This is a genomic window from Paraburkholderia fungorum, from assembly GCF_046026025.1.
GTDB lineage: Bacteria > Pseudomonadota > Gammaproteobacteria > Burkholderiales > Burkholderiaceae > Paraburkholderia > Paraburkholderia fungorum_E.
Map to the genome: position 1 here is coordinate 1 of NZ_JAQQFL010000033.1, position 56748 is coordinate 56748.

The 56748-nt window shown below is 60.9% G+C and carries 56 protein-coding genes and 1 tRNA gene (1 of these 57 only partly in view); 17 read left to right on the forward strand and 40 right to left on the reverse strand.

Annotated elements, in window-relative coordinates; translation table 11 throughout:
- Positions 1-12: 12 nt before the first annotated feature.
- Positions 13-1128, reverse strand: coding sequence for an AI-2E family transporter (locus tag PQR67_RS29095; RefSeq protein ID WP_408466297.1), 1116 nt, complete (start codon positions 1126-1128; stop codon positions 13-15).
- A 271-nt stretch (positions 1129-1399) separates the two neighbouring features.
- Here PQR67_RS29095 and PQR67_RS29100 point away from each other — a divergent pair, with 271 nt between their 5' ends.
- From PQR67_RS29100 to PQR67_RS29115, 4 genes are all read left to right on the forward strand, one after another.
- Entirely contained in the window at positions 1400-2614 is a 1215-nt protein-coding gene (locus tag PQR67_RS29100; protein WP_408466298.1) for a DUF2863 family protein, read from the forward strand.
- A 216-nt stretch (positions 2615-2830) separates the two neighbouring features.
- Positions 2831-3706, forward strand: coding sequence for a LuxR C-terminal-related transcriptional regulator (locus PQR67_RS29105; RefSeq protein WP_408466299.1), 876 nt, complete (start codon positions 2831-2833; stop codon positions 3704-3706).
- A gap of 112 nt (positions 3707-3818) precedes the next feature.
- The gene (locus PQR67_RS29110; RefSeq protein WP_408466300.1) at positions 3819-4493 is read left to right on the forward strand and encodes an energy-coupling factor ABC transporter permease; all 675 of its coding nucleotides are present in this window, start codon (positions 3819-3821) and stop codon (positions 4491-4493) included.
- A 167-nt stretch (positions 4494-4660) separates the two neighbouring features.
- Positions 4661-5335, forward strand: coding sequence for a BspC domain-containing protein (locus PQR67_RS29115; RefSeq protein ID WP_408466301.1), 675 nt, complete (start codon positions 4661-4663; stop codon positions 5333-5335).
- A 134-nt stretch (positions 5336-5469) separates the two neighbouring features.
- Here PQR67_RS29115 and PQR67_RS29120 read toward each other — a convergent pair whose 3' ends face one another.
- Both PQR67_RS29120 and yaaA read right to left on the reverse strand, forming a co-directional pair.
- On the reverse strand, positions 5470-6624 hold the full coding sequence (locus PQR67_RS29120; RefSeq protein ID WP_408466302.1) for a M14 family metallopeptidase: 1155 nt from the start codon (positions 6622-6624) through the stop codon (positions 5470-5472).
- A 34-nt stretch (positions 6625-6658) separates the two neighbouring features.
- A complete protein-coding gene (yaaA, locus tag PQR67_RS29125) occupies positions 6659-7441 on the reverse strand; it encodes a peroxide stress protein YaaA (protein WP_408466303.1) in 783 nt (260 codons plus the stop codon).
- A 58-nt stretch (positions 7442-7499) separates the two neighbouring features.
- Here yaaA and PQR67_RS29130 point away from each other — a divergent pair, with 58 nt between their 5' ends.
- Entirely contained in the window at positions 7500-7988 is a 489-nt protein-coding gene (locus PQR67_RS29130; RefSeq protein WP_408466304.1) for a putative toxin-antitoxin system toxin component, PIN family, read from the forward strand.
- Positions 7989-8123: 135 nt separating this feature from the next.
- Positions 8124-9296 carry a pyridoxal phosphate-dependent aminotransferase gene (locus tag PQR67_RS29135; RefSeq protein ID WP_408466305.1) on the forward strand — a complete coding sequence of 391 codons (1173 nt, stop codon included), beginning with the start codon at positions 8124-8126 and terminating at the stop codon, positions 9294-9296.
- Between the two features lie 109 nt (positions 9297-9405).
- Here PQR67_RS29135 and PQR67_RS29140 read toward each other — a convergent pair whose 3' ends face one another.
- The gene (locus PQR67_RS29140) at positions 9406-10053 is read right to left on the reverse strand and encodes a glutathione S-transferase family protein (protein WP_408466306.1); all 648 of its coding nucleotides are present in this window, start codon (positions 10051-10053) and stop codon (positions 9406-9408) included.
- Between the two features lie 126 nt (positions 10054-10179).
- Here PQR67_RS29140 and PQR67_RS29145 point away from each other — a divergent pair, with 126 nt between their 5' ends.
- The 6 genes from PQR67_RS29145 (at position 10180) to PQR67_RS29170 (ending at position 16610) form a co-directional block, all read left to right on the forward strand.
- Entirely contained in the window at positions 10180-11736 is a 1557-nt protein-coding gene (locus PQR67_RS29145; protein WP_408466307.1) for a 3-hydroxyacyl-CoA dehydrogenase, read from the forward strand.
- Positions 11733-12521 carry an oxepin-CoA hydrolase, alternative type gene (locus PQR67_RS29150; protein WP_408466308.1) on the forward strand — a complete coding sequence of 263 codons (789 nt, stop codon included), beginning with the start codon at positions 11733-11735 and terminating at the stop codon, positions 12519-12521. The genes PQR67_RS29145 and PQR67_RS29150 overlap by 4 nt, the downstream gene beginning before the upstream one ends.
- 31 nt (positions 12522-12552) lie before the next feature.
- On the forward strand, positions 12553-13269 hold the full coding sequence (locus PQR67_RS29155; protein ID WP_408466309.1) for a histidine phosphatase family protein: 717 nt from the start codon (positions 12553-12555) through the stop codon (positions 13267-13269).
- A 20-nt stretch (positions 13270-13289) separates the two neighbouring features.
- Complete coding sequence (locus PQR67_RS29160; RefSeq protein ID WP_408466310.1) at positions 13290-14396, forward strand: phosphotransferase; 1107 nt, start codon at positions 13290-13292, stop codon at positions 14394-14396.
- A 62-nt stretch (positions 14397-14458) separates the two neighbouring features.
- Positions 14459-15718 (forward strand): acyl-CoA dehydrogenase family protein, encoded by a 1260-nt coding sequence (locus PQR67_RS29165; RefSeq protein ID WP_408466311.1) that lies wholly within the window; start codon positions 14459-14461, stop codon positions 15716-15718.
- Between the two features lie 190 nt (positions 15719-15908).
- Positions 15909-16610: a glutathione binding-like protein gene (locus PQR67_RS29170; protein WP_408466312.1), complete on the forward strand. Its 702-nt coding sequence runs from the start codon at positions 15909-15911 to the stop codon at positions 16608-16610.
- A gap of 137 nt (positions 16611-16747) precedes the next feature.
- Here the strand turns inward: PQR67_RS29170 and PQR67_RS29175 are convergent, their stop codons facing one another.
- The 30 genes from PQR67_RS29175 to PQR67_RS29320 all read right to left on the reverse strand — a co-directional run bounded on the left by PQR67_RS29175 (position 16748) and on the right by PQR67_RS29320 (position 45099).
- Entirely contained in the window at positions 16748-17227 is a 480-nt protein-coding gene (locus tag PQR67_RS29175) for a MaoC family dehydratase (protein WP_408466313.1), read from the reverse strand.
- The gene (locus PQR67_RS29180; RefSeq protein ID WP_408466314.1) at positions 17224-17682 is read right to left on the reverse strand and encodes a MaoC family dehydratase; all 459 of its coding nucleotides are present in this window, start codon (positions 17680-17682) and stop codon (positions 17224-17226) included. Before PQR67_RS29180 ends, PQR67_RS29175 begins: the two co-directional genes overlap by 4 nt.
- Before the next feature lie 36 nt (positions 17683-17718).
- Complete coding sequence (locus tag PQR67_RS29185) at positions 17719-18846, reverse strand: acyl-CoA dehydrogenase family protein (protein ID WP_408466315.1); 1128 nt, start codon at positions 18844-18846, stop codon at positions 17719-17721.
- Between the two features lie 10 nt (positions 18847-18856).
- Positions 18857-20053: an acyl-CoA dehydrogenase family protein gene (locus tag PQR67_RS29190; RefSeq protein ID WP_408466316.1), complete on the reverse strand. Its 1197-nt coding sequence runs from the start codon at positions 20051-20053 to the stop codon at positions 18857-18859.
- Between the two features lie 48 nt (positions 20054-20101).
- Positions 20102-20527 carry a DUF1178 family protein gene (locus tag PQR67_RS29195; protein ID WP_408466317.1) on the reverse strand — a complete coding sequence of 142 codons (426 nt, stop codon included), beginning with the start codon at positions 20525-20527 and terminating at the stop codon, positions 20102-20104.
- A 252-nt stretch (positions 20528-20779) separates the two neighbouring features.
- Entirely contained in the window at positions 20780-21304 is a 525-nt protein-coding gene (locus PQR67_RS29200) for a helix-turn-helix transcriptional regulator (RefSeq protein ID WP_408466318.1), read from the reverse strand.
- Between the two features lie 49 nt (positions 21305-21353).
- Positions 21354-21602, reverse strand: a complete 249-nt coding sequence (locus PQR67_RS29205) for a hypothetical protein (protein WP_408466319.1) — start codon at positions 21600-21602, stop codon at positions 21354-21356.
- Positions 21603-21928: 326 nt separating this feature from the next.
- Complete coding sequence (locus PQR67_RS29210; protein WP_408466320.1) at positions 21929-22513, reverse strand: NUDIX domain-containing protein; 585 nt, start codon at positions 22511-22513, stop codon at positions 21929-21931.
- Positions 22514-22555: 42 nt separating this feature from the next.
- Positions 22556-22852: a DUF2818 family protein gene (locus PQR67_RS29215; protein WP_408466321.1), complete on the reverse strand. Its 297-nt coding sequence runs from the start codon at positions 22850-22852 to the stop codon at positions 22556-22558.
- A complete protein-coding gene (nuoN, locus tag PQR67_RS29220) occupies positions 22852-24324 on the reverse strand; it encodes an NADH-quinone oxidoreductase subunit NuoN (RefSeq protein WP_408466322.1) in 1473 nt (490 codons plus the stop codon). The genes PQR67_RS29215 and nuoN overlap by 1 nt, the downstream gene beginning before the upstream one ends.
- A gap of 25 nt (positions 24325-24349) precedes the next feature.
- Positions 24350-25840 carry an NADH-quinone oxidoreductase subunit M gene (locus PQR67_RS29225; RefSeq protein WP_408466323.1) on the reverse strand — a complete coding sequence of 497 codons (1491 nt, stop codon included), beginning with the start codon at positions 25838-25840 and terminating at the stop codon, positions 24350-24352.
- Between the two features lie 14 nt (positions 25841-25854).
- The gene (nuoL, locus tag PQR67_RS29230) at positions 25855-27921 is read right to left on the reverse strand and encodes an NADH-quinone oxidoreductase subunit L (protein ID WP_408466324.1); all 2067 of its coding nucleotides are present in this window, start codon (positions 27919-27921) and stop codon (positions 25855-25857) included.
- 17 nt (positions 27922-27938) lie between these two features.
- Entirely contained in the window at positions 27939-28244 is a 306-nt protein-coding gene (gene nuoK, locus PQR67_RS29235) for an NADH-quinone oxidoreductase subunit NuoK (RefSeq protein ID WP_006052894.1), read from the reverse strand.
- A gap of 20 nt (positions 28245-28264) precedes the next feature.
- Positions 28265-28954, reverse strand: a complete 690-nt coding sequence (locus tag PQR67_RS29240; RefSeq protein WP_408466325.1) for an NADH-quinone oxidoreductase subunit J — start codon at positions 28952-28954, stop codon at positions 28265-28267.
- A gap of 179 nt (positions 28955-29133) precedes the next feature.
- Positions 29134-29622 (reverse strand): NADH-quinone oxidoreductase subunit NuoI, encoded by a 489-nt coding sequence (nuoI, locus tag PQR67_RS29245; RefSeq protein WP_012432383.1) that lies wholly within the window; start codon positions 29620-29622, stop codon positions 29134-29136.
- Between the two features lie 15 nt (positions 29623-29637).
- Positions 29638-30702, reverse strand: a complete 1065-nt coding sequence (gene nuoH / locus PQR67_RS29250) for an NADH-quinone oxidoreductase subunit NuoH (RefSeq protein WP_408466326.1) — start codon at positions 30700-30702, stop codon at positions 29638-29640.
- Positions 30703-33036 (reverse strand): NADH-quinone oxidoreductase subunit NuoG, encoded by a 2334-nt coding sequence (gene nuoG, locus PQR67_RS29255; RefSeq protein ID WP_408466327.1) that lies wholly within the window; start codon positions 33034-33036, stop codon positions 30703-30705. It abuts the gene before it with no gap.
- A 110-nt stretch (positions 33037-33146) separates the two neighbouring features.
- On the reverse strand, positions 33147-34475 hold the full coding sequence (nuoF, locus tag PQR67_RS29260) for an NADH-quinone oxidoreductase subunit NuoF (protein WP_408466328.1): 1329 nt from the start codon (positions 34473-34475) through the stop codon (positions 33147-33149).
- A complete protein-coding gene (nuoE, locus tag PQR67_RS29265) occupies positions 34472-34957 on the reverse strand; it encodes an NADH-quinone oxidoreductase subunit NuoE (protein ID WP_408466329.1) in 486 nt (161 codons plus the stop codon). The genes nuoF and nuoE overlap by 4 nt, the downstream gene beginning before the upstream one ends.
- Positions 34958-35088: 131 nt before the next feature.
- Positions 35089-36342 carry an NADH-quinone oxidoreductase subunit D gene (locus PQR67_RS29270; protein WP_093639630.1) on the reverse strand — a complete coding sequence of 418 codons (1254 nt, stop codon included), beginning with the start codon at positions 36340-36342 and terminating at the stop codon, positions 35089-35091.
- A 9-nt stretch (positions 36343-36351) separates the two neighbouring features.
- The gene (locus tag PQR67_RS29275; protein ID WP_408466330.1) at positions 36352-36954 is read right to left on the reverse strand and encodes an NADH-quinone oxidoreductase subunit C; all 603 of its coding nucleotides are present in this window, start codon (positions 36952-36954) and stop codon (positions 36352-36354) included.
- 21 nt (positions 36955-36975) lie between these two features.
- On the reverse strand, positions 36976-37455 hold the full coding sequence (locus PQR67_RS29280) for a NuoB/complex I 20 kDa subunit family protein (RefSeq protein ID WP_006052903.1): 480 nt from the start codon (positions 37453-37455) through the stop codon (positions 36976-36978).
- 63 nt (positions 37456-37518) lie between these two features.
- A complete protein-coding gene (locus PQR67_RS29285) occupies positions 37519-37878 on the reverse strand; it encodes an NADH-quinone oxidoreductase subunit A (protein ID WP_025496704.1) in 360 nt (119 codons plus the stop codon).
- A 161-nt stretch (positions 37879-38039) separates the two neighbouring features.
- Positions 38040-38124: transfer RNA gene (locus tag PQR67_RS29290), tRNA-Leu, on the reverse strand.
- A gap of 113 nt (positions 38125-38237) precedes the next feature.
- Entirely contained in the window at positions 38238-38615 is a 378-nt protein-coding gene (secG, locus tag PQR67_RS29295) for a preprotein translocase subunit SecG (protein ID WP_120345680.1), read from the reverse strand.
- A gap of 82 nt (positions 38616-38697) precedes the next feature.
- The gene (gene tpiA / locus PQR67_RS29300; RefSeq protein WP_408466331.1) at positions 38698-39477 is read right to left on the reverse strand and encodes a triose-phosphate isomerase; all 780 of its coding nucleotides are present in this window, start codon (positions 39475-39477) and stop codon (positions 38698-38700) included.
- Positions 39478-39597: 120 nt separating this feature from the next.
- Positions 39598-40614, reverse strand: coding sequence for an NAD(P)H-quinone oxidoreductase (locus tag PQR67_RS29305; RefSeq protein WP_408466332.1), 1017 nt, complete (start codon positions 40612-40614; stop codon positions 39598-39600).
- 210 nt (positions 40615-40824) lie between these two features.
- Positions 40825-42972: a polyribonucleotide nucleotidyltransferase gene (gene pnp, locus PQR67_RS29310; RefSeq protein WP_408466333.1), complete on the reverse strand. Its 2148-nt coding sequence runs from the start codon at positions 42970-42972 to the stop codon at positions 40825-40827.
- A 339-nt stretch (positions 42973-43311) separates the two neighbouring features.
- Positions 43312-43584 (reverse strand): 30S ribosomal protein S15, encoded by a 273-nt coding sequence (rpsO, locus tag PQR67_RS29315; protein WP_025496081.1) that lies wholly within the window; start codon positions 43582-43584, stop codon positions 43312-43314.
- 198 nt (positions 43585-43782) lie between these two features.
- Positions 43783-45099 carry a branched-chain amino acid ABC transporter substrate-binding protein gene (locus PQR67_RS29320; protein WP_408466334.1) on the reverse strand — a complete coding sequence of 439 codons (1317 nt, stop codon included), beginning with the start codon at positions 45097-45099 and terminating at the stop codon, positions 43783-43785.
- 190 nt (positions 45100-45289) lie between these two features.
- Between PQR67_RS29320 and PQR67_RS29325 the strand changes: the two genes are divergently transcribed.
- From PQR67_RS29325 to PQR67_RS29335, 3 genes are all read left to right on the forward strand, one after another.
- Positions 45290-45853, forward strand: a complete 564-nt coding sequence (locus PQR67_RS29325) for a hypothetical protein (protein WP_408466335.1) — start codon at positions 45290-45292, stop codon at positions 45851-45853.
- A 228-nt stretch (positions 45854-46081) separates the two neighbouring features.
- Positions 46082-46717, forward strand: coding sequence for a carbonic anhydrase (locus PQR67_RS29330; RefSeq protein ID WP_408466336.1), 636 nt, complete (start codon positions 46082-46084; stop codon positions 46715-46717).
- Positions 46718-46794: 77 nt separating this feature from the next.
- A complete protein-coding gene (locus PQR67_RS29335; protein ID WP_408466337.1) occupies positions 46795-48375 on the forward strand; it encodes a SulP family inorganic anion transporter in 1581 nt (526 codons plus the stop codon).
- Between the two features lie 118 nt (positions 48376-48493).
- On the opposite strand, the gene PQR67_RS29340 is transcribed toward PQR67_RS29335, so the two are convergent.
- The 6 genes from PQR67_RS29340 to PQR67_RS29365 all read right to left on the reverse strand — a co-directional run bounded on the left by PQR67_RS29340 (position 48494) and on the right by PQR67_RS29365 (position 55604).
- Positions 48494-50041 (reverse strand): 2-isopropylmalate synthase, encoded by a 1548-nt coding sequence (locus tag PQR67_RS29340; protein WP_408466338.1) that lies wholly within the window; start codon positions 50039-50041, stop codon positions 48494-48496.
- 363 nt (positions 50042-50404) lie between these two features.
- Entirely contained in the window at positions 50405-51274 is an 870-nt protein-coding gene (pssA, locus tag PQR67_RS29345) for a CDP-diacylglycerol--serine O-phosphatidyltransferase (protein ID WP_120345687.1), read from the reverse strand.
- A gap of 24 nt (positions 51275-51298) precedes the next feature.
- Entirely contained in the window at positions 51299-51937 is a 639-nt protein-coding gene (locus PQR67_RS29350; RefSeq protein WP_120345688.1) for a phosphatidylserine decarboxylase, read from the reverse strand.
- Positions 51938-52071: 134 nt separating this feature from the next.
- On the reverse strand, positions 52072-53088 hold the full coding sequence (gene ilvC, locus PQR67_RS29355) for a ketol-acid reductoisomerase (RefSeq protein WP_074763518.1): 1017 nt from the start codon (positions 53086-53088) through the stop codon (positions 52072-52074).
- A gap of 136 nt (positions 53089-53224) precedes the next feature.
- Complete coding sequence (gene ilvN / locus PQR67_RS29360) at positions 53225-53716, reverse strand: acetolactate synthase small subunit (RefSeq protein WP_011487482.1); 492 nt, start codon at positions 53714-53716, stop codon at positions 53225-53227.
- Between the two features lie 124 nt (positions 53717-53840).
- Positions 53841-55604: an acetolactate synthase 3 catalytic subunit gene (locus PQR67_RS29365; protein WP_408466339.1), complete on the reverse strand. Its 1764-nt coding sequence runs from the start codon at positions 55602-55604 to the stop codon at positions 53841-53843.
- A gap of 352 nt (positions 55605-55956) precedes the next feature.
- Between PQR67_RS29365 and PQR67_RS29370 the strand changes: the two genes are divergently transcribed.
- Entirely contained in the window at positions 55957-56520 is a 564-nt protein-coding gene (locus PQR67_RS29370) for an RNA polymerase sigma factor (RefSeq protein WP_063495282.1), read from the forward strand.
- Positions 56517-56748, forward strand: the 5' portion of a protein-coding gene (locus PQR67_RS29375; protein WP_408466340.1) for a DUF3619 family protein. Its footprint extends 197 nt past the window's final position; the window shows 232 of its 429 coding nt (coding positions 1-232); the start codon lies at positions 56517-56519; its stop codon lies beyond the right edge, outside the window. The genes PQR67_RS29370 and PQR67_RS29375 overlap by 4 nt, the downstream gene beginning before the upstream one ends.

Consider the following 56748-nt stretch of genomic DNA (forward strand, 5'->3'; position numbering starts at 1 on the left):
CCGGGATTTATTTCAAGGCGCCTTTTCTATGCGTCTTTGCTCATCGACAACCGGTACTTCCGCGTCGGATGCCTGAGCGCGTGCTGCCGGGGCGCCGATCGTCCAATCGTGTAGCACGGTATAGGCAACCGCGAGCAACGTTGGGCCGATGAAAACGCCAAGGAAGCCAAAAGCAAACGCACCGCCCAAGATACCCAGCATCACCAGGATCAGCGGCATGTCACTACTCTTACCGATCAAAATCGGCTTGATGACATTGTCGGACATACCGACGACCAACACGCCCCACACAACCAGAAAGATTGCCCAACCCGTTGCGTCGCCGTGATATAGCCAGATCGCTGCGGGCAACCAGACGACAACCGGGCCTCCCGGTATAACCGACAGGAAGAAGGTCGCCAGTCCAAGTAGCGCCGGTGCAGGGACACCCGCAATCCAGCAACCAAATCCGGCAAGAATGCCTTGCACAAGCGCCGTGCCGAGAATTCCGTAAACCACGCCCTTCACCGTGCTACCCGCCAGCGTCAGCAAGTAATCGGCGCGTTCGCCGGCGATGCGCCGCATGCCCGCCCGCAGCCAGGCTGCCGCGCCCTCTCCTCCGGTATAAAAGAAGAACGCGAGCACGATACTCAGCGCCAGCAATCCCAGACCGTGTGTCACTGCGATCGCAGCCGCCAGAATCCACTTGCCGGCCGGCGCCGCAAGCGCACGCATTTGCGCGATCAGTTCGGAGTTGCTACTCGTTACATTCGCCCAAAACGTCTCGATGTTCGAGCCAACCAGCGGGATTCGCCCCACCCACGGTGGTAAATCCGGCAAGCCAGCCTCGAAGAGCCTCTGTACCAACGCGACGATCTCGTGAACGTGCGCACCGAAAGCAAAGCCCGCATAGACAAACGGACCAAGCACCACAACCAGAATGATGAGCACGATCAAGGTCGCGGCCAGCTTCCGCCGCCCTCCAACCGCCGCAGTCAGGCGCCGGTACAAGCCCCACGAGCTATAACTGAGGATGGCGCCCCACAGCAGCGCGGTCGTAAAAGGCGCAAGCACCAGCAGGGAGCCGCCCACCAATATGATCAACGCGAACACCGCGGCGAGACGTTCAATCAGTTGGTCCGATTTCACTATGAATCTCCTGTTGTGCCAGACCACAGCGACGAATAGGCACGCACCAGCCAGGCGCCCACTGAACGCGGTCAGTATAGAAGCGAGTCCTACCCTCGGGCATGTCTTATATCATCCGGCCAGGATGCCATGCAACGCATCTGACGGCGGCAGTCGCAGGCTTATTTTCAATACGAGAATCTCGCAATCCATCCCGCATATCCGGCCAAATAATATGGCGGCATAGAAAAGACTAGAATATAAGGTTCTGTGCCCCCAAATTTCTGGATTTATGCGCTCGCGAATCGCCAAACGTCTCCCCCCCGATGCCGACAAGCTTGTCGGTCTTTCGCTCGCGCTTTTCGCGTCGGGCAGCCGCACCGAGGACCGCTTCTGGGAAGCAAAGCTCGATGTGTTGCTGGCCAAGATCATCCGCAACGCCAACCAGACAACGCTGGACGCCGCGCTCGATCATCTGCAGCAGAATCATCCTGATGCTTACGGCGCGCTCGCCGACATGGCGGAAACGCACAGCGAGTCGTTCATCGTCGAACATGAAGGCGTTCCTTACGAAGCGCTGCTGATTGCCGCGCCAGTGCTGGCCTGGACTCGCTACATGATTCCTTCCGGCCCGCTCAAAGCGGACGCGGCCGACGCGCTGCGCGCGCACCTGCAGGCTCACGTGCTCGCGGCCAATACACGTGTCGCCATGGTGCCGTTCCTTTACAGCATCGACCAACTGCCGCGCCACCACGTCGAAACCTGGCGTATTTCCCAGCAACTCGCTCAGGCAGCCATGGCTGGCGGCAACGTCAAACTTAATTTTGGCGAACTGCCAGAAACCTCGCCAATCCTGGCCGACCCGCGCTTTCTGCTGGCGGTGGTCGCGGCGCCGGTCGGCGAGCCGGCGTTTCGTTGGCAGGAAGAAGAGAACGGCAGCCGGATCGAGCGCGGCCAATGCCTCGAACAATGGGCAACGCAAGGCGGCGCAAATCTATCGCTGGTGCTGCCCGGATGCGAATTCGAGTGCTTGCTGCCGGATGCCTACTATTCAGCCTGCCGCGACGCTGACGAAAGCGTGCGCCCTCACACGGTACGTACCGCCGTGCGTTACCTGTTCGACACAATCGGCGCGGCGCCGCAGGAGTTGCGCGCGGTTGTCGCAGGTTTCGGCGAGCGCCGTATCGACGAATATCGCGTCGGCTTCACACGCAAGGGCAGCAATGATGTGATCTACGGCGTCGTGTGGCCACTTTATGGCCGCGAGAACGGCGAACCCGGCATTGACGAAGAACCGCAAGAGACTGCCGCGTCAGACGATCCGCTCGAAGAAATCGTCGCATTGCTCAAGGAAACCGGTGTGACAGACGTACGCCGCCACGCGGGTCGCTTCGAGCCTGAATATTGCGATGACTGCGGCGTCCCGCTCTACGCGGACCCGCTCGGCGAAATCGTCCATGCCGAAATGCCGGAAGACGCAGAGCCCGCGCAACCGCATTTCCACTGATCCCCGGGCGCCGGCGTCATTGCGCCGCACCGTCGACATCAGGAAGCCCCGCCGCGCGCGGGGTTTTTTATGCCATTCCTCCTATGCCTTTTGGACAGGCCGTCAAAGCCAAGGGAATTTGTCATCATAGTGCCGGTGGCGCTTCGCAATGCTCCTGGCACCTTCGCCGGTTCGCATGCATCGCGCCACCTCGTCCGATTCATCTGGAGACATGGCATGCGATTCTCAATACTCAACTCAGACGCGGAACGACGCGATGGGCTCAAGGCACTGCTGCGGCAAATCGACCGGCTGGCGCGCTTTAACGAAGCACAGGATTGGCGTCAGGTCGAACGCACGCTCAAGCGCCTGCGGCCCGATCTGCTAGTGATCGATTGGCAGGACTGGATGTCGGTTGACGATACCCGTCACCTGCTCAGCCACTACCCGGACCTGCGTATTGCCGTGCTGACCGACGAGGCCTCTCCAACCGTCGTGCGGAACCTCATGGACGAAGGTGTACTAGGCGTAGTTCCGCGCGAAACCGACCCGTGCCTGATCGTGCGTGCTTTCGAGATGGTTCTGCTGGGCGGTCACTATGTGCCGCCGGGTGCGTTGGCGCTCAATCCTCCGCTACCGCCGGATGCCGCCATCCGGCCGTTCGACGAGAAGAATCCACCACCACGCCGGAGCAAACTTTCCGGCGGCCTGTCGCCCCGCCAGCAGCAGATCATGCGCTGCGTTCACATGGGCAGCACCAACAAAATGATCGCGCGCACGCTCGGCATCAGTGAAGGCACTGTCAAGATCCACCTGACCAGCATATTTCAGCAGCTCGGAGCACCTAACCGCGCCGCCGCAGTCGCGCTCTACAACGGCTGGCTGTCGGCTCATCTGGAAGTGCTGCGCAACGATGACGAAGGTCCGGTTCGTCCGGCCATGGGGCAAGCTGGCGTGGTGCCATTGCGGCGCCGTGCGCCTCGGCGCTTTCAGTATCCGTTGCCCGCGAACGACACGGCCGACACGCTGCCAGTGGCGGCCGAACCGAGCACGCCATACGGCGATGCGCCCGCCGGACTGGTGACGGAACAGGTTACGCAAGATTCGGCATGACGTCAGCCGGCGTGCGCGCCAGGATCGGAACGCGCACTTTCTGGCAGCGTTCATGCCGGCTGGCATGGAATCCGCTCACACCTTTTCTCGTCCAACGAGTAATATGAGATACATGGGTTTCCTCTACACACCGCTTCCGTTCTGGGTCGCTGTCGGTGGCTGGATCGCCACTGCGATAGTGGTCGCGCTCGCTCTGTGGAAAAATCCTTTCAAACGACTTCAGGACGGCACACTCCAGCATGTCTGGCTCGCGATCATCGTCGCGGTGTCGGTGCTGTGGGCGAGCAACGCCTGGCTCGACGACGGCACGGTCATGCATCTGCTGGGTGCCACGCTGGTCGTCACGCTGTTCGATTGGGGACTGGCGCTGATCGCGATGGCGATAGTCACCGGTCTTGCCGCCGTCGTCTTCGACGCCCCCTGGCAGGGCATCGCGCTGACTTTCCTCGTGTTCGGTGCGCTGCCTGTCGGTATCTCGACTTTAATCCAGCGCGCCAGCATCGCCTGGCTGCCGCGTAACCTCTTCATGTTTATCTTCGGCCAGGGTTTTGTCTCACCCGCCATTGCCGTATCGCTCACGGCGGCGGCGGCACTCGGCGTTCACATTGCGCTCGCCGACGGCTCGATGACCGTGGTGCCAGCCGGGTACGCATTCAGCGTGCTTCTGCTGGCCACTGGCGAGGCCTGGTTCACCGGCATGTCGACGGCATTGATCGCGGTCTACCGACCGGCGTGGGTTACCACTTATGATGTGCGTCGATATCGATTGGGTGGGCCACGCACCTGACACGAGCGCGACGTCGAGCACATATCCGCGGCAATCGGCCACCTTGGCCCACAAAGCGCCCGAGTTCACGCACCACGACAGGACAAAATATTTGTGTCAGGATTGAACTCATTCCTCTCGCCAGGCATCTTACGTGCCTCACGTCTCATTAGCGTCTAACGAACTTGATGGATCGCACCAACGTACCGCGCCGATTGCTGCGGTTGGTCGGCCGGTTAGCAACATTTGCAGCGAGTCTCTCGCTCATTTGCACTGCTCCCGCATACGCCGATCAACTCGAACAGCACAACGATCTCGTCAACAAATTTGTCAATGACATGCATGCGGACCCGCTTGTCGCGGACTGCGCCGCTCATGGCAATTTTGTTGCGAGTACATCGACCGCCTTCGACCACGTCGAATTCCCGCCCAGCTCTTTCGACAGTGCGCATGCGTCTGTCACGCCCTGGAACGATTCGTTCGACGAGGGCAAGCAGCGCGTCAAGGTAGACAGCATCGTTACCGTCGAAGGTCTCGGCATCCCCCAGAGCGGCGGCGATCCGGCCGATCTCAAATTCCGTTGTGGCTACGTCGGCTCACAGATGCTCGCATTCAGCTGGAACGATCCAGTGCCGCCAGCCCGTGCGCATAGCTCCGGCTCCAGCGGATCGCGGGTATCCTCGGGCAAGCATAAGAGCGTGAAGGGCAAGCACTCCGCTAGTGGCAAAACCACAAAGAAAGCGACCGGAAAGTCCTCGAAGGCAAGTTCGGGGAAATCTTCGCGAGCAACTTCCGGCAAATCTTCGGGCAAGTCTTCAGGCAAATCGGCGGCGAAGAAATCCCCGGCGAAAAAGACTCAATAATGAGCGTGGCCTGCGTAAAGAGCGTGGCCCGCAGCCGTTTCGACTGACCCACGCGGTGGGCTATACCGGCCCCCATCCAAAAAACGGGGCACGCACTTTCGAAAGTGCGTGCCCCGTTTTCATGCGGCGTCCAGTCAGGCGAATGTCTCCACGTGCCGCAAAATCGCCTGCAACATGGCTGCGCCCAGCGACGCGCTACGCTCGCCGTTCCAACCCACGCGCCCGTCCGGCAAATTGGCGTTGTCCTTGAATGGCATCTCCAGCGTCAACGACAGGCAACCGAATTCATTACCGATGTACTTCGATGCCAGCTTGAGCGCGTCCTCACGATACTTGCTCGCGGCATAGCCAAACTTGTCCTGGAAATCCGGACTCGCATGCTTGAATGCTTCGATGAACGCTTTCTGCTCCTCGGCCTGCCGCTCCGTGAAACCCGGCAGCATTTCGGAGCCGGCCACGAACACGTACGGCAGCGCCTCGTCACCGTGGATATCGAAAAAGAGGTCACAACCAATCGCGTGAATTGCGTCACGCACCACCAGCACCTCGGGACTGCGCGCGGCGTCCGGTTCCATCCATTCGCGATTCAGGTTCGCGCCCGTCGCGTTGGTGCGCAGATTGCCGTGCACGCTGCCGTCCGGATTCATATTCGGCACGACGTAGAACACCGCGTGATCGTAGAGCTTGCGCGCCACCGGATCGCCCGCCCAATCGCCCCAACCCGCGAGACGCTTGACGAGACCTTCGATAAACCACTCGGCCATCGTCTCGCCAGGATGCTGGCGCGCGATCAGCCAGATTTTCTTCTTGGGCGTATCGCCGGTTTGCGGCGTGCCGAGCGTCAACAGAGACATCGGCCGGCCTTCGACGGTCTTGCCCAACTCCGTCAGCGTGGCCTGCGGCATCTGCTGGATCGCACCGAGAAATTCCGAGTGACGCTCCTCGCTATACGGCTCGAAATACGCGTAGTAGATGCGGTCGAAATCCGGCGTGTGGTCGATCGTCAACACACGGCCGTCGTAGGAAGTCGGCACGCGGAACCAGTTCACCCGGTCGTAGCTTGCTACCGCCCGGTAGTCGCGCCAGCCTTCGGCGAAAGCGCACGCCGCGGCATTTTCGAAGGTCATCACGCAGCGCTCGCCGGCCGCGCCGGACAAACGGAAATAAAACCACTGCGCGAAATCAGCATGACTGTCGGGCCGCACGCGCAAACGGATGTTGCCGGCATCTTCGCAGGCCAGCACTTCAATCGCGCCCGCATCGAAGTTGCTCGTAATCGATAACGTCATGATGTTCTTCCCTGCTTGTGTGCGCCGCAACCGCCTAATCGGCGATGCGGCGGCGGAATACGTAAGTGGAATCGTTCGAGGCCCCGCCGTTGAACGCGTAGCCTTCGGCGTCGAAGTCCTTCAACTGCTCGGGCTTGTCGAGACGGTTTTCGACCGCGTAGCGCGCCATCAGTCCGCGCGCGCGCTTTGCATGGAAACTGATGATCTTGTAGCGGCCGCCCTTCCAGTCTTCAAACACGGGGGTGACGATCGGCGCTTCGAGCAGCTTGGGTTTGACCGACTTGAAGTACTCGCCGGAAGCGCAGTTGACCAGCACGCGCGAGGCGGCAGCGCGCTTCTTCAGTTGCGCGTTCAAAGCCTGAGTGATCCGTTCGCCCCAGAACGCGTATAGGTCCTTGCCGCGCGTATTGGCAAAGCGAGTACCCATTTCGAGGCGATAGGGTTGCAGCAGATCGAGCGGACGCAGCAATCCGTACAGGCCCGAAAGCACGCGCACATGGTTCTGCGCGTAATCCAGATCGGCCGACGACAAGGTCCTGGCGTTGAAGCCTTCGTACACGTCGCCGTTGAACGCGAGCACGGCCTGCTTGGCGTTGTGCGTGCCGAAACTGGGGGACCATTGCGCGTAACGCTGGAAATTGAGGTGGGCAAGCTGATCGGAAATGCTCATCAACGAGCCGATCTGCTGCGGCGACAAAAGACGCAATCCACCGATCAATTCGGCCGCGTCGTCGACGAAATCGGGGATCGTGTGCTTTTTGACATGCGGAGGGGTTTCGTAGTCGAGCGATTTCGCCGGCGACAGAACGATTATCATAGAGGCCTTGCAGGCACGCCGTGCCTGGCGGTCAAAGACGAAAGCCAGATTGTAACGAATGCCCGGTTCCCATGCCTCACACGGCGCTTTGCGCGTCGTCCTCGATTCCAATGTCTGGATCGATATTCTCGTGTTCGACGATCCGCACACGCGGCCGATCCGCGCCGCGCTCGAAAGCGGCGCGCTCGCCGCGCTGATCGACGCGCGCTGCCTCGCCGAACTCACCTACGTGCTCGACTATCCGCAATTCGTGCATCGCAAGGTCGACAAGTCGGCGGCGCTGGCTGTCGTCGCACGCCTGACGCAATTGGTCGAACCCGCCGCACCTGCGGAAGATGCCAGGCCCTTGCCCAAATGCAAAGACCGCGACGACCAGAAATTCCTCGAACTCGCGCACGCCGCGCAGGCCGACTGGCTGGTGTCGAAAGACCGCGCGGTATTGAAACTCGCCAAGCGGATTGCGCGCGACTTCGGTTTCCAGATTGCACAGCCGGCACCGTTCGTCAGCGCCTGCATGACAATCGCGGACGAGCCCGCACCGGTATGACCCCTGGCCAGATGGCCAACGTCGGGTCGAGCGCGCGCACATAACGCCGCGATTCCCTACAATCAGGCTTCGTCCTTTTCGAACGACGCCCTCTGTCAATTCGCCAACTCACTCGACCACGCTCAGGACAGCGCCATGAATGCACCGCACGACACGCCCATGAGTCCCTCGTTTCCGTCTCGCCTGCCGGACGTCGGCACGACGATTTTCACCGTGATGAGCGCACTCGCCGCCGAAAAAGGCGCGGTGAACCTCGGCCAGGGTTTTCCCGATTTCGGCTGTGATCCCCGCATTGTCGACGCGGTCGCGAACGCCATGCGCGACGGCCACAATCAATATCCGCCGATGGCCGGCGCCGCGCCGCTGCGTCAGGCGATTTCGGATAAGATCGCAAACCTCTACGGGCGCCGCTATGACGCCGCGAGCGAGATCACCGTGACGGCGGGCGCCACGCAGGCGCTGCTAACCGCGATTCTCTGCACCGTGCACCCCGGCGACGAAGTGATCGTGATCGAGCCGAACTACGACAGCTACGTGCCGTCGATCGAACTGGCCGGCGGCAAGCCGGTATTCGTCACGCTCGAGGCGCCCGACTACGCCATCCCGTTCGACAAGCTCGCCGCCGCGATCACGCCGAAAACCCGGCTCCTGCTGATCAACACGCCGCACAATCCGACCGGCACGGTCTGGCGCGCGGAAGACATGCGCAAGCTCGAAGAAATCGTGCGCGGCACCAACGTGCTGATCCTGTCGGACGAAGTGTACGAGCACATGGTGTACGACGGCGCGCCGCACGAAAGCGTCGCGCGCTATCCGGAGCTGGCGCAGCGCAGTTTCCTGGTGTCGAGCTTCGGCAAGACCTACCACGTCACCGGCTGGAAGGTCGGCTACGTAGCCGCACCCGCCGCACTCACGGCTGAATTCCGCAAAGTGCACCAGTTCAACGTGTTCACGGTCAACACGCCGATGCAGGTCGGCCTCGCGGATTACATGAACGATCCAGCGCCGTATCTGGATCTGCCCGCGTTTTATCAGAAGAAACGCGACTTCTTCCGTGCAGGCCTCGCGAATTCACGCTTCAGGCTGCTGCCTTGCACGGGCACCTACTTTCAGTGTGTCGATTATTCGGCAATCAGCGATTTGCCCGAAGCCGAATTCGCGCAATGGCTGACCGGCGAGATCGGCGTTGCAGCGATTCCGGTGTCGGCGTTCTATCACGAGGCGCATGAATCGGGCGTGGTGCGCTTCTGCTTTGCCAAGCAGGAGGCCACCCTCGCCACCGCGCTCGACCGGCTGGCGCGGCTCTAGGATGCCCCGCGCGATGCTGCGAACGAACCCACGTTCCTCGCCATCGCGCGCAGCCGCCCACGTGTATGTTGCACGCCCGGGTTCATCTCGCCCGCAAACCTGCCGCTCGTCAGGCTGGACGCGAGGCCGCGATATGCGCCTTACGATCTTCGGTCACGCGTTGCGCGGCTGGCCGCATGTTGATCGCCTTCACATAGCTTTTCCAGTCCACGCCGGCGTCGAGCAGCAGATCGCGGCCGTAGATGGTCTGCGTCGCCATGCCCACCAGCGGCAAACTCACAAACCCTGCTGTGTCGGCGACACTGAAACGCTCGCCGCGCAAATATGGCCCGAACTCCGCGATTCGCTTGAAGCCGGCAATGTGATGCGCAAGCAGTTTCTCGACGCGCCCCTTGGTCGCGTCCGTCACGGTGCCACCGAAAAACGCTTCCTTGTAGAGATTGCGCGCGGTCAGTTCGAGATGCACATCCACGAACGTAATCAATTCGCGCTCCTTGGCCGCTTCCCATGGGTCAGCGGAAAAAATCGCCTTGTCGGGAAACCGCGCGGCCAGATATTCGACGATGCTTTGCGATTCGCACAGATCGCCGTGTTCGGTCTGGATATAGGGCACCTTGCCGAGCGGAGAATGTTCGAGCATGGTCTCCTCCTGGCTCGGCATCACGAACACTTCTTCGAACGGAATGCCGTGTTCGAGAAGCACGAACTTGACCTTGTTGTAATAGTTGGACAGCGCGAAACCGCACAGCTTGATCATCGGGAGTCTCCTTCCTTCGGGTTGTTTGAGACCGCTCGTCAAATTCAAAGCAGCGGCCTTCGATCAATCATCCAGTAAATTGCACGATCGTGCTATTCTAAAATAACCATGGAGTCGAGCATCACAATGACCTCTCGCAATTTCAGCATCGAGACTATCGGCATTGTCGGAACCGGTGCAATGGGGCGCGGCATTGCTCAGATCGCCGCACTGGCCGGTCTCACCGTGCGTCTGTATGACACGAATCCCACCGCAATCGGCGCCGCGCGCGACTACCTTGCCGAGACTTTCGCCAAATTGACCGCCAAAGGCAAGCTCGACCAGGCCCGCTCGCTCGCCGCGCTGGCGAACGTGAGCGGTGCGCAGGTCATCGGCGATCTGGCCGATTGCGATCTGGTCGTCGAGGCGATCGTCGAAAAGCTCGATGTGAAACAGGCCCTCTTTCGCGAACTCGAAACGGTGGTGAGCGACCGTTGCGTGCTGGCATCGAACACCTCGTCGTTGTCGATTACGGCGATCGCGGCGGGCTGCACGAATCCGTCGCGGGTGGCCGGCTATCACTTCTTCAATCCTGTTCCACTGATGAAGGTCGTTGAGGTGATCGACGGCCTGCGCGGCGATCCCGCCGTTGGCGATGCATTGATGGATCTCGCGCGCCGCATGGGACACACGCCGGTGCGCGCGAAAGACATGCCCGGTTTCATTGTCAACCATGCCGGCCGCGGTATGAATACCGAGGGTCTGCGCGTGGTCGGCGAAGGCGTGGCGAGCTTCGCCGACATCGACCGCATCATGCGCGAGCAGGCAGGTTTTCGCCTCGGGCCGTTCGAACTGCTCGACCTGACCGCGCTCGACGTATCGCATCCGGTGATGGAATCGATCTATCACCAGTTCTATGAAGAACCGCGCTTCACGCCCTCGCCGATCACCGGCACGCGGCTTGCGGGCGGACTGATCGGCCGCAAAACGGGCGAAGGCTTCTATCGCTACGAAGACGGCAAGCAGCAAGTGCCCGCAGAAGCGCCCGCGCCGACCGAACTGCCCCAAAGCGTGTGGGTCAGCAAGCGCTATCCGCAAGCGCATGAAGCCGTCGTGCAACTCGTCGCCAAAGCCGGCGTAAAGCTCGACGAAGGCGCCATACCCGCAGCGGACTCGTTGATCGTCGTAACGCCGTTCGGTCATGACGCAACCACCGCTGCCGCCGACGAAGCACTCGATGCGACTCGCGTTGTCGCTATCGATACCCTCTTCCCGCTGGCCGTCGTGCCGCGTCGCACGTTGATGACGACACCCGCCACCACCCGCGAGGCACGCGAGACCGCGCACGCACTATTTGCCGCCGACGGCGTGCCCGTCACCATGATCCGCGATTCGACCGGCTTCGTCGCGCAACGCATTGTGGCAACCATCGTCAACATCGGCTGCGACATTGCGCAACAACAGATCGCGACGCCGGACGACATCGACCTCGCGGTGACGCTGGGCCTTGGCTACCCGCGCGGGCCGCTCGCACTCGGCGATGCGCTCGGCGCGAAAACGATTCTCACCATCTTGCGCAATATCTTCAGCGTGCTCGGTGACCCGCGCTATCGTCCATCCCCCTGGCTGGCACGGCGTGCGCAGCTTGGCCTGTCGCTGACACAACGCGACGCTGCCGACACTCAAACGGAGACCCAACAATGAGCGCCGAACTGCTGACCTCGCGCCCGACCGAAAGCGAATCGACGCTAGTCCTCACGCTGTCGAACCCCGGCGCACGCAATGCGCTGCATCCGGACATGTATGCCGCGGGCATCGAAGCGCTCGAGTCCGTGGAGCGCGACCCGTCCATACGCGCGGTCGTGATTGCCGGCGCGGACAATTTCTTTTGTGCCGGCGGCAATCTGAACCGCTTGCTGGAAAATCGCGCGAAAGACCCGTCGGTGCAGGCGGAGAGTATCGATCTGCTCGGCGAATGGATTTCGGCGCTGCGTCTGTCGTCGAAGCCGGTGATCGCTGCCGTCGACGGCGCCGCCGCCGGTGCGGGGTTTTCGCTCGCGCTCGCGTGCGATCTGATCGTCGCCGCGGAAGACGCCAAATTCGTGATGTCGTATGCACGCGTAGGGCTCACGCCCGATGGCGGTGGATCGTGGTTTCTCGCACAAGCCTTGCCCCGTCAGTTGGCAACCGAAGTGCTGATCGAAGGCAAACCGATCGGCGCCACGCGTCTCTACGATCTCGGCGTCGTCAACAAACTGGCGAAGGCCGGCACCGTGCGCGACACAGCTGTTGCGTGGGCCGATGAACTCGGCAAGATTTCGCCGAATTCGGTCGCGCGTATCAAGGGGCTCATCGGCGCGGCCGGCGCACAGCCGCTCGCTGAACATCTGGTCGCCGAACGCGACAGCTTTGTTGCCTCACTGCACCACCGCGACGGGCTCGAAGGGATCTCCGCCTTCCTCGAAAAACGCGCACCGGTCTACAAATGAATGCGGGTGAACCTAAGTGAACGAAGGGACGATGCCTGACTTTCAACTCCCCAGGCGCCGCCGCATCTTTCTGATGCGTCATGGCGACGTGACCTACTTCGACGACTCCGGCCGCGCGATCGATCCTGAAACCGTGCCGTTGAACGCGCACGGCCGCGAACAGGCAAGCGCGGCAGGCCGGGCGTTCGCCGACCAGCAAATCCGGTTCGATCGGGTGATCGTAAGCGGTTTGCCGCGCACGGTCGAAACCGCTCAACGTGTGCTGGCCGAGACCGGTCAGCAGATCGAACTCGATATCGAACCCGCGTTGCAAGAAATTCGCGGTGGCAAGCTCAGCAACATTCCGCCGCAGGATATCGAAGCAGCGTTTCTCGGCGCGTTCGACGGCATCGTGCCGGAAAGCACGCGCTTTCTCGGCGGCGAAACCATCGGTGCGTTGTTCGACCGTGTGCTGCCGGCAGTGGCGGCGTTGCGCGAGGACACGTCGTGGGACACCGTGCTGCTGGTGCTGCACGGCGGCGTGAATCGCGCGATTCTGTCGCACGCGCTCACCGCCGGCGGCCGCACTTTCTTCGGCCATCTGGCGCAGGCCACCGGTTGCATCAACGCGCTCGACGTCGGCGCCGCGCCGCGAGACTGGGTGTTACGCACGATCAACTATTCCCCGCCGTCGCCGCTCCATCGCGACGTTCGCAATACCACGATGGAAATGCTCTACGCACAATTCATTCAATACCAGCGTAGCTGAACCCGAACTGGAGGAGACACATGGTGCAAGCCACACAGACCGGCGAACCAGAACACAAGCCGGATTACTCGGCCTTCGAGGGCACGCGTCCGGTCAACGAGCGGCAACGCTTCGACAGTGACGCGCTCGCCGCGTGGCTAGCCCAGCATGTCGACGGATTTGCCGGCCCGCTCACTTTGGAGCAATTCGCCGGCGGCCAGTCGAATCCCACCTTCAAACTCGTTACGCCATCGCGCTCGTACGTGATGCGCGCGAAACCCGGGCCGGCCGCGAAATTACTGCCCTCGGCGCACGCCGTCGAACGCGAATACCGTGTGATGCATGCGCTTTCCGGCACCGACGTGCCGGTCGCGAACATGCTCGCCTTGTGCGAAGACGAAAGTGTGATCGGCCGGGCGTTCTACGTGATGGAGTTCGTCGAAGGCCGCGTGCTGTGGGACCAGTCATTGCCCGGCATGACGCCTGCGGAGCGCACGGCGATTTACGACGAAATGAATCGCGTGATCGCCGCGCTGCATAGCGTCGACGTCGCCGCAATCGGTCTTGCCGACTATGGCAAACCGGGCAACTACTTCGCTCGCCAGATCGGCCGTTGGAGCAAACAGTACATCGCCTCCGAAACCGAGCCGATCGACGCGATGCAACGCCTGATCGAATGGCTGCCGCAGCATATGCCAGCGGAAACGAGCGAGCGCGCCTCGGTCGTGCATGGCGACTACCGGCTCGACAATCTGATCTTCCATCCCACCGAGCCGCGCGTACTGGCCGTACTCGACTGGGAACTGTCAACGCTCGGGGACCCGCTCGCCGACTTCGCCTATCACTGCATGGCGTGGCACGTCGACCCGGCGCAGTTTCGCGGCATTGCGGGCCTCGACTGGGCGGTGCTCGGTATTCCCGACGAAGCGCAGTACGTCGAACGCTATTGCAAGCGCACCGGCTTCGAGATTCACGGCGACTGGAATTTCTATCTGGCGTACAACATGTTCCGCATCGCGGCCATCCTGCAAGGGATCATGAAACGCGTGGTCGACGGCACGGCAGCCAGTGCTCAGGCGCTCGATGCCGGCCGCCGTGCGAAGCCGATGGCCGAACTCGCCTGGCGCTACGCACAGAAAGTACGTTAAGAAAATCGGCGCACCAGCTTGCGCTTCTGAACACACGTCATTCGTCATCCGCGAGGTCACACATGAATTTCGACTACACCCCGAAGGTTCAGGCGCTGCGCGAGAAACTGCTCGCCTTCTTCGACGAGCACATCTATCCGAACGAGCAGGCGTTCTATGCCGAGATTGCGCGCAATCGCCAGAACGGCAATGCGTGGCTGCCGACCGAGTTGATGGAGCAACTGAAACAGAAGGCGCGTGACGCCGGCCTGTGGAACCTGTTCCTGCCTGAATCGGTACGCGGAGCCGGTCTGACGAATCTTGAGTACGCGCCGCTATGCGAGATCATGGGCCGTGTGCCCTGGGCGCCGGAAGTGTTCAACTGCAACGCGCCCGACACGGGCAACATGGAAACTATCGAACGCTACGGCAGCGACGACAACAAGCGCGAGTGGCTCGAACCGCTGCTGCAAGGGCACATCCGCTCCGCGTTTCTGATGACGGAGCCGGAAGTGGCGTCGTCCGACGCGACCAATATCCAGACGAGCATCGTGCGCGATGGCGACTCCTACGTGATCAACGGCCACAAGTGGTGGTCGTCTGGTGCAGGGGATCCGCGCTGCAAGATCTACATCGTGATGGGCAAGACCGACCCTGAGGCGCCGCGCCATGCACAGCAGTCGATGATTCTGATTCCCGCCGATGCCACCGGCATTACCGTACATCGGCCTCTCACCGTATTCGGCTACGACGACGCGCCGCATGGCCATATGGAAATTACGCTTGAGAACGTGCGCGTGCCGGCCACCAACATGCTGCTCGGTGAAGGGCGCGGTTTCGAAATCGCCCAAGGCCGCCTCGGACCAGGACGCATTCACCACTGCATGCGTTTGATCGGTCTCGCCGAGCGCGCACTCGAACTCATGGCGAAGCGCTCCATGCAACGCATCGCTTTCGGTAAGCCGGTTGCTGCACAAGGCGTCACACAGGAGCGCCTGGCCGAGGCGCGTTGCATGATCGAACAGGCGCGTCTGCTGACGCTGAAAACCGCGTACATGATGGACACCGTCGGCAACAAGGGCGCGCGCGGCGAGATCGCCATGATCAAGGTGGTCGCGCCGAATATGGCATGCCAGGTGATCGACTGGGCGATCCAGGCGCACGGCGGCGGTGGCGTCAGCGACGATTTTCCGCTGGCGTATGCGTATGCGTCCGCACGGACGCTACGCTTTGCCGATGGCCCCGACGAAGTGCACCGCAACGCAATCGCAAAGCTCGAACTGGCGCGCTATATGGATACGGGCGCTGCGGCGCGCGTGGAGATGCCGGTTACGCGGGTTTGAACGTTCAATCGTTTGATCGTTTGATCGCTTGAGGGGGCGTTCAAGCCTGGCTTCGCGGCGGTCGATTACGCCACGGCGTCGAGACCTGGCTCACAACGGCACGGCCAGCAGCATCGCTCGATCTGTGCTCTAATTTTCGTCAATTGCGGCGCCCTTTGCGGCGCCGCTTTCACAAAACGAAGGAGCCAGGATGATCGACGTCTATAGCTGGGCAACCCCGAATGGCCATAAAGTTCACATCATGCTCGAGGAAACGGGCCTCGCGTACGCGGCGCACGGCGTCGATATCGGTGCAGGCGACCAGTTCAAACCCGAGTTCCTTGCCATCAGCCCGAACAACAAGATTCCCGCGATCGTCGATCCGGAAGGTCCCAAAGACGCCGACGGCAAACCGTTCGCCCTGTTCGAATCGGGCGCGATTCTGATTTACCTCGCGGAGAAAACCGGCAAATTCCTGCCCACTGATCCGGCCGCACGCTATGCGACGCTGCAATGGCTGATGTTCCAGATGGGCGGCCTCGGTCCAATGCTAGGGCAAACGCATCATTTCCGTATCTATGCGCCGGAGCCGCTCGAATATGCGATCAACCGTTATACGAACGAAGCGCGGCGTCTGTACGGCGTGATGAATACGCAGCTCGGCAAGACGCCGTACCTCGCCGGCAATGAATACACGATCGCCGACATCGCAGCATTTCCTTGGACACGCTCGTGGCAAAACCAGGGGATCGAACTGGATGCGTTTCCGCATGTGAAGCGATGGCACGAAGAAATTGCCGCACGTCCTGCGGTGGTGCGCGGCGTCGAAGTGTTGGCGTCGGCCCGTAAGCCGCTCATGGACGATAAGGCCAAAGAGATGCTGTTCGGTGCGACGCAGTACGCCAAGCGGTAGTCGTGCCGTCGGTCTGCTGCAGCGGCGCTCATTCGCATTGACGATGAGATGAGCGCAACCGTTGCAGCGCCATAAAAAAGCGCGAGACGGCATCACGGCCGCTCGCGCTTTTTTATCAACCTGCCGGCTATGGACGGTTAGAAGTAATGCCGCGTGATGAACTCCGCGACACATACCGGCCGCTCACTGCCCTGCCGCTCCAGCGTCACATTCCATTCAACCTGCACGCCGGCGTTGTCGACGTCAGTGACGGCTTCCACCGCAAACCGTGCACGCAACTGCGAGCCGACCAGCACCGGCGACGTGAACCGCACGCGATTCAATCCGTAATTGACGCCCATGCGCTGTTCGAGCACCACCGTCTTGCCGAGCAACGCAGGAATCAACGACAGTGTCATGAACCCATGTGCGACCGGACCACCGAACGGCGACTCACGCCGCGCCCGCTCGGGGTCGACGTGAATCCACTGGTGATCGCCGGTGGCTTCGGCGAAACGGTCGACGCTCGCCTGGTCGACCGTCAGCCAGTCGCTGACGAGCGGTTCAGCGCCAATCAGCGCACGCAACGCCGCTGCGTCGCCAAAGGTTGCGGCCGCCGCCGCGCTGCTGCCCGTCACGACACAGCTCCCGGATTGCGTAGTCCGAACAAGCCTTTGGAGCGTACGGTAATCACCGTTTCACCGTGCTGATTGATACCTTCCCACTGCGTCGACACGATGCCGCGATCCGGTTTGCTCTCCGAAACACGCTTGTCGAGCACAACGTTCATCATTGTGATCGTGTCGCCGACGCGCACCGGCTTCAGCCAGCGGATCTCGTCGATACCGGGCGAACCCATGGACGTGGAACCCGCGATCAGGTTACGCACCAGCATGCCCATCATGACCGAACAGGTATGCCAGCCGCTTGCGATCAATCCGCGAAACGGCGACTCCGCCGCGGCGGCATCGTCCACGTGAAACGGTTGCGGATCGAACTTCTCCGCGAACTCGACAATTTCTTCACGCGTGAACGTATGCTTGCCGATTTCGGTAGTCGTGCCGACTACCATGTCCTCGAAACTCAAACCCATCGCCACACCTCCTTCCTATCCGATTCGCCCGGCTGATCAAGCTTCGGCAGTGACAAAACCGGGCAGCGCGGCGAACCGCGCAAGATGGTGATCGACATCGCCCAAGGTGGTTTCGATGATTGCAAGACGTTTAAACAGATGCGCCGCTGCGACTTCGTTCGTGACGCCCATGCCGCCGTGCAACTGGACGGCCTGCTGACCCACGAACCGGGCTGCCTGACCGACGCGCGCCTTCGCTGCGGAGACCGCACGGCGACGTTCGTCGCCGTCTGCGCTCGTGTAGCGCATCGCCGCGAGATAAGTGACCGACCGCGCCTGCTCGGCGTGAATCAGCATCTCGACCATGCGATGCTGCAAAGCCTGAAAACGCGCGATCGGCTGACCGAACTGCTGGCGCGTCCTGGTGTACTCGACCGTTGCATGATTCAGCGCATCGAGCGCGCCAACCGCTTCCGCGCAGAGCAACACCGTACCGTAATCCGCGATGTGCTCGAGCGCTGCGGCGCCCGCGTGCTTACCTGTGAGCCGGCGTGCAGGCGCCCTCTCGAACTCGAGTGTCGCGGCGCGCTGGCCGTCGATTGTGCGATAGTCAGTGACCTTGACGCCGGCCGCATCGCGAGCGACGACAAAGAGCGCGATCTCACCATTCAGCCGAGCCGGCACGATCCAGTAATCCGCTTGCGCGCCGTGCAGCACAACTGACTTCGTGCCGGTCAACGTCTGTTGATCGCCCTGAGCGTTCGCCACGGTCTCGACCTCGAACAGGTCGTAGCGTGCATGCGGCTCGTGAAATGCCACTGCGAGCTTGATCTCGCCCTGGGCCGCGCGTTCGAGCAGCGATGCGTCTTCGCCCTGTTCAGTGCCCGCCAGCCGCAGCGCTTCGACACCCACCGCTGTCGCCCAATATGGCTCGACCACCAGAGCACGGCCCAGCTCCTGCATCACAACCAGCATGTCGATCGGGCTGCCGTTAAAACCACCTTGCGCTTCCGGCACCGGCAACGCGGTCAGCCCCAACTCGGTGAAGGCGTTCCAGTGCACATCCGACACACCGGCTTCCGATTGCACAATCGCCTGGCGCGCCTCGAACCCATAGTTCTTGTCCAGATAGCGGCGCAGCGCGTCAGCAAATTGCTGTTGTTCGTCGTTGAAAGTGAAGTCCATGCGCCACTCCTCAAAGTCCCAGAATCATCTGCGCGATGATGTTCTTTTGAATTTCGTTCGAGCCGCCGTAAATCGACGTCTTGCGGAAGTTGAAGTAGTACGCGGCCAGCGGCGCGGCGTCATCGTCACCGGCGACACTATGCTCGCGTTCGCCTTCGAGGAAGGGCACGTCGAACGGTGCGGCGAGTGGTCCAATTGCGTCGAACATCAGTTCGGTTAGCGCCTGCTGCACTTCCGTGCCCTTGATCTTGAGCATCGATGCTTCCGGCCCTGGTCCACGTCCGCCCGTTTCATTGGCGACTACCCGTTGCACGGTGACTTCGAGCGCCATCAGTTCGATCTCGAGGCTTGCGACTTTTGCGGCGAACACAGGATCTTGCAGCAACGGCTTGCCGTTCTTCTTCTGATCCAGCGCAAGGCGCTTCAGGAATACGAGTTCGCGCTTCGATTGCCCGACGCGCGCAATACCCGTGCGCTCGTGTCCGAGCAGGTACTTCGCATAGGTCCAGCCACGGTTCTCTTCGCCGACCAGATTGTCGAGCGGCACCTTCACGTCTTCGAAGAAGACTTCGTTGACTTCGTGGTCCTCGTCGAGCGTGATGATCGGGCGCACCGTAATACCGGGCGTCTTCATATCGATCAGCAAAAACGAGATACCTTCCTGCTTTTTCGCGCCACTGTCGGTGCGAACAAGGCAGAACATCATATCGGCGTACTGGCCCAGCGTAGTCCAGGTCTTCTGACCGTTGACCACATAGTGATCGCCAACGCGCTCGGCACGCGTGCGCAGCGAGGCCAGGTCGGAACCGGAGCCCGGTTCGGAGTAGCCCTGACACCACCAGTCCGTACCGTCGAGAATCCGCGGCAGATAGTGACGCTTCTGCGCCTCATTGCCGTACTTCATCAGCACGGGCGCAACCATCGAGACGCCGAACGGCAGCACGGACGGCGCGCCGATACGCGCACACTCTTCATCCCAGATATGCCGTTGGGTCGCGTCCCATCCCGGGCCGCCGTATTGTTTCGGCCAGGCGACAACCGACCAGCCGCGCGTGCCGAGCAGCTTGTGCCAACTCGCGAAGTCTTCGCGATTCAGACGCTTGTGGTTGAGTACTTTGTCGCTCAGCTCGCGAGGCAGATTCGCTTCGAGCCAAGCGCGGATGTCGGCGCGGAACGCGTCGTCAGCGGGGGAATAGTCCAGATTCATGCGTAGTGTCTCCTGGCCGCAACCGCCCGCTGCCAGTGAGCCACTGCACTATTGCAGCGGTTCCTTCAAGGCAGCCGGGACTGGTAGCGGCATCACTTCGATGCCTTCTTCGACCAAGGCTTTCGCGTCTTCCGGTGTCGTAACACCGCGAATATTGCGTGCGGGCGCTTCGTTGTAGTGAATGCGCCGTGCTTCCTCGGCGAAGCGGTCGCCCACGTTCTCAGTCTTTTCCAGTACCTCGCGCAATGCGCGCATTACACGCGCCTGCATGTCCCCCGTGCCCGCAGGGACTTTCTTGTCAGTCGCGCCCGACAGATTCAGTCGGGGCGCCGACGGCAGGCGGCTCACTTCGTGTGCACCGCAGATCGGACATTCGACGAGCTTGCGGGACTGCTGCGACTCGAAGTCATCAGCCGAAGCAAACCAGCCTTCGAACCGATGGCCATGCGGACACTGTAAATCGAGGACCTTCATGTGGAATCAGGGCTTGCGTGCCAGTTTAGCGCAAAATGGAAATTTGTGAACGATCGTTCGTAAATTTTTACGGGCGACCTATCGACACCCGGCGCCGTCTACAAATCGAACGCGGTGGGCGATTCTAACGCTTTGTGCAACAGACTGCCGAAGGTGGCTCAACCGGCGAACGGCACACCAGGAACCCGTGGATCAAATGGCGAGCTGATCGCATGGCACTCATGGGTCCGCGCACCTGCCGCCCCGCTCCTTTTAAGCCAGAAGGACTCCGAGCCGGCGGTTGAGCCGCGGCTCGATCTGAAGCCCCTCTTTGGCGAGGTTGACCTGTTTGGCCGATGTCGCGACGTCGAGTACGTCCGCCTTGATCTCATACCCGCCACGCGCAGTCAGCCAGCCAAGGACGTCCGACAGATGCCATACCGACGCGCTGCCCTCATGAACGGGCGGCGGAAAGTCGAGAGCGTGGCTCAACATCAGCTTACGCATGTTTTGCCGTGAGACACCCGCTACCTCCGCGACATCAGTAAGGCCGACGAAATCCGGTCCCGCCTCGACAAGGCGCGCGGACGGCACCGCCTGTTTGATATCCTGGAGCGCGCTGAAAAGCGCCTCGAATGCCGACGTGCCTTCGCGAGCGAAAACCAGCGCGATACGCCCCGGCTGCCCTACGCCGATCGTAGCGTCATCGCATCCGGCTTCGCCCAGGCGCTCGACGATCTCGTCGAGATCGCAATCTTCCGCGGCGAGCTGGTACTTCAAGGTGAATACATATTCCATAAGTTACTCCTGCCTTCATTCAGCCTCGGGTTTCACCCTTCGAACATTTTTACCGCCGGTGCGTCGTGCAATTGTCGACGATGCGCTTGAGGTGCTTTGCATGATTGCCGGGATTCTTCGGCGTGCTCCACACACTCGAGATGCAGAACTCGCCACAACGACATTCCGCGTCGTTGTACGGACAGTACATCTTTCCCCACGCATGACCTTTGCCTGCACCCTGGACGTGCCAGCCGTGGCTTTCCGCGTAAGCCAGCGCGGCCTCAACCTCTTTTTTTGAATGGACTCCACGAACCATCTATACCCTCCAATCTAGTGCATGCGCCCATGGTTGTCAAGTGACAACCATGGGCGCAATCGACTCCGCCGCACACCCTTCGTTATCCAAAATAAATGCGATAACAAACTTCGTTGCCAGACGTCGATACTAGAGTGGCAACGGCCACGCGGCGAGACTATCGGATGGCATAGGACAAAAGCCTTTTCGGGCATGGATGCACTGCATCGGGTCGATACCGTGCTCCAATGACAAAGCCCCTGCCGGTCATGGACCGGCAGGGGCCTTGGGCAGATTATCCGCCCGGCGCGCGACTCGTGGCCGCCCTGCGTTCCGGACTGGGCGCGTTATTGCGGTGCGGCCGTCGGCCACACACCCGACAACACCTTCTCAAGCCAGAACGTACCGATGACGGTTTTCACGTCAGTGATCTTGCCGGTACGCACCCACTCGGATACATCCGCAACAGTCGCCGTGAACAGTTCGAGGAACTCGCCGTCGTCGAGTTTGCGCTCGCCGGCAGTCAACCCACGCGCGAGGTAGATATCGATGAATTCCGTCGAGTAAGAAATGATGGGATGAATGCGCGTCAAATAAACATATTCGCGCGCCGTATAGCCAGTCTCTTCCCGCAGTTCCCGTTTCGCGCAGGCCAGCGCGCCCTCGTTCGGATCGAGCTTTCCCGCCGGATACTCGACCATGACCTTACCCATCGGATAGCGATACTGGCTTTCCAGCAACACGCGGCCATCGTCGAATAACGGGATCACCATCACCGCGCCCGGATGCTGAACGTACTCGCGAGTGGCCTGCTTACCGTCGGGCAGGCGGACGGTATCGCACTTGAGCGTCAGGAACGGCCCTTGATGGATCGTTTTGCTCTCGAGACAGGTTTCGGTGAGCGCGGCGTCGTGATCGGGAAGTTCAGCCATATGCGACCTCAGGACGGCATGGTGCGCGACGGCGAGACGCCGTCAGCGACGTTTGACGAGATACTGGAAGGTAAAGCCGGGGAATGCGAACACGATGAACAACGCGAACGTGATCGCGTAGAACTGCCACCCTTGTTCGAAGCGGTTACCCGCGCGCGCCTCCAGCAGAAAGCCGAGCGCACCGACCACAAAGTACAGCACGATCAATTCGGCAATCCGGATCCAGGCGCTCTTCTTCACCGCTTTCAACGGCACGGTGGCGAAGAGACGCTGATTCAGGAACGGCAGGTTGGCGCCGACCAGCGCCAACAACACGATAAACCAACCCGCAGCCGACATCAGAGCAGCAGCGTGTGCTGGATAGCCTGCAGGCAGGCCTTCAGCAGCGGGTCTGGCACAATGCCGAGCACCAGCACGGCAACCCCATTGAGCGCGAGCAAAGCACGCGTGCTGGTGTCGGCGACGATCGGCGACTTGTCTTGCGCTTCGTCAAAGTACATCAACTTGACGATACGCAGGTAGTAGAACGCACCGAACAGCGACGTAATCACAGCCAGTACGGTCAGCCAGGTCAATCCGGCATTCATGGTTGCCTGCAGGACCGCAAGCTTGGCGTAGAAGCCGACCGCAGGCGGAATGCCAGCGAGCGAGAACATCATCACCATCATGACGAAAGCGAACACCGGGCTGCGTTGATTCAGGCCCTTGAAGTCTTCGAGCGTATCCGCTTCAAAATCGCGGCGTGCCAGCAGCATGATGACGCCGAAGGTGCCCAATGTCGTAATCAGGTAGACGATGCTGTAGAACATCGCCGAGCCATACGCATTGGCGGCGCCCGAGGTCTTCTGATCCACTACGCCAGCCAGCAGGCCGAGCAGCACAAAGCCCATGTTCGAAATCGCCGAATACGCGAGCATGCGCTTGACGTTGCGTTGCACGATACCGGTGATGTTGCCGACGATCATCGACAGCGCAGCCAGAATCACCAGCATTTGCTGCCATTCGACCGCGAGCGGCAACAGGCCCATTACGAGAAAGCGCAGGCCCCACGCGAATGCCGCCACCTTCGGACCGCCGCCGACCATCAGCGTCATGGCCGTCGGAGCGCCCTGGTACACGTCAGGCACCCACATGTGGAACGGCACCGCCCCCATCTTGAACGCCACGCCTGCCACGATGAAGATCACGCCGAACAGCAGCACGCTCGGATCGTAGTGGCTCGTGCCGATCGCCTTGAACACTTCGTTCAGGTCGAGCGAGCCGGTCGCGCCGTACAACATGGAAATGCCGTACAGCAGGAAGCCGGAAGCCAACGCGCCGAGCACGTAGTACTTCATTGCCGCTTCGTTCGAAGGCGCCGCATCACGACGCAACGCGATGGCACCGTACAGCGACAGCGACATCAGTTCCAGACCGAGGTACAGCGTCAGGAAGTTGTTGCCGGAAATCATCACGAGTTGGCCGAGCAACGAGAACATGCCCAACAGGAAGAACTCGCCGCGGAACAGCCCGCGATCCTCGAGGTACCGGCGCGAATAGACGATCGACACGGCATAACCGAGCGTCACCACCGCTTTCATCACACTGGCGAACGAGTCCACCACATACATGTGACCGAAGAAGTAGTGCACCTGCGGATCGAACGCGTTCACCGCGAACCAGACGCCGGCAATCAGCGTCGAGAAGAACGCGATGAAATACGTGGTACGGCGACCGGCCTGGCCGACGAACGTGTCGTTGAGCCACGCAACGACAACGGCGAGCATCACCAGTGCGTCGGGCAACAGGGCAGTCATAGGGGCGTTTTGCATGATCTTTAAATTCCTCCGCTCTGCATTACTGTGGCAACGGCAGCTTGGACTGCGCGACGTGGGAGAGGAGGTTTTCCACGGATACGTGCATCACATCGGTAAAGGGCTTCGGATACAGGCCCATGAACAGCGTCAGTGCGGCGAGCACTGCCAGCATGAAAAATTCGCGACGGTTGATGTCGAGAAGGCCCTTCACGTGATCGTTGGCGACCGCGCCGAAATACACACGCTTGTACATCCACAGCGTGTAGGCCGCGCCGAGAATCAGCGTGACAGCCGCACCGCCTGCGATCCAGAAGTTGTACTGGACAGCAGCCAGAATCACCATGAACTCGCCGACGAAACCGGACGTACCCGGCAAGCCGCAATTGGCCATCGAGAACAGCATCACGAACGCCGCGAACTTCGGCATCACGTTGACGACACCGCCGTAATCGGCGATTTGACGCGAGTGCATGCGGTCATACAACACGCCGATGCACAGGAACATCGCGCCCGACACGAAGCCGTGCGAGATCATCTGCACGATCGCGCCTTCCATGCCGAGCTGGTTGAAGATGAAGAAACCCAGCGTCACGAAGCCCATGTGCGCGATCGACGAATACGCGACCAGCTTCTTCATGTCGGCTTGCACCATCGCGACCAGGCCAATGTAGATCACGGCGATCAACGATAGCGTGATCACGACGGGCGCCAGGAAATGGCTCGCGTCCGGTGCGATCGGCAGCGAGAAGCGCACGAAACCGTACGCGCCCAGCTTCAGCATGATCGCGGCCAGCACGACCGAGCCGCCGGTCGGCGCTTCCACGTGGGCGTCAGGCAACCACGTGTGAACCGGCCACATCGGCACCTTCACGGCGAAGGCCATGAAGAACGCTATGAACAACAATATCTGCGGCGTCATGCCGATCTGCGCGTTCTGCCACGTAGCCAGATCGAACGTACCGGTCTGAATATACAGGTACAGCAGCGCGACCAGCATCAGCAGCGAACCCATCAGCGTGTACAGGAAGAACTTGAACGCCGCATACACGCGATTCGCCCCGCCCCACACGCCGATGATGATGTACATCGGAATCAGCGTCGCTTCGAAGAACACGTAGAACAGCATGCCGTCCGCTGAGCTGAACACGCCGACCATGATGCCGGACAGGATCAGGAACGCCGCGAGGTACTGCGCGACATTCTTCGTGATGACTTCCCACGCGGAGATCACAACGATCACCGTAATCAATGCAGTCAACACGACGAACCACATCGAGATGCCGTCGACACCCAGGTGGTACGTGATGTTGAAGCGCTCGATCCAGTTCGCCTTTTCGACGAACTGCAGATCGGCGGTGCTCGAATCAAAACCAGTAATCAGCGGGATCGTCACGAGGAAACTGACGACCGAGCCGATCAGCGCAATCCAGCGCGCCGGAGCCGGGTTCCGGTCGGAACCAATAGCCAGGACCAGGAGACCTACGAGGATCGGTAACCAGATCGCGATACTGAGAATCGGATAAGCGTGCATTAGTGTCCCTCGCCTTATTTGCCGCCGAGCGTTACAAACAGGGTCAGGAGCCCCAACATGCCGATAATCATGGCAAACGCGTAGTGGTAGATGTAACCGGATTGGAGGAAGCGGATCACGCCGGCAAACCAGCCGATAAAGCGCGCGCTGCCATTGACGATGCCGTCGATCACCACGACGTCGCCTTCCTTCCAGAGACCACGGCCAATTGCCACGGCGCCCCGCGCGAACACGACTTCGTTGATCTTGTCCATGTAGTACTTGTTGTCGAGCAGCGTATAGATCGGACCGAACGCGCGCTTGATGACAGCCGGCAGATCAGGACGAACCAGATACAGGAACCACGCAGTCACCACACCCGCAAGCGCCAGCCACACCGGCAGACCTGAGACGGAATGCAGGCCCATCGACGCCCAGCCCTGGAATTCTTCCGCCATCTCATGCAGCGCCGGATGGTTTTCGCCGATGAAGATCACCTTGTCGAACGCCACACCGTGCTGGAAGAAGTCGCCGAACAGCATCGGACCGACACCGATCGCGCCGATCACCACCGACGGAATTGCCAGCAGCACCAGCGGCAGCCACACCACCCACGGCGTTTCGTGCGGTTCGTGTGCGTGGTCGTCGTGACCATGGCCGTGTGCATCATGGCCGTGACCGTCATGCGCATGCGCGGCCGCTTCGATGCCCATCGGCGATTCCGGATGCTTCGGATCGCGGAAGCGCTCCTTGCCGTGGAACACCAGGAAGTACATACGGAACGAATACAGCGCAGTGACGAACACGCTCGCCACCACCGCGAAATACGCGAAACCCGAACCCGGCAGATGCGACAGCTTCACTGCGTCGATGATCGAGTCTTTCGAATAGAAGCCTGAGAAGAACGGCGTGCCGATCAGCGCCAGCGAACCGACCAGCGACGTGATCCACGTGATCGGCATGTACTTGCGCAGGCCGCCCATATTGCGGATGTCCTGATCGTGGTGCATGCCGATGATCACGGAACCCGCGCCGAGGAACAGCAACGCCTTGAAGAACGCGTGCGTCATCAGGTGGAAGATGGCGACGGAGTAAGCCGATGCACCGAGCGCGACCGTCATGTAGCCGAGCTGCGACAGCGTCGAGTAAGCCACCACGCGCTTGATGTCGTTCTGGACGATCCCGAGGAAGCCCATGAACAGCGCCGTGATCGCACCGATCACCATCACGAACGACAGCGCCGTATCCGACAATTCGAACAGCGGCGACATGCGCGCGACCATGAAGATACCGGCCGTCACCATGGTTGCCGCGTGAATCAGTGCGGAGATCGGTGTCGGGCCTTCCATCGAATCCGGCAGCCAGACGTGCAGCGGGAACTGCGCCGACTTACCCATCGCGCCGATGAAGAGGCAAATGCAGGCGACCGTCAGCAGACCCCAGTCTGTGCCCGGGAAGCTCAATGCCGCGAGTTCGGTGCGCTTCGCGAAGACGTCGCCGTAGTTCATCGAACCGGCGAACGCGAACAGCAGGCCGATGCCGAGCAGGAACCCGAAGTCGCCGATGCGGTTCACGAGGAACGCTTTCATGTTCGCGTAGATCGCGCTCTCACGGGTGAAGTAGAAGCCGATCAGCAGGTACGACACCAGACCCACCGCTTCCCAGCCGAAGAACAGCTGCAGGAAGTTGTTGCTCATCACGAGCATCAGCATCGAGAACGTGAACAGCGCGATGTACGAGAAGAAGCGCTGGTAGCCGTCGTCGTCGGCCATGTAGCCGATCGTGTAAATGTGCACCATGAGCGACACGAAGGTCACCACGCACATCATCATCGCCGTCAGCGAGTCGACCAGGAAGCCGACCTCGAACTTCGTCTTGCCGATCGTCATCCATTCGTAGACGGTCGCGTTGAAGCTCGCGCCGTTCAGCACCTGGAAGAAGACGATCGCAGAGAGAACAAAGGCGATTGCGACGCCGAGGATCGTAACCGAGTGCGCGCCGGCTCGCCCTACCGCTTTTCCGAACAGCCCAGCAATCAGCGAGCCGGCCAGCGGTGCCAGCGGGATCGCCAGCAGCAGGTTTTCATTGAGTGTCGTTGACATAACCGCTTTACCTGAAATTAACCTTTGAGCTGATCGAGGTCCTCGACATTGATCGTGTCGAGGCTACGGAACAGGGTCACCAGAATTGCGAGTCCGATCGCCGCTTCAGCTGCTGCAACCGTCAGCACGAAGAAGACGAAGATCTGACCGTGCACGTCCCCGAGGTAATGCGAGAACGCGACGAAATTGGTGTTCACCGCCAGCAGCATCAGTTCGATCGCCATCAGGATGATGATGACGTTGCGACGGTTCAGGAAAATGCCGACGATGCTGATCGCAAACAGGATCGCACCGAGGACAAGGTAATGAGCAAGGGTCAGCATGATTTCTATCTCCTGTCCGCTCAGCTGTTTTTAGCGGGTGCCGAGTCGGCCGCCGCTGCTGCCGCTGCGGCGGCTTCTTCCGCCGCGACAGTTGCCGCGGTCTTTTCGGATGCCATCTTCACGATGCGCACGCGGTCCTGAGCACGCACCTTGACCTGCTCGCTGACGTTCTGGCGTTTGCTGTCTTTCTTGTGACTCGTGGTCAGCGCAACCGCCGCGATGATTGCCACCAGCAGCACGAGGCCGGCGACTTCGAACGCGAAGATGTAGTCGGTGTAGATGACCTTGCCGATCAGGCGGGTGTTCGACCAGTCGCCCATACCGTTCGCCGCAGCCGTGGTGTCACGCAGCGCGGTGGCGGTCGCGCCATAGCCGTGCCACAGAATCAGCGCGGTCTCGATCACGATGATCGCGCCCACCAGCGTGGCCATCGGAACGAAGCGTTTGAAGTCTTTTCGCAGCACGTCGATATTGATGTCCAGCATCATCACGACGAACAGGAACAGCACCATCACCGCGCCGACATACACCAGCACCAGCAGGATCGCGAGGAACTCGGCCTGCAGCAGCATCCAGATCGCGGCTGCGTTGAAGAACGCCAGCACCAGAAACAGTGCGGACGAAACCGGGTTGCGCGAGGTGATCACCTTCAGCCCTGAAACCACCAGGAGCAGCGCGAAGATGTAGAACAGTACGGTCGTGAATTCCATGATTACCGGTTCATCGTTAGGCCATCGTCAGGCATTGTTCTTTGGCACATGGCGGGTAAAAGCGGCCGAAACCACCAGAACAGCCGCACAGGTGCGCCGTGCCGCGGCGGTCAGACCGCGGCGCTCGGCCCGACAACAGGCCGTATTACTGCTGCATTTACTGCTTCAACAGAAGCGCTTCAACGATACGGCGCGTCGGCTGCCTTGTTCGCAGCGATCTCCGCTTCGTACCGATCGCCCACGGCCAGCAGCATATCCTTCGTGAAATACAGGTCGCCGCGTTTTTCGCCGTGATACTCGAGAATGTGCGTCTCGACAATCGAATCGACCGGGCAGCTCTCTTCGCAGAAACCGCAGAAGATGCACTTGGTCAGGTCGATGTCGTAACGCGTCGTGCGGCGCGTGTTGTCCGCACGGGTTTCCGATTCGATCGTGATAGCCAGCGCCGGGCACACCGCTTCGCACAGCTTGCAGGCGATGCAGCGTTCTTCGCCGTTTTCATAGCGACGCAGCGCATGCAGGCCGCGGAATCTCGGCGAAATCGGGGTCTTCTCTTCCGGGAATTGCACCGTCACCTTGCGCTGGAACGTGTAACGTCCGGTCAGCGCGAGGCCTTTAAGCAACTCCGTCAGGAAGAAGGTCTTGAAAAAATTTTGGATTGCGGTCATGGGTTCATCCGCCCTTTATTTCCAGATATTCAACGGCGACATGATCCAGAAGCCGACCACGATGAGCCACACCACGCAAACCGGAATGAAAACCTTCCAGCCCAGACGCATGATCTGGTCATAGCGATAGCGCGGGAACGTGGCACGCGCCCAGATGAATACCGACAACAGGAAGAAAACCTTGGCGACGAGCCAAACGATGCCCGGGACAAACGACAGGAAGCCGAACGGTGCGCTCCAGCCGCCGAGGAACAGTGTTGCAGCCAATGCCGAGATCACGATCATGTTGATGTACTCGGCGAGGAAGAACAGCGCGAACGCCATCCCCGAGTAATCGATCATGTGGCCCGCGACGATTTCCGACTCACCTTCCACCACGTCGAACGGGTGACGGTTCGTTTCGGCGATGCCCGAGATGAAGTACACGACGAACATCGGCAGCAGCGGCAGCCAGTTCCACGACAGGAAGTTCAAGCCGTAGCCGGCAAAAATGCCGCGTTCCTGCGAAGTGACGATATCCGACAGATTCAGGCTGCCCGAGGTCATCAGCACGACGACGAGGGCGAAGCCCATCGAAATTTCGTACGAGACCATTTGAGCGGCCGCGCGCATGGCGCCGAGGAACGCGTATTTCGAGTTCGATGCCCAGCCCGCCAGAATCACGCCATACACGCCGATGGACGAGATCGCCATCGCGTAAAGCAGACCCGCGTTGATGTCGCCAAGGACCGCGCCCGCCTGGAACGGAATCACCGCCCAGACCGCGAAGGCCGGCACCACCACCATGATCGGGGCGATCAGGTAAATCCAGCGGCTCGCCTGGGCCGGCTGAATCACTTCTTTCAGTAACAGCTTCAGCACGTCGGCGATCGGCTGCAGCAAACCTGCGGGGCCCACGCGATTCGGGCCGAGACGCACGTGCATCCAGCCGATCAGCTTACGCTCCCACAGAATCAGGTAAGCCACGCACAGCAGGATCACGACGGCCACCACCAGGATGCGCACGAGTGCCCACACCGTGGGCCATGCCACACCGAGAAGCTGGGTGCCGCCCGAGTTGATCGTATCGAACAAGCTCATTTACGCCTTCTCCACCAGCAGTTCACCGAACAGGCTGCCCAGCGCTGCACCGGCAGGCGTAGCCGCCGATACGCGGACGACCGTTTCCGCAAGATTTGCATCGCGCACGGCCGGCAACTGCACCGATTGCTCGCCCTGGCGCACGCGCACTGCGTCGCCTTCCTTCAAACCCAGTTTGTCGAACAGCGCAGCCGGCAGACCGACCGAATTCGCTGAGCGCGCCGCCGCCGTCAGATGCAGCGACTCGGCGCGACGCACCACTGCGTCGGCGTGATAAATCGGCACATTGGCGATTCGCTCGAACTTGCCTTCCGCCGCCTTCGCTGCCTTGCCGCGCGCAACCGTCACGCCCGTCTTGTTCGACAGACGCGATTTGATCTCGCCGTCGCCAAGCGCTGCCGTGCGCACTTCTTCCGAGGTGTCGAATTCGAAGCCCGGCGCGCCCAGCAGGCTACCCAGCACCCGCAACACCTTCCATGCCGGACGCGTATCGCCAAGCGGACGCACGACGCCATTGAACGTCTGCACCGTACCTTCGGCATTGACGAACGTGCCGGCCGTTTCCGTGAACGGTGCGATCGGCAGCAGCACGTCTGCATAGTCGGCGCCAATCTGGAACGGCGACATCACGACGACCATTTCCGCCTGCTTCAGCGCGGCCAAGGCCTGCACCGGATTAGCCGTGTCGAACTCGGGTTCGACATTCAGCAGCACATAACCCTTGCGCGGTTGCTCGAACACTTCGCGAGCGTTCAGACCGCCCTCGCCCGGCAATGCGTTCACGAGATGCGCGCCGACCGTGTTGGCGGCCTCTGTGAGGAAACCCAGCGTGGCACCGGTCGCGTCTGCGATCCATTGCGCCGCGGCGTGGATCGCGGCGAAGTCCGGATGACGGACCGCGGCGTTGCCGAGCAGCACCACACGCTGTTCACCGGTGGCGAGCGACTTCGCGACGTGTTTGTCGGCGTCGGTCGGCTGCGTGCCGCTGAAGGCTTCCGGCAATGCCACGCCGTTCGCTTCGGAGACCGCGCCAGCGATGCCAGCCAGTACGTCGAGCCATGCCGACGGTGCGGCCACCACGCGTCGCGCTTGCGGAATCAGCGCGTCGTCGTTGGTGGCTTGCACGAGCGTGAGCTTCGTGCCGCTCTTGGCAGCTTGACGCAGACGCGCGGCGAACAGCGGATGATCGCGACGCAGGTCCGAGCCGATCACGAGCGCCGAATCCACGTTCGACAGATCGGCGATGGTCGTGCCGAGCCACGGTGCACCGTTGACCGGTGCAGAGAAATCCGACTGACGCAGACGGAAGTCGACGTTGGGCGTACCGACCGCCTGGGCCAATTGCTTCAACAGGAACAGTTCTTCGACAGTGCTGTGGGCGCTGCCGAGGGCGGCCAGCGCGTTCGCGCCGTGATCGCCCTTGATGCCCTTCAGACCCTTGACCACGTATTCAAGCGCGGTTTGCCAATCGGTCTCGACCCACTTGCCGTCTTGCTTGAGCATCGGCTGCGTCAGACGTTCCGGGCTATTCAGGGCTTCATACGAGAAGCGGTCCTTGTCCGAAATCCAGCATTCGTTGATGGATTCGTTTTCGAACGGCAGAACACGCATCACGCGGTTGTTCTTCACTTGCACCACGAGGTTTGCGCCGACGGAATCGTGTGGGCTCACCGACTTGCGGCGCGACAGTTCCCACGTGCGGGCGCTGTAGCGGAACGGCTTGCTGGTCAACGCACCGACCGGGCACAGATCGATCATGTTGCCCGACAGTTCGGAGTCGACCGTCTTGCCGACGAACGACGTGATTTCCGAATGCTCACCGCGGCCCAACATGCCGAGTTCCATCACGCCGGCCACTTCCTGGCCGAAGCGGACACAACGCGTGCAGTGAATGCAACGCGACATCTCTTCCATCGAGATCAGCGGGCCGACGTTCTTGTGGAACACCACGCGCTTTTCTTCGCTATAGCGCGACGACGACTTGCCGTAACCCACGGCCAGATCCTGCAACTGACACTCACCGCCCTGATCGCAGATCGGGCAATCCAGCGGGTGGTTGATCAGCAGGAATTCCATCACGGCTTGCTGGCCCTTCACCGCCTTGTCGGACTTGGTGCGCACGATCATGCCCGCCGACACCGGCGTGGCGCATGCGGGCACGGCCTTCGGCATCTTTTCGACATCGACCAGGCACATCCGGCAGTTGGCCGCAATCGACAGCTTCTTGTGATAGCAGAAGTGAGGAATGTATGTGTCGACCTTATGCGCAGCCTGGATCACCATGCTGCCTTCAGGCACCTCTACTTTCTTGCCGTCTATTTCAAGTTCAACCATGATGGTCAATCTTCCTTAACCTGTTACCGCTCAATCGTTCGCCCTGTTCATCGCCCATTTCAGGCGATGAATCCCGCGGTTGACGTGTTCTGGTGCGCTAACTAGCGTACTCAGGCAGCCACTGTTTCTGACGCCGCTGCCGCACCGGCGTGACCGCCGACGAGGCAATGCTTGTGGGCGACGTGGTATTCGAATTCATCCCAGTAGTGCTTGAGCATGCCGCGAACCGGCATGGCCGCTGCATCGCCGAGCGCGCAAATCGTGCGGCCCATGATGTTTTCAGCAACCGAGTTCAGCAAGTCCAGATCTTCCGGACGGCCTTGCCCGTGTTCGATACGATGCACGACGCGATACAGCCAGCCGGTGCCTTCGCGGCACGGCGTGCACTGACCGCACGACTCTTCGTAATAGAAATACGACAGACGCAACAGCGAACGCACCATGCAACGCGTCTCGTCCATCACGATGACGGCGCCGGAACCGAGCATCGAGCCAGCCTTGGCGATCGAGTCGTAGTCCATGTCGGTCTGCATCATCATGTCGCCCGGGATCACCGGTGCCGACGAGCCGCCAGGAATCACGGCCTTGATCTTCTTGCCACCCCGCATGCCACCGGCCAATTCCATCAGCGTCGCGAACGGCGTGCCAAGCGGAATTTCATAATTGCCAGGACGTTCGACGTCGCCAGCGACCGAGAAAATCTTCGTGCCGCCATTGTTCGGTTTGCCGATTTCGAGGTAATTCTGCGGACCGATCGCGAGCAGGAATGGAACCGCTGCGAACGTCTCGGTGTTATTGATCGTGGTCGGCTTGCCATACACGCCGAAGCTCGCCGGGAACGGCGGCTTGAAACGCGGCTGGCCTTTCTTGCCTTCGAGCGATTCGAGCAGCGCGGTTTCTTCACCGCAGATGTAGGCGCCGTAACCGTGGTGCGCATGCAGTTCGAACGAGAAGCCCGAACCCATGATGTTGTCACCGAGGAACCCGGCGCGACGGGCTTCGTCCAACGCTTCTTCAAAGCGCTTGTAAACTTCCCAGATTTCGCCGTGGATATAGTTGTAGCCGACCGTGATGCCCATCGCGTACGCGCCGATGGCCATACCTTCAATCAGCGAGTGCGGATTGAAACGCAGGATGTCGCGGTCTTTAAACGTGCCCGGTTCGCCTTCGTCCGAATTGCAGACGAGGTATTTCTGCCCCGGGAATTGACGCGGCATGAAGCTCCACTTCAGACCGGTCGGAAAACCTGCACCGCCACGGCCGCGCAGACCCGACGCCTTGACGTCGGCAATCACCTGCTCGGGCGGAATCTTTTCTTCGAGAATGCGGCGCAGCTGGGCGTAACCGCCGCGCGCCACATAGTCTTCGAGATGCCAGTTGTCGCCGTTCAGGCCGGCGAGAATCAGCGGTTTGATGTGACGATCGTGTAAAGACGTCATTTCGAAAGTTCCTCGAGCAGCTGGTCGATCTTCGCGCGGCTCATGAAGCTGCACATGCGATGGTTGTTCACCAGCATCACCGGCGCGTCGCCGCACGAACCCATGCACTCACCTTCTTTCAGGGTGAACTTGCCGTCAGCCGTGGTTTCGCCGAAGTCGATGCCGAGCTTCTGCTTCAGATATTCCGCCGCGTTGTCGGAGCCGCCGTCCGGACCGAGCTGGCACGGCAGGTTCGTGCAGAGCGTGATCTTGTACTTGCCGACCGGCGAGGTCTCGTACATCGTGTAGAAGGTAGCCACCTCCTGCACGGCGACCGCCGGCATGCCGAGATAGTCCGCGACGAACTGCATGAGTTCGGGCGACAGCCAGCCATGCTCTTCCTGAGCAGTAGCCAGCGCCGACATCACGGCGGACTGTTTCTGATCGGCGGGATACTTCGCGATCGCACGATCGATTTCTTTCAGGCCTTCAGCTGAGATCATTTTCAGACACGACTCTTTCAATTCCTACCGAACGAAAACCCGTCGCGCGTTGCATGTTGCGACAGACCCGGCGTTCCTTTGCTTGACGCGCGCTTCGGTGCAACCTGAAGACGCGCGCGGATGAATACGTCCTAGCGATCCACTTCGCCGAACACGATGTCTTGCGTACCGATGATCGTCACGGCGTCGGCGATCATGTGACCACGCGCCATTTCATCGAGCGTGGACAGGTGTGCGTAACCCGGCGCGCGGATCTTCAGGCGATACGGCTTGTTCGCGCCGTCCGAGATCAGGTAGATACCGAACTCGCCCTTCGGATGTTCGACGGCGGCGTATGCCTCGCCTTCCGGTACATGGAAGCCTTCCGTGAAGAGCTTGAAGTGGTGAATCAGATCTTCCATGTTCGACTTCATGCCGACACGCGACGGCGGCGCAACCTTGTGATTGTCGACCATCACCGGACCCGGATTCTTACGCAACCACTCAATGCACTGTTTCACAATCCGTGTGGACTGGCGCATTTCTTCGACACGAACAAGATAACGGTCATAACAATCGCCATTAACGCCGACCGGAATGTCGAAATCCAGCTTGTCGTAAACTTCGTACGGCTGCTTCTTGCGCAGATCCCACTCGATACCCGAACCGCGCAGCATCGCGCCGGTCATACCGAGGTTCAGCGCGCGCTCCGGGCTCACCACACCGATACCGACCAGACGTTGCTTCCAGATCCGGTTGTCGGTGAGCAGCGTTTCGTATTCGTCAACGCACTTCGGGAAACGCGTGAAGAAATCGTCGATGAAGTCGAGCAGCGAACCTTGACGGTTCTCGTTCATCCTCGACAACGCCTTCGCATTGCGGATCTTCGACGCTTTGTATTGCGGCATTGCGTCAGGCAGATCGCGGTACACGCCACCCGGACGGTAGTAGGCCGCGTGCATCCGTGCGCCCGACACCGCTTCGTACACGTCCATCAGGTCTTCGCGCTCACGGAACGCATACAGGAACACCGCCATCGCGCCGACGTCCAGCGCATGTGCGCCGATCCACATCAGGTGGTTCAGCACGCGCGTAACTTCGTCGAACATCACGCGAATGTACTGCGCGCGAATCGGCACTTCGATGCCGAGCAGCTTTTCGATCGCCATCACGTAGCCGTGTTCGTTGACCATCATCGACACGTAGTCGAGGCGGTCCATATACGGCACGGACTGAATGAAAGTTTTGGTTTCCGCGAGCTTTTCGGTCGCGCGATGCAGCAGGCCGATGTGCGGATCGGCGCGCTGGATGACTTCGCCGTCGAGTTCGAGCACGAGGCGCAGCACACCGTGCGCGGCCGGATGCTGAGGGCCGAAGTTGAGCGTGTAGTTCTTGATCTCTGCCATGGCGTTCTCTTAGTGTTTCAGACCGCCATAGCGATCCTCGCGGATCACGCGCGGCGTGATTTCCCGCGGCTCGATCGTCACAGGCTGATAGACGACGCGCTTCTCTTCCGGGTCGTAACGCATTTCGACGTAGCCGGAGACAGGAAAATCTTTACGGAACGGGTGACCAATGAAACCGTAGTCGGTCAGGATGCGGCGCAGGTCCGGGTGACCCTCGAAGACGATGCCGTACAGATCGAATGCTTCGCGCTCGTACCAGTTGGCCGAACTCCAGATATCGACGACTGACGCGACGATCGGAACTTCGTCGTCCGGCGCGAATACGCGCAAACGCAGACGCCAGTTGTTCTGCACCGATAACAAATGCAGAACGGCCGCAAAACGCGGACCGTCATATCCGCCGTCGGCGTAGGTCTGATAGTCGACGCCGCATAGATCGACCAGCTGCTCGAAACCGAGCGAGCGGTCATCGCGCAGACGCGTTGCCACATTGATGTAGTCGCTCGCCTTCACGACGATCGTCAACTCACCGATTGCCTCGGTGGTACTCAACAGGAGGCCGCCGAAGGCCGCCTCGAGGTTCGCTTTCAGGGTCTCGAGTTTGCTTGCCATATTGTGGGGGAGGCGTTGGCCTTATTGACGGGCGATTGTGTTGGTGCGACGGATCTTGGCCTGCAACTGGATCACGCCGTACACCAGCGCTTCCGCTGTAGGCGGACAACCCGGCACGTAGACGTCGACCGGCACGATCCGATCACAGCCACGCACTACCGAATAGGAATAGTGGTAGTAGCCGCCGCCGTTCGCGCACGAGCCCATCGAAATCACCCAGCGCGGCTCGGCCATCTGGTCGTAGACCTTGCGCAGAGCCGGCGCCATCTTGTTGCACAGCGTGCCGGCGACGATCATCACGTCCGACTGACGCGGACTTGGACGAAACACCACGCCGAAACGGTCAAGGTCATAACGGGCAGCGCCCGCATGCATCATCTCGACCGCGCAGCACGCAAGACCGAACGTCATCGGCCACAACGAGCCGGTGCGCGTCCAGTTGATCAGTTTGTCTGCCGTAGTGGTGACAAACCCTTCCTTCAAGACCCCTTCAATACTCATTTGCTTTCCACTCCAGACGGGGCGGCGAGCCTTGGCCACCCACGCAAACCGGCGATTAATCCATCATTCCCAGTCGAGGCCGCCCTTCTTCCAGATATAGGCGAAGCCCAGCAGGAATTCGAGCAGGAAAATCATCATCGCCATGAAGCCAGTCCAGCCGATATCGCGCAGGGCTACACCCCACGGAAACAGGAACGCGGTCTCAAGGTCGAAAATGATGAAGAGAATGGCGACGAGGTAGTAACGCACATCGAACTTCATGCGCGCATCTTCGAATGCTTCGAAGCCGCACTCATATGGTGCGTTTTTCTCGGTATCGGGCTTGTTGGGACCGAGGATCTTGCCGATGCTGACCAGTGCTACGCCTAAACCGGTGCCCACAATGAGGAACAACAAGACGGGGAAATAGGCTGCGAGGTTCAAGACTATCCTCTATCGGTTGGTTCTGAATGCCGCCAAGAGCATAGCACTCCTGACGCGAAATCACTTCGGCAATGCACACGTCGCAAGCTCAACGCAAGCCGCCCGCCAGAAGTGAAAATGCCAGCCGAAGCGAAGCAAGCGGCTGGCATTTAGATAACATTTGGTGCCGACGGCGAGACTCGAACTCGCACAGCTTTCGCCACTACCCCCTCAAGATAGCGTGTCTACCAATTTCACCACGTCGGCACTAATTGCAATCCGGGAAAACAACTTATAAAACCCGCGAATCGCTTCAAGACTTAGATTGTAACTGGTCTAAACAGTTTGTTCAACGCACAAAAGCACTTTGAACGAAAAATTTATTTCGGAACATCGGTTGCCGGGACGGACGCAGCCGACGCCGGCAACACAGCCGAGCCAGCTACCGGTGCAGACGCGGCAGACGCCGCAACCGGTGCGGTCACAGCCGCGCCCAGCAAGCCTGCGGACGGTTTCGCGCGATACGCACCGAGGTAGGTGAGCGTCAATGTCGTGACAAAAAACACGGCTGCGAGCACGGCCGTGGTACGCGACAAAAAGTTGGCCGAACCGGTCGCGCCGAACAGGCTGCCCGATGCGCCGCTACCGAAAGCGGCACCCATATCGGCGCCCTTGCCGTGTTGCAGCAAGACGAGGCCAATGACCCCAAGTGCCGACAACAGCTGAACGACGATAATCAATGTTTTCAAATACAGCATCACACTCACCTGAGTCTTTATTTAACCGCGCCACACAAATTGTGCCGCGCGGGATTGGGTCATCCTCGCCAAGGCGCCCTGCTTAACCGGCGACGCTTGTCGCGGCCGCCGCCCTGCAGATCGCCAGGAAATCCTGGTCTTTCAACGACGCGCCGCCGATCAGGCCGCCATCGATATCCGGCTCGCGGAACAATTCTTCCGCATTCTCCGGCTTCACACTGCCGCCATACAACAGCGGTACGTCCGCCACCGCCGCACCTTTTGCCGCCAGACGGGAACGCAGAAAAGCGTGCACTGCCTGCGCCTGGTCCGACGTAGCGCTCTTTCCGGTACCGATCGCCCAAACCGGCTCATACGCAACGACGATGCGTGCCGCGTCATCCACTGACAGCTTCGCCAACACCTCATCCAGCTGCGCGCCGACCACCTGCTCCGTCGAACCGGCCTCACGCTCTTCGAGCGTTTCGCCGACACACACGATCGGGGTCAAACCCGCTTCAAGTGCGCGCTGCGTCTTCACCGCAACCAACTCTGAGCTTTCACGATGGTAAGCACGGCGCTCCGAGTGACCAACAATCGCGAGCGTGGCGCCAAAATCCACGACCATTTGCGCCGCAACTTCGCCGGTGTAAGCCCCGTGCGTGAATGCAGAGACATCCTGCGCGCCCCACACGACCTGACTGCCTTCCAGCAACGATTGCGTCTGCGCGAGATAAGGGCACGGTACACACACACCGACACGCACCTCGGCCGGCAATTGGCCCGCACCTTGCGCCACGGCCTGCAACAGCGCTGCGTTCTCGGCGAGGCGCCCGTGCATCTTCCAGTTACCGACTACCAGCTTGGCTCGTTGTTTCGACATCGTCTCGTCTTGTAATGGCGGCGGACTTGGTTTGCGCCTATGCCCGCCTTTCGGATTCATGCGGCGTGCGCAAAACGCGCAATTTTACTGCGTGAGGTGGATCGGGTCAAACCGACCGTGTCAAGCGTCCTGACCCCAAGTCAGCACGATCTTGCCGACGTGCGTGCTGCTTTCCATCAGCGCGTGTGCTTCAGCGGCTCGCCCGGCCGGAAACACACGATGCACCACCGGCTTGATGCGGCCATCTTCGAGATGCGGCCACACATGCTCTTTCAATTGCGCGGCAATCTTCGCTTTGAACTCGATTGGCCGCGGACGCAACGTCGACCCCGTCACCGTCAACCGGCGGCGCAGGACTTCGTTCAGATTCAGCTCCGCCTTCGCGCCGCCCAGCAAGGCGATCAGCACGATGCGGCCACCATCGGCCAGTGCGGTCAGCTCGCGGGGCACATAGCTGCCCGCCACCATGTCGAGGATCACGTCGACACCACGATCGTTCGTCAGCGACTTGATGACCTCGACAAAATCCTCAGTCTTGTAGTTGATCGCACGTTCGGCGCCGAGCGCTTCGCACGCGCGGCACTTTTCGTCCGATCCGGCCGTGGCGAACACGCGAAAACCCAACGCGTGCGCGATCTGGATCGCCGTCACACCGATGCCGCTCGAGCCGCCTTGCACCAGCAGCGTCTCGTTCGGCGCGCCTTCGCCTTTGCCGAGTTGCGCACGGTCGAACACATTGCTCCACACCGTGAAGAATGTTTCCGGCAGCGAAGCCGCCTCGACGTCCGACAAGCCAGCGGGCACCGGCAAGCACTGCAAAAGTGGCGCGGTCGCGTATTCCGCGTAACCACCACCAGCGAGCAGGGCGCACACGCGATCACCCACTTTCAGGCCGAACGGATTGTTCTTCTCGTCGATGGTCCCGCCGACGATTTCGCCCGCCACTTCCAGCCCCGGCAGATCCGAAGCACCCGGCGGCGGTGCATAGCCACCTTTGCGCTGGAACACGTCCGGACGATTGATACCTGACGCCGCCACCTTGATCAGCACTTCGCCCGCTTTCGGCTGCGGCATGGGCCGCTCCGCCAGCTTGAGCACTTCCGGCGCACCGAATTCGGTGATTTCGATCGCTTTCATCTGCGTCAACTCCAAGATTGGATTGCGTTGCCTACCATCGGAAATCGTCTGAGCCGAGACGAAACGCCTCACGCAGACAGAGTACCCGTTTGTGCCGGTTTGCACCTGCCCGCGCCTGCTTGTGCCTGTCGGCAACGCAATCCACCCTGCACCCTTCATGAAAAACGGCCGGCACGCATTCGCGCTGCCGGCCGTCGCCCTTCTACCGCATTACTGCGGCGTCGATTCGCCTTGCGGCGCGCCGTTCGGGGTGTCGTTCAGCAACGCCTTGGCCGACAGGCGCACGCGGCCCTTTTCGTCCGTCTGAATGACCTTGACCTTCACTTGCTGGCCGTCCTTCAGGTAGTCGTTGATGTCCTTGATACGCTCGTTGGCGATTTCGGAGATGTGCAACAGACCGTCCTTGCCCGGCAAGATATTCACGATCGCGCCGAAATCGAGCAGCTTGAGCACGGTACCTTCGTACACTTGGCCCACTTCGACTTCCAGCGTGATGTTCTCGATACGCTTCTTCGCTTCGGCCATCCCTTCGCTGCTGGTGCTGGCGATGGTGACGACGCCGTCGTCCGAAATATCGATCGTCGTGCCGGTTTCTTCGGTCAGCGCGCGGATCACCGAACCACCCTTGCCGATCACGTCGCGGATCTTTTCCGGATTGATCTTGATGGTGATCATGCGCGGTGCGTAGTCCGACAGCACCGTATTCGCGCCCGACACAGCCGAGGTCATCTTGCCGAGGATGTGCATACGGCCTTCCTTCGCTTGCGCGAGGGCGACCTGCATGATTTCCTTGGTGATGCCCTGGATCTTGATGTCCATCTGCAGCGCGGTCACGCCTTGCTCGGTACCCGCCACCTTGAAGTCCATGTCGCCGAGGTGATCTTCGTCGCCGAGGATGTCGGTCAGCACAGCAAACTTGTTGCCTTCGAGGATCAGGCCCATCGCGATGCCGGCGACGTGCGCCTTCATCGGCACGCCGGCGTCCATCAGTGCGAGACAGCCGCCGCACACCGAAGCCATCGACGACGAACCGTTCGATTCGGTGATTTCCGACACGACGCGGATCGAGTAGCCGAATTCTTCGGCGCTCGGCAGGCACGCAGCCAGCGCGCGCTTGGCGAGGCGGCCGTGACCGATTTCACGGCGCTTCGGCGAACCGACGCGGCCCGTTTCGCCGGTCGCGAACGGAGGCATGTTGTAGTGAAGCATGAAGCGTTCGCGGTACTCGCCTTCGAGCGCGTCGATGTTCTGCTCGTCGCCCTTCGTACCCAGCGTTGCAACCACCATGGCCTGCGTTTCGCCACGCGTGAACAGCGCCGAGCCGTGCGTACGCGGCAGCACGCCGGTACGGATTTCGATCGGGCGCACCGTGCGCGTGTCGCGGCCGTCGATACGCGGCTCGCCGCTCAGGATCTGCGTACGGACGATCTTCGCTTCGATGTCGAACAGCACGTTGCCAACGGTAGCCTTGTCCGCAGCAACCGTGCCGGCTGCCGCTGCTTCTTCTTCCAGTTTGGCCGACGTTGCTGCGTAGACTTCCTTCAGCTTGGCCGAGCGAGCCTGCTTGTCGCGGAGCTGGTAAGCAGCGAGCAGATTAGCTTGCGCCAGTTCCGTCACGCGGGCGATCAGCGGCTCGTTCTTCGCCGCCGGCTGCCAGTCCCACTCCGGCTTGCCGCCTTCGGCGACCAGTTCGTGGATCGCGTTGATCGCGATCTGCATTTGCTCGTGGCCGAACACCACGCCGCCGAGCATCACTTCTTCGCTCAGTTGCTGCGCTTCCGATTCCACCATCAGCACCGCGCGTTCCGTACCGGCGACGATCAGGTCGAGGGCCGATTCCTTCATTTGCGGACGCGTCGGGTTCAACACGTATTCGTTGTTGATGTAGGCCACGCGTGCTGCGCCGACCGGGCCGTTGAACGGCAGACCGGACACGGCGAGCGCCGCCGACGCGCCGATCAGCGCGGGGATGTCAGCGGGAATTTCGGGGTTCAACGAGAGGACGTGGATCACGACCTGAACTTCGTTGTAGAAGCCTTCGGGGAACAGCGGGCGCAGCGGACGGTCGATCAGGCGCGAGGTCAGCGTTTCGCCTTCCGACGGACGGCCTTCGCGGCGGAAGAAACCACCGGGGATCTTGCCTGCAGCGTAGGTCTTTTCGAGGTAATCGACGGTCAGCGGGAAGAAGTCCTGGCCCGGCTTGGCGGTCTTGGCGCCGACCACGGTAGCCAGCACAACGGTGTCTTCGATGTCGACGATCACGGCGCCGCTTGCCTGACGAGCGATTTCGCCCGTTTCGAGGCGAACCTTATGTTGGCCCCACTGAAATTCTTTGACGATCTTATTGAACATAGTCATTGCTTTTCCTCTTCGTTATGCCGCGCGGACCAGAAGCGGCGCGGCAACGCCAGGACCGGCACCACAGGGGAAGAGTAGTGTTATGCCATTCCAGAGAACCACGCTCTACGTGATGTACGCGCGCGAACCGCTGGAATGACACAAAGCTCTGCCCTGAAGCCCGGCCGTATTTCTGCCTTTTTGCTGCTTTTTTTACTGCTGCTTTCCTGCTAGTCGCCGCATGAATCGTCACGCCACCGCGGCCAACAGGCGGTGCGCATCACATGAAGCGCACCGTGCAAAAACAAAATGCCTGTATCAGTGGAACTGACACAGGCATCTTGCTGAACGACTGGCCGATTACTTACGCAGACCAAGCTTCTCGATCAGTGCGCGGTAACGATCCGCGTCCTTACCCTTCAGGTAGTCGAGCAGCTTACGACGGCGGCTCACCATGCGCAGCAGACCGCGGCGGCTGTGGTGATCTTTCGTGTGAGCCTTGAAGTGAACGGTCAGTTCGTTGATACGGGTCGTGAGCAGCGCGACCTGAACTTCGGGGGAGCCGGTGTCGTTAGCTGCGCGTGCGAATTGCGCAACGACGTCGGACTTCTTGCTTGTTTCAACTGCGGACATGTCGATTTCCTTGAGAACTAGACAGGCGGTCACGGAAGAAAGGCCGTGCCGTGGATTACCCCCGCGTGTGCAATACATGCAATCTCATTGCAAGCATGCCCCACAACGGGACGCATATTGTAGCACAGCCCGATCCGGCCGCGAACCCTGCTGTACCGGGCGGAATCATGGGCCGCCCGGGTCGGCGCGAGGCCCGCTTTACGGCCGCTTCATCTTGCATACGGTCGACGGCGCCGTGCGCTCGGACGGCAAAGCCAGCACCGTGCGGAAACCGTAGCCTGAACCTTCGTTGTCGAACTTGACGCCCGGCGTGCCGGCTTTATCCATCTCCATGACGTAAAGGGGCTGGATCAGCTGATGGTCGTCGGCCCGCATCCACGAGGCGTGAAAGCCGTTGTCGAACTTGATCCCCTCCAGAGCCCGCGCGACAGCCGTCGGGTCGGCACTGCTGGCGCGGTTCATGGCGGCGGCAAGGGTTTCGATCATCAACGGCATGCGCAGCACCGGGTAATCGTCCTGGGTAGCCGGAAAACGGACGCGAAATGCCGCATACCACGCGTCGGAGGCCGCCCCGCCGGCGTTCGGGTGCCAGTCGGCCACCGCGATCACGTGTTTGACGCCGGCATCGCCCAGCGCGGCCGGCGCGCCAAGGCTATTGCCGTAGAAGGTGTAGAACCGGGTGTCCAGCCCCTGCTCCCGCGCCGCTTTGACGAGCAGTGTCAGATCGTTGCCCCAGTTGCCGGTGATCACCGCATCCGCGCCGCTCGCGCGGATCTTCGCAATGTACGGCGCGAAGTCCTTCACGCGGCCGATCGGATGAAATTCGTCACCCACCACCGCGATGTCCGGCCGTTTCGCGGCCAGCGCCGAACGCGCGAGACTGCTGACATCGTGACCGAAGCTATAGTCCTGGTTCAGCAGATAAACCTTCTTCACCGCCTTGTCGCGCTGGATCACGTCGACCAGCGCGTCCATGCGCATGCCCGCGTGCGCGTCGAAGCGGAAGTGCCAGAAACTGCAATTGGCGTTGGTCAGGGCGGGATCGTCGGCGGAATAATTGAGGAACAGTTCACGATTGCCCGGTTCGCGGCTGTTCTGCTTATCGATCGCGCCGATCAGCGCGGCCGCCACCGCCGAGCTGTTGCCCTGCATGACGTAACCGATGTGCCGGTCAGCGGCGGCGCGCAGTTGCACCAACGCTTCTTCCGCGCTGCCCTTGCTATCGAGTACCACCAGTTCGAGCGGATGCGCGCCGTCGGCGAGCTTCACGCCGCCTTGCGCATTCACCTGCTCGACGCCGAAGCGCAGATTACGCTCCACCGCCGCGCCCGCATTCGCGAACGGGCCGGACATCCCTTCGATCAGCGCCAGCTGGATCGGCGTACCCGTGGGCTTGTCTACCGGCTTGCCTGCCGGACCCGACGCCGCCTCCGCCGCGGCGTGAGACGCCGCGCTCGTCGAAATCGCCGCCAGCGCGACGATTGCCGCTGCTGCCGCCCGTTGCCACTTCGCCATCTTGATTGCCCCGCTTGATTCGTTGAAGCGCGGATCATAGGGCGTTCCAGACGGAATAAGCAAGCCGGCAAATTCGTTAATGTGCCTCCGGCAATGCCTCACACGAAGCGCAAATCTTTTGCTGCCGCCCGTGTCAAAATAATGCGTCTCGATGATAAAAACCGCTACTCAAATGCCATCGGAGGAATTCATGTTCAACCGCCACCCATTCACGGCGGCCTCGATCGAAACACAGCCCGCAGCACGCCTGCGCCGCGCCGCGCTCGTCTGCCTGAGCGCGCTAGCGCTCACGGTTACCCTCGCCGGCTGCGTGCAACCCTGGCAGCAATACACTCAAGGCGCGGACGAATCGACCATCGTCGCCCGTCTCGGCGCACCGCGTGAAAGCTACGATCTGCCCAACGGCGGCAAGCGGCTGATGTGGCCAACCCAGCCAATGGGTGAAACCACGACCGCCGCCGACATCGACGCATCCGGCAAGATCGTCACCGTGCGCCAGGTGCTGCAGCCCAACGAGTTCTACCGGGCTGAAATCGGCAAGTGGACCAAGAGCGATGTACTGGTAAATTTCGGCCGCCCGGTCGAAACGTCGTACTTCCCGTTGATGAAGCGTGAGGTCTGGACGTATCGCTATCTGGAAGACAACGTCTGGTACATGATGTACAGCTTCTATTTCGACGATCAGGGCATTGTGCGGCTCACGCAGAAAACGCCTGATCCGCTGCACGATCCGGATCGCCGCAGCCTGTTCTGAGTCACCGTCCGAACCCGTTGCGCATGAATCTGCGAAGCCGCCTCCTCAGGCGGCTTTTTTTTATTTATGTCGCATGACGGCGAATTTTATTTCGTACTCGGCGGATTTATTTTTTGATAGAAAGGTATTCGTAAGCATTGATTCGGCGTTGCCCGCGTTCCCGGCGGTCCGCGCGCAGCCGTAAATCCGGCCACGAATCGGTGCGCCCCACTTACGGAGCCGCTATCGATGAACCGTCCGAAACGCCTGCTGGTCGCCAACGTCGCATGGGCGCACGAAACCGCCGCGCGCAACCCCGAATTTTTCCGTGATCTGGTGCGAGGTCAGAATCCGCATGTGCTGTGGGTCGGCTGCTCGGACAGCCGCGTGCCTGCGGAAACCATCACGCATTGCGAACCGGGCGATCTGTTCGTTCACCGCAACATCGCCAATCTCTTCCATCCCGACGACGACAACGCCGCGAGTGTCCTCGAATATGCCGTGCGGGTGCTAAAGGTGGGCCACGTGATCGTCTGCGGCCACTATGGCTGCGGCGGCGTGCGCGCCGCGTTGCTGCCGCCGGAACCGACGCTGCCACACGTGAATCGCCGGATCGCGCCGTTATGCGCGCTAGCAAAAGCACATGGCGCCGAGCTCAAGAGTCATGCGCGCGAGCAGGAGCGTGTTAATCGCCTCGCGGAATTGAACGTGCTCGAACAGGTTCGCCAGTTACGCGCGAGTTCGATCGTGCGGGACGCCGACCCGGCGCCGCTCGTACACGGTTGGATCTTCGCGCTCGAGGACGGGCGCATCAAGGTACTCACGTCCGGCTATGAAGCCGACGACGCGATGACCTGCACGACGGCCGCCCATAGCGCCGCCTAGCACGCCCCTTGATCGGGGACCGGCCTGAGTCCGGCGTTTGCCGCATCCGCAACTCCACACATTACCGCACCAACTCCATGAACCTTCGAGCTTTTTTGTCCACGTTTCAGCGCGATCTGCTGGCCGGCACGGTCGTTTTCCTGGTGGCCTTGCCGCTATGTCTGGGCATCGCCAACGCCTCGGGCGTCGAGCCATTTGCCGGGCTCGTGTCGGGCATCGTCGGCGGTCTCGTGGTTGCCGTGCTGAGCGGCTCGCGCTTGAGCGTCAGCGGACCGGCGGCGGGCCTCGTCGTGATCGTTGTCGACGGAATCGCGCAACTCGGCAGCTTCTCCGCGTTCCTGCTGGCTGTGCTGCTGTCCGGCGCGATCCAGTTCGGCTTCGGCATGGTGAAGGCCGGCAGATTTGCGGCCTATGTGCCCTCGCCAGTGATCAAAGGCATGCTTGCGGCGATCGGCGTGCTGCTGATCGTCAAACAATTCCCGTTGGCGCTCGGGCTGTTCGGTTCGAATACGTCGGCTGGGTCGCAAGCTGCCGCTCAGATGGCCGGCAGCGTGACCACCCCGTTCGGCTCGATCTCGCTTGCGGCCTGTGTGATCACGTTGCTGTCGCTGGCGATTCTGGTGGGTTGGGAGACGCGCGCGCTGCGCCGCTTCAAGCTCGTGCGTCTCGTACCCGCACCGCTCGCCGTGGTTCTGCTGGGGATCGGCGCGACGCTGCTGCTCGGCCTGCTCGCCCCGTCGTTGGCGCCGCCTGCCGAGCATCGCGTCGCGCTGCCGTCGCTCGAATCGTTCGGCGCGTTGCGACTCGCCCTTGCATGGGTCGACTTCGGGCCGCACTTCGCGCAACTGGTCAATCCGGATGTCTGGCGCGTCGCCATCACATTGGCGATCGTCGCGAGTCTCGAAACGCTGTTGAGCCTCGAAGCCGTCGAGCAGATCGATCCCGCGCGACGCACCGCGCCGCCGGATCGGGAATTGAAAGCGCAGGGGGTGGGCAATCTGATTGCCGGCGCGCTCGGCGGTCTGCCGATCACCTCGGTCATTGTGCGCAGTTCCGCCAACGTGCATGCGGGCGCACAGAGCCGGCTCTCCGCGATCATTCACGGCGTGTTGCTGCTGGTCAGCGTGTTCGCGCTCACCAGCGTCATCAACCTGATTCCACTCGCCTGCCTCGCCGCCATTCTTATCTTCACCGGCGTGAAACTCGCCAAGCCTTCGTTGTTCGTAGCCGTCGCCAAGCAAGGCTTCGCGCCGTTTGCGCCGTTCATCGTCACACTGGTTGGCGTGCTCGCCACCGATCTGCTGATCGGCATCGTGCTCGGCATTCTGTGCAGCGTGCTGTTCGCGCTGTACGCGAACCTGCGCAGCCCGATCGTGCTCGCGCAACATGGCGACCACTATCTGCTGTCGTTTCGCAAGGACGTGTCGTTTCTCGGCAAGGTGCCGCTCAAGCATTATCTGCAGCAGATTCCCGACGGCGCGACCTTGATCGTCGACGCAACGCGCGCCGACTTCGTCGATCACGATGTGCGTGAATTGCTGGACGCATTTGTCGCCGATGCGCCGCGCCGAGAGATCGCGGTTGAAGTGCGGCACCAGGTGCAGGCACAGGCACGCGCGGCACGCGGGTGGTCAATGCGGCGCGCGGCGACGGAGTAGCGCGAACCGGGATCAAGCACATAACGGGTGCTGCAAAACACAAAGCCCCGTGCTTTTCAGGGCACGGGGCTTCGCGTCAATCCGGTTCAGCAAGCACGCAGCCAGCGCGCCGGCCGCTTCACTCCGAACGTTGCGGATTCAACTTATCGAAGTTCGAATGCAGCTTGTTGAGCGCCGAGATATACGCCTTCGCGGAAGCCGCGACAATATCCGGATCGGTGCCCACACCGTTGACGATCCGCCCGCTCTTCGACAGCCGCACGGTCACTTCGCCCTGCGCCTGCGTACCGGTTGTGATGGCGTTCACTGAATACAACAGCAGTTCCGACCCGCTTCCCACTTCCGTTTCAATCGCATTGAGCGTGGCGTCCACCGGACCGTTGCCGCGCGCTTCCCCGGTGACTTCCTTACCTTCGACCGAGAACACGATCTTCGCGTGCGGCTGCTCGCCGGTTTCCGAATGCTGCGACAGCGACAGGAACTTGTAGTGCTCTTTCTCCTGCGCTTCGGCCGATTCCTCGGTGACGATCGCAATGATGTCTTCGTCGAAGATTTCGGATTTGCGGTCGGCCAGTTCCTTGAAGCGTGCGAACGCGGTGTTCAACTCGCCTTCGCTATCGAGCGCGATGCCCAGCTCCTGCAGGCGTTGCTTGAACGCATTGCGGCCCGACAACTTGCCCAGCACGATCTTGTTCGCGCTCCAGCCCACATCTTCGGCACGCATGATTTCGTATGTGTCGCGCGCCTTCAGCACGCCGTCCTGGTGGATGCCGGACGCGTGCGCGAAGGCGTTCGCGCCGACCACCGCCTTGTTCGGCTGCACGACAAAACCGGTGATCTGCGACACCAGCTTCGAAGCCGGCACGATCTGCGTCGTATCGAGGCCGACATCGAGGCCGAAGTAATCTTTGCGGGTCTTCACCGCCATCACGATTTCTTCGAGCGACGTGTTGCCCGCGCGCTCGCCGAGACCGTTGATCGTGCATTCGACCTGACGCGCGCCGCCAATCTGCACGCCGGCCAGCGAATTCGCCACCGCCATGCCAAGGTCGTTATGGCAATGCACCGAGAACACTGCCTTATGCGAGTTCGGAATACGCTCACGCAGCGTCTTCACGAGTTGGCCGTACAACTCGGGCACGCCGTAGCCGACCGTGTCCGCGATGTTGATGGTGGTCGCGCCTTCGGCAATCACCGCTTCCAGCACGCGGCACAGGAAATCCATGTCCGAGCGGCTGCCGTCTTCCGGCGAAAACTCGACGTCGTCCGTGAACTTGCGGGCGAAACGCACCGCCAGCTTCGCCTGCTCGAACACCTGATCCGGCGTCATGCGCAGCTTCTTTTCCATGTGCAGCGGCGACGTTGCGATGAACGTGTGGATGCGGAAATGATCGGCGGGTTTGAGTGCGTCAGCAGCGCGTTGAATGTCTTTGTCGTTGGCACGGGCCAGCGAGCAGATCGTGCTGTCCTTGATCAGGCCCGCGATCGTATGGATCGAATCGAAATCGCCGTTTGAACTGGCTGCAAAGCCCGCCTCGATGATGTCGACCTTCATCCGTTCGAGCTGCTTCGCGATGCGGATTTTTTCTTCCTTCGTCATCGACGCGCCGGGCGATTGTTCGCCGTCACGCAACGTGGTGTCGAATATGATCAGTTTGTCGGCCATGTCGGGTCTCCTGGGGAGTCGTTCAATTGTGGGGATCGGATATTGGAATTCGGGTGTTTGCGCCACCGTTAGCGACGCTACAAACCACAGACGAGGCAGACGGAGGGCACAAAACTCAGCAATCAGCGAGGGTGGCGCGCCGCACTAGCGCGCCTGGCTGGGCACCGGCTTGTTGGGGCTCGTGTTGCGGCTCAAATGGGAACGTGAACACATTTACCGAACGACTATAGCGGCATTCCCTTCATCGTGCAATTGGCGTCAGACCTGCCTGCCGCGCGCTGCGGGAGGGGGCCAAAACGAAAAACGGCAGCCTGGAAAGGCTGCCGTTTTCTCGTGTCACTTTCATGCACCGACGGGGGCGCTTTATCTGTCCCGCGCCACCGATCGAGCCGGATTCGCCCTGCCCCGCAGCGCCTGGTAGCCCCAGAACACATAGCCCGACAGACCGTACAGCACGAACAGGCCGAACAGCATCAGCGGCGGATCGGACGACACCAGCACGAACGCCACCACCACCAGCAGAATCACGCCGAACGGCACGCGGTGCCGCACGTCGAGCGCCTTGCCGCTGTAGAACGGTGCGTTGGACACCATCGTCACACCGGCGTAGATGGTCAGCACGAAGGCGACCCACGGCAGCCACACCAGCTTGAGCGGCACCCGGTTGTCAGTGGCGAGCCACACGAAACCTGCGATCAGTGCAGCAGCAGCCGGACTGGGCATACCCTGGAAGAACCGCTTGTCGACCACGCCGATGTTCGTGTTGAAGCGCGCGAGCCGCAACGCCGCGCCCGAACAGTAGACGAACGCGGCAAGCCAGCCCCAGCGCCCGAGATCCTTGAGAATCCACTCGTACATCACGAGCGCCGGCGCCACGCCGAACGACACCATGTCCGAGAGGCTGTCGAACTGCTCGCCGAATGCACTCTGCGTGTGGGTCATACGCGCGACGCGGCCGTCCATGCCGTCCAGCACCATTGCCACGAAGATCGCAATCGCCGCGATTTCGAAGCGCACGTTCATTGCCTGCACCACGGCGAAGAAGCCGCAGAACAGCGCGGCGGTGGTGAACGCGTTCGGCAGCAGATAAATGCCGCGCTTTCTCAGGAACTGCTGACGCTGCGCACGCCGGCTATCGACTGCCGGCGACTCCGCCACGATCGGCTTGTTACGGCGGAACGGACGCGGGAGCGGTCCACTGTTACGGGGTCGACGCGGTTTGAATGCGGCCATTCGGGAAACCTCCTTGGTGCCGCTTTATAGTTCAGCGAGGATCGTGGACGACGCGGAAACCTTCTCGCCGATCGAAACACGCGGACGGCTGCCAACCGGCAGATACACGTCGACGCGCGAGCCAAACCGGATAAATCCATAACGTTGACCACGCGTGAGCGGTTCACCCGCCCGCACGTAGCAAAGAATCCGGCGTGCAATCAGGCCGGCGATCTGCACCGAGGTCACCGTCTGGCCGCCGGCCATTTCGATCACCACCGCGTTGCGCTCGTTTTCGGTCGAAGCCTTATCCACGGCGGCATTCAGATACGCACCCGGGAAATATTCGACCTTGGAGATCGCGCCATCCACCGGCGAGCGTTGCGAGTGGACATTGAAAACGTTCATGAACACGCTGATTTTCAGCGCTTCACGGTTGGCATACGGGTCATGCGCTGTTTCGACCGCGACGATACGGCCGTCGGCCGGGCACAGCACGGCATTCGCCTGGGTCGGAATCGGGCGTGCCGGATCGCGGAAGAACTGCACCACGAAGATCAGGATCAGCCAGAACAGCCATGCAATGCCGAACCCCGCGAAGGCGTGAACCAGTAAAGCAACGACGGCCGCGATGGCGATGAACGGCCAGCCTTCTCGCGCGATGATCGGATGAGGGTAATTCATGGATGGCTTCTGTATTTTTGTAAAACCGTAGGATAGCAAAAGCCGCCCAGGGTTCAGCACCCTTGGACGGCTTTTTGCATTACCGGCTGCCGCGACGATGCGCCGCGCCGGTCAGATGCCGTAAAGCTGGCTTCTTAGTTCTTCGACTGGTCGACCAGCTTGTTCGCAGCGATCCACGGCATCATCGAACGCAGCTTCGCGCCCACCGTTTCGATCTGGTGCTCGGCCGTCAGGCGGCGGCGCGATTGCAGCGTCGGTGCGCCGGCCTTGTTTTCGATGATGAAGCTCTTCGCGTACTCGCCGGTCTGGATGTCCGTCAGCACAGCCTTCATCGCCTTCTTCGTTTCAGCCGTCACGATACGCGGACCCGTCACGTACTCGCCATATTCGGCGTTGTTCGAGATCGAGTAGTTCATGTTCGCGATGCCGCCTTCGTAGATCAGGTCGACGATCAGCTTCAGTTCGTGCAGGCACTCGAAGTACGCCATTTCCGGCGCGTAACCCGCTTCCACCAGCGTTTCGAAGCCGGCCTTGATCAGGTCGACCGTACCGCCGCACAGCACGGCTTGTTCGCCGAACAGGTCGGTTTCCGTTTCTTCGCGGAAGTTCGTTTCGATGATGCCGGCACGACCGCCGCCGTTCGCTGCCGCGTACGACAAAGCGATGTCACGTGCTGCGCCCGACTTGTCTTGCGCAACGGCGATCAGGTGGGGCACGCCGCCACCTTGCGAGTACGTACCGCGAACCGTGTGGCCCGGCGCCTTCGGCGCGATCATGATCACGTCGAGGTCCGCACGCGGGATCACTTGACCGTAGTGCACGTTGAAGCCGTGCGCGAAGGCCAGTGCCGCGCCTTGCTTGGCGTTAGCGTGCACTTCCTTGGCATAGACTTCAGCGATCTGCTCGTCCGGCAGCAGCATCATGACGACGTCCGCGCCCTTGACGGCTTCCGCCACTTCCTTGACTTGCAGGCCGGCGTTCTCGGCCTTGCTCCACGATGCGCCGCCCTTGCGCAGACCGACCGTGATGTTCACGCCGCTTTCCTTCAGGTTCAGCGCGTGAGCATGGCCTTGCGAGCCATAGCCGATGATGGTGACTTGCTTGCCCTTGATGAGGGAGAGGTCGGCGTCCTTGTCGTAGAAAACTTTCATGTCGGTTCCTTGGCTAAATTCGGTGAAATCAGTGAAATACAAATACTGCGAATGGTGTGTTGCTTCGCCGGGTTCTTAAAGGCACTGCCCGGCTTCGATCGAGACGGTTAATAACGCCCGCAACTCAGCGCGCGCGTCAAACCTTCAGAATGCGCTCGCCGCGGCCGATACCGGAACTGCCCGTACGGACGGTTTCGAGAATCGCAGTCGCGTCGATCCCTTCGATGAAGGCATCGAGCTTGTCGCTCGCGCCCGTCAGTTCGATCGTATAGGTCTTTTCTGTGACGTCGATGATGCGGCCGCGGAAAATATCCGACATCCGTTTCATCTCCTCACGTTCCTTGCCGACCGCCCTCACCTTGATCAACATCAGCTCGCGCTCGATGTGGGCGCCCTCGGTAAGGTCGACCACTTTCACCACCTCGATCAGGCGGTTCAGATGCTTCGTGATCTGTTCGATCACGTCGTCCGAGCCAATGGAAACGATGGTCATGCGCGACAGCGAACGGTCTTCGGTCGGAGCCACCGTCAAGGTTTCAATGTTGTAGCCGCGTGCCGAGAAGAGACCGACCACGCGTGACAGCGCGCCCGGTTCGTTTTCCAGCAGGACTGAAATGATGTGTCTCATGTTTCGCTTCTTCCAGATGTTTTGTCGATGTATGCGAGCCGGTTCGCGCCGCTTCGTCCGCTTTCGCCCTTTGTGAAGGCGCGCATGACGAAGCCAACGCTGCGTTTATCTCAACGCGCCGTCGTTATAGATCTTCCGATCCCATGAGCATCTCAGTGATGCCCTTGCCGGCCTGAACCATCGGCCAGACGTTTTCGGTCGGATCGGTCTGGAAATCGAGAAACACCGTGCGATCTTTCAGGCGCAGCGCTTCCTTCAGCGCCGGTTCCACGTCGGCGGTGCGTTCGATACGCATGCCGACATGGCCGTACGCTTCGGCGAGCTTCACGAAGTCAGGCAGCGCATCCATGTACGAATGCGAATAGCGCTTGCTGTATTCGATCTGCTGCCACTGGCGCACCATGCCCAGATAGCGGTTGTTCAGCGAAATGATCTTCACCGGAGTCTCGTACTGCTTGCAGGTCGAGAGTTCCTGGATACACATCTGGATCGAGCCTTCGCCCGTGATGCAGAGCACGTCGTCGTCCGGGTGCGCCATCTTCACGCCCATCGCCGCCGGCAGGCCGAAGCCCATCGTGCCGAGGCCACCGGAGTTGATCCAGCGGCGCGGCTTGTTGAAGCGATAGAACTGCGCCGCCCACATCTGGTGCTGGCCGACGTCGGAACACACGAAGGCATTGCCGTCGGTCAGCTCCCACGCTTTTTCCACCACGTACTGCGGCTTGATGATGTCGCTCTTGCGGTCGAACTTCAGGCAGTCTTTGGCGCGCCAGGCTTCAATGTCCTTCCACCAGTCGGCGAGCGCCGCGGTGTCCGGGCCATGTTCGGCCGTTTGCAACTGCTCGATCAGTTCCTTCAGCACTTCCTTCACGTCGCCAACGATCGGAATGTCGACCTTGACGCGCTTGGAGATGGAAGAAGGATCGATGTCGATATGGATGATCTTGCGCGGGCGCGAAGCAAAGTGCGCCGGGTCGCCGATCACACGGTCGTCGAAGCGCGCGCCGATCGCGATCAGCACGTCGCAGTGCTGCATCGCCATGTTGGCTTCGTACGTGCCGTGCATGCCGAGCATGCCAAGGAATTTCTTGTCGCTCGCGCGGTAGCCACCCAGACCCATCAACGTATTGGTGACCGGATAACCGAGCAGATCGGCGAACTGGTTCAGTTCACGCGATGCATCCGCGAGGATGATGCCGCCGCCGGTGTAGATATACGGACGCTTGGCCGACAGCAGCAAGGCCACGGCCTTGCGAATCTGGCCGGAGTGCCCTTTCGTAACCGGGTTGTACGAGCGCAGCGAAACGGTCTTGAGCGGTTCGTACTGGCACGGCGTCTTCGACACGTCTTTCGGAATGTCGATCAGCACCGGGCCGGGACGGCCGGTACGGGCGATATAGAAAGCTTTCTTGACGGTGGCGGCGAGGTCGCGCACGTCCTTCACGAGGAAGTTGTGCTTCACGCAGGGACGCGTGATGCCGACCGTATCGCACTCCTGGAACGCATCCTGGCCGATTGCGGCGGTAGGTACCTGGCCGCTGATCACCACCATGGGAATCGAATCCATGTAGGCGGTGGCGATGCCGGTCACCGCATTGGTGACGCCGGGGCCGGAGGTCACGAGGCACACACCCACTTTGCCGGTGGAACGCGCATAGGCGTCAGCGGCGTGGACTGCGGCTTGTTCGTGGCGCACGAGGATGTGCTGGAATTTGTCCTGCTTGTACAGCTCGTCGTAAATGTAGAGTACCGAGCCGCCGGGATAGCCCCAGACAAACTCGACGTCTTCGTCGGCCAGTGCCTTCATGAGCACGGTGGCGCCGATAGAGTCAGCTTCGGGATGGAGGGTCGTATCCGACGTGGAGAATTCCGCGCTGGGCATATTCATTTATTCACCTTTCGAATTTTCGGCAAAAAATTGATCGGGTGCTCTCTGCCGGGCTTGTGGCTCGGGTTCAAGCGGCGCGTCCAGTTGACAGGTGAGCTTCTTGGGCCACACCTCAATTGAGACAAGTCACTTATGTTGCGAACCAGCGACGATATCTGCAGATGCCCGCGCGGTCAAGCAAATATTGCCCAAGCGGCTTCCCTCAAATCCCAATATTGACCGAAAGCCTGTTATAGAGATGCAAGGTAGGGCGGGTTTCGCCCCAGCGGCACGAAAGTTTGTTAGCATCCGCGAGTTTTACGACATTTTTCACCCGATTACGCGCACGCACGCTGCGCCGACCCCCAAACGGATGGCATCAGACAAGGAACTCGCCGATTTTCTGGCGGGCGTCGAAAGGCGCGCATTCAAGCAAACGGTCTACGCCGTGCGGGACGACGACGCCTCATTGGATATCGTGCAGGACGCGATGATCAAGCTCGCCGAAAAATACGGCGACCGTCCCCCCGCCGAACTTCCGCTCCTGTTTCAGCGTATTCTTCAGAATGCGATGCACGACTATTTCCGTCGTGCCAAAGTGCGCAATACTTGGGTTAGTCTGTTCTCCTCGCTCGGCAACGCCGACGACGACGAATTCGACCCCCTCGAAACATTCGAGGCGCAGCAAGGTTCAGCGGGCTCAGAAAGCAACGAACAGAAACTCGAACGCGAACAAGTCTTACAGTTGATCGACGACGAGATCCAAAAGTTACCGGCACGTCAACGGGAGGCGTTTCTCATGCGTTATTGGGAAGATATGGATGTCGCCGAGACTGCCGCCGCGATGGGCTGCTCCGAGGGTAGCGTGAAGACGCACTGCTCGCGGGCCACGCACACGCTGGCGCAAGCGCTCAAGGCTAAAGGAATCACGCTATGAGCTCCCTAGAAACCAAAGAACTCGAGTTCGCCCGCCAGGTGCGCCGCGCGCTCGACGAAAACGCCGCCAGCATTCCGGCCGCCACCGCCGACCGGCTCGCTGTGGCGCGCCGTGCCGCGCTTGCCCGCAAGAAGCCCGAAGCCGTCAGCGCGCCGGTGTTCGTGCCCGCCTTCGCCGGTGCAGGCATGCCGGCTGGCATACCGCAAGTCGACATGCCGCAGCGCCGCC

Bases quoted from the DNA above. Each gene is read 5' to 3' on its own strand.
- PQR67_RS29190 (WP_408466316.1), bottom strand. From the start codon at position 20,053: ATGAATCTGGACTATTCCCCCGCTGACGACGCGTTCCGCGCCGACATC.
- PQR67_RS29325 (WP_408466335.1), top strand. From the start codon at position 45,290: ATGTTCAACCGCCACCCATTCACGGCGGCCTCGATCGAAACACAGCCC.
- nuoI (WP_012432383.1), bottom strand. From the start codon at position 29,622: ATGACCGCAATCCAAAATTTTTTCAAGACCTTCTTCCTGACGGAGTTG.
- yaaA (WP_408466303.1), bottom strand. From the start codon at position 7,441: ATGATAATCGTTCTGTCGCCGGCGAAATCGCTCGACTACGAAACCCCT.
- PQR67_RS29330 (WP_408466336.1), top strand. From the start codon at position 46,082: ATGAACCGTCCGAAACGCCTGCTGGTCGCCAACGTCGCATGGGCGCAC.
- PQR67_RS29340 (WP_408466338.1), bottom strand. From the start codon at position 50,041: ATGGCCGACAAACTGATCATATTCGACACCACGTTGCGTGACGGCGAA.
- PQR67_RS29180 (WP_408466314.1), bottom strand. From the start codon at position 17,682: ATGGGTTTGAGTTTCGAGGACATGGTAGTCGGCACGACTACCGAAATC.
- PQR67_RS29165 (WP_408466311.1), top strand. From the start codon at position 14,459: ATGAATTTCGACTACACCCCGAAGGTTCAGGCGCTGCGCGAGAAACTG.
- nuoF (WP_408466328.1), bottom strand. From the start codon at position 34,475: ATGACGTCTTTACACGATCGTCACATCAAACCGCTGATTCTCGCCGGC.
- PQR67_RS29100 (WP_408466298.1), top strand. From the start codon at position 1,400: ATGCGCTCGCGAATCGCCAAACGTCTCCCCCCCGATGCCGACAAGCTT.
- PQR67_RS29270 (WP_093639630.1), bottom strand. From the start codon at position 36,342: ATGGCAGAGATCAAGAACTACACGCTCAACTTCGGCCCTCAGCATCCG.
- PQR67_RS29145 (WP_408466307.1), top strand. From the start codon at position 10,180: ATGACCTCTCGCAATTTCAGCATCGAGACTATCGGCATTGTCGGAACC.
- nuoG (WP_408466327.1), bottom strand. From the start codon at position 33,036: ATGGTTGAACTTGAAATAGACGGCAAGAAAGTAGAGGTGCCTGAAGGC.
- rpsO (WP_025496081.1), bottom strand. From the start codon at position 43,584: ATGTCCGCAGTTGAAACAAGCAAGAAGTCCGACGTCGTTGCGCAATTC.
- PQR67_RS29365 (WP_408466339.1), bottom strand. From the start codon at position 55,604: ATGAATATGCCCAGCGCGGAATTCTCCACGTCGGATACGACCCTCCAT.
- tpiA (WP_408466331.1), bottom strand. From the start codon at position 39,477: ATGTCGAAACAACGAGCCAAGCTGGTAGTCGGTAACTGGAAGATGCAC.
- ilvN (WP_011487482.1), bottom strand. From the start codon at position 53,716: ATGAGACACATCATTTCAGTCCTGCTGGAAAACGAACCGGGCGCGCTG.
- ilvC (WP_074763518.1), bottom strand. From the start codon at position 53,088: ATGAAAGTTTTCTACGACAAGGACGCCGACCTCTCCCTCATCAAGGGC.
- PQR67_RS29205 (WP_408466319.1), bottom strand. From the start codon at position 21,602: ATGGTTCGTGGAGTCCATTCAAAAAAAGAGGTTGAGGCCGCGCTGGCT.
- PQR67_RS29135 (WP_408466305.1), top strand. From the start codon at position 8,124: ATGAATGCACCGCACGACACGCCCATGAGTCCCTCGTTTCCGTCTCGC.
- nuoE (WP_408466329.1), bottom strand. From the start codon at position 34,957: ATGATCTCAGCTGAAGGCCTGAAAGAAATCGATCGTGCGATCGCGAAG.
- nuoN (WP_408466322.1), bottom strand. From the start codon at position 24,324: ATGCAAAACGCCCCTATGACTGCCCTGTTGCCCGACGCACTGGTGATG.
- PQR67_RS29200 (WP_408466318.1), bottom strand. From the start codon at position 21,304: ATGGAATATGTATTCACCTTGAAGTACCAGCTCGCCGCGGAAGATTGC.
- PQR67_RS29210 (WP_408466320.1), bottom strand. From the start codon at position 22,513: ATGGCTGAACTTCCCGATCACGACGCCGCGCTCACCGAAACCTGTCTC.
- PQR67_RS29120 (WP_408466302.1), bottom strand. From the start codon at position 6,624: ATGACGTTATCGATTACGAGCAACTTCGATGCGGGCGCGATTGAAGTG.
- pssA (WP_120345687.1), bottom strand. From the start codon at position 51,274: ATGGCCGCATTCAAACCGCGTCGACCCCGTAACAGTGGACCGCTCCCG.
- PQR67_RS29240 (WP_408466325.1), bottom strand. From the start codon at position 28,954: ATGGAATTCACGACCGTACTGTTCTACATCTTCGCGCTGCTCCTGGTG.
- PQR67_RS29170 (WP_408466312.1), top strand. From the start codon at position 15,909: ATGATCGACGTCTATAGCTGGGCAACCCCGAATGGCCATAAAGTTCAC.
- PQR67_RS29110 (WP_408466300.1), top strand. From the start codon at position 3,819: ATGGGTTTCCTCTACACACCGCTTCCGTTCTGGGTCGCTGTCGGTGGC.
- nuoL (WP_408466324.1), bottom strand. From the start codon at position 27,921: ATGTCAACGACACTCAATGAAAACCTGCTGCTGGCGATCCCGCTGGCA.
- PQR67_RS29130 (WP_408466304.1), top strand. From the start codon at position 7,500: ATGCCCGGTTCCCATGCCTCACACGGCGCTTTGCGCGTCGTCCTCGAT.
- PQR67_RS29320 (WP_408466334.1), bottom strand. From the start codon at position 45,099: ATGGCGAAGTGGCAACGGGCGGCAGCAGCGGCAATCGTCGCGCTGGCG.
- PQR67_RS29280 (WP_006052903.1), bottom strand. From the start codon at position 37,455: ATGAGTATTGAAGGGGTCTTGAAGGAAGGGTTTGTCACCACTACGGCA.
- nuoK (WP_006052894.1), bottom strand. From the start codon at position 28,244: ATGCTGACCCTTGCTCATTACCTTGTCCTCGGTGCGATCCTGTTTGCG.
- PQR67_RS29275 (WP_408466330.1), bottom strand. From the start codon at position 36,954: ATGGCAAGCAAACTCGAGACCCTGAAAGCGAACCTCGAGGCGGCCTTC.
- PQR67_RS29155 (WP_408466309.1), top strand. From the start codon at position 12,553: ATGCCTGACTTTCAACTCCCCAGGCGCCGCCGCATCTTTCTGATGCGT.
- PQR67_RS29195 (WP_408466317.1), bottom strand. From the start codon at position 20,527: ATGAAGGTCCTCGATTTACAGTGTCCGCATGGCCATCGGTTCGAAGGC.
- PQR67_RS29350 (WP_120345688.1), bottom strand. From the start codon at position 51,937: ATGAATTACCCTCATCCGATCATCGCGCGAGAAGGCTGGCCGTTCATC.
- nuoH (WP_408466326.1), bottom strand. From the start codon at position 30,702: ATGAGCTTGTTCGATACGATCAACTCGGGCGGCACCCAGCTTCTCGGT.
- PQR67_RS29215 (WP_408466321.1), bottom strand. From the start codon at position 22,852: ATGTCGGCTGCGGGTTGGTTTATCGTGTTGTTGGCGCTGGTCGGCGCC.
- PQR67_RS29335 (WP_408466337.1), top strand. From the start codon at position 46,795: ATGAACCTTCGAGCTTTTTTGTCCACGTTTCAGCGCGATCTGCTGGCC.
- PQR67_RS29370 (WP_063495282.1), top strand. From the start codon at position 55,957: ATGGCATCAGACAAGGAACTCGCCGATTTTCTGGCGGGCGTCGAAAGG.
- PQR67_RS29305 (WP_408466332.1), bottom strand. From the start codon at position 40,614: ATGAAAGCGATCGAAATCACCGAATTCGGTGCGCCGGAAGTGCTCAAG.
- pnp (WP_408466333.1), bottom strand. From the start codon at position 42,972: ATGACTATGTTCAATAAGATCGTCAAAGAATTTCAGTGGGGCCAACAT.
- PQR67_RS29150 (WP_408466308.1), top strand. From the start codon at position 11,733: ATGAGCGCCGAACTGCTGACCTCGCGCCCGACCGAAAGCGAATCGACG.
- PQR67_RS29185 (WP_408466315.1), bottom strand. From the start codon at position 18,846: ATGGACTTCACTTTCAACGACGAACAACAGCAATTTGCTGACGCGCTG.
- PQR67_RS29115 (WP_408466301.1), top strand. From the start codon at position 4,661: ATGGATCGCACCAACGTACCGCGCCGATTGCTGCGGTTGGTCGGCCGG.
- PQR67_RS29140 (WP_408466306.1), bottom strand. From the start codon at position 10,053: ATGATCAAGCTGTGCGGTTTCGCGCTGTCCAACTATTACAACAAGGTC.
- secG (WP_120345680.1), bottom strand. From the start codon at position 38,615: ATGCTGTATTTGAAAACATTGATTATCGTCGTTCAGCTGTTGTCGGCA.
- PQR67_RS29160 (WP_408466310.1), top strand. From the start codon at position 13,290: ATGGTGCAAGCCACACAGACCGGCGAACCAGAACACAAGCCGGATTAC.
- PQR67_RS29105 (WP_408466299.1), top strand. From the start codon at position 2,831: ATGCGATTCTCAATACTCAACTCAGACGCGGAACGACGCGATGGGCTC.
- PQR67_RS29225 (WP_408466323.1), bottom strand. From the start codon at position 25,840: ATGCACGCTTATCCGATTCTCAGTATCGCGATCTGGTTACCGATCCTC.